We start from the raw sequence: 57671 nt of genomic DNA, 5'->3' as shown, positions 1-57671 counted from the left end.
GAGTGCGTGGCACAAACCCAAAGATACTTTTAGCGTTGATTGTAACTTTACCACCAGAGCCAGAGTTGGCGTTGGCAGTGATATCGCTATTTTCTAAGGGAGCGGCAACAAGGAAGCCATTTGGTGCTTTGATGGTGATATTACCGCCATCTCCATCACCTCCGGCATTAGTGGATATTTGACTATTGCGGTGCATCAGTAATAAATCCCGCACCTGTAGCGCAATATTTCCGCCTTTACCTGATTCTTCACTATTAGATATGAGTTTTCCTTCGTTGTCGAGCAAGATGGAGCGAGCGGTTACATTGATTTCGCCTGATGTTCTTCCTTGGTTGCGTCCATCTCCTAAAACGCTCACGTTTATTTCAGCTTTATCACGGACAATCAATTTTCCTGTAGTAATTGTCACTTTCCCAGACTCGCCAAGACCGAAAGTTGTAGCAGACAAGATGCTAGGGAAACCTTCTGCTGTGCTTCCAATTAACTCTACGGACTCCAAGGCGTTCACCGTCAAGTTTCCTCCTTTTCCTGTAGCTGATATTACTTGTGAGTTCTGTAAAGTTCCACTAGAATCTGCTGATATCTCTGCTCCATCTTGAATAAGCAATCTTCCAGTTTTGATCGTTATGTCACCGGCCTTCCCGTCAGCGCCGGTTGTACTAAACAATGTACTAACAACAGTCTGATTATCTGGTCTGATAAGGCTACCAATCACCTCTACAGATTCAAAGGCGTTTACGATCAAATTCCCTGCCGCACCTTCGCCTATAGTAGAAGTACCTATTTGTGCGCCATCTCTAACAATTAATTTCCTAGCGTTAATTGTTAAATCTTTGCCAGCTATATTACCCGTAGTCTGACTTACTAAGCGCACAGGATAACCAATTAGTTCTACTGTTCTGCCCTGCACCTGGATATTGCCGCCACCATTACCATTAGTCTTTACAACAGATGGAATCTCTGAATCGTCATTAGTTTGCCTCTGAATTAGTCGAATGTCTTGGAAATCTTGGACACCTTTATATCCCAAGACCCAAGCTTGGTCTGTTGAATTCAAACTGACCAAACTATTGCCAGCAACACTTCCTAGCTCTATTCGTCCCGACTCTGCTGTTAAACTTCCGCCCTTTAGAGTTATCTCACCGCCCAAAAGTGCCAAGGTTTTGCCAGGCTGCACTTGTAAACCAACGGTTATAGGAGAACTTGCACCATTTGATCTTACTTGGTAGGACGATTGATTGAGGATGGGATTAGCAGTTGCTCCAAATTGTAAACCAATGGGAACACTTACTCTCAGCAGAGGTACGCTTTTGGGATCTGTAGCACTAAACTGAGTACTATCGGCAAAGTTCAGACTACTCGCCGTACTCGCAACAAATGAACCACCGATGTTTAAAGAAGCATTGGGACCAAAAATAATCCCATTAGGATTAATTAGAAACAGGTTGGCTTTGTATTGAGCTTTAATCATGCCTTGAATATTAGAAGCAGACTTCCCCGTTACTCGGCTAATAATATTCTCAACACTTTCAGCATTTCTAAACTCAGCAGTAGTCTCATTACGTACAGAAAACTCTTTAAAACTGTGGAACAAGTAGCTTCCTATTGAAGTTCCACCTTCAATAATTGTAGTATTGCCCTGTGGTATAACTTGAGAAGCAGGAGATAGAGTATCATCCGGGATAATTTGAGCAATAACAGAGTTTCCAGGGAAAGCTATTGCACCAGCTATTGCAACTCCTAAACTTTTTAACAAAATCCAAAGATTACTCATACAGGATATTGCACCGCTCAAAAGTACTACCAGTTAATGAACAATGGTTACACTTTACCTACATTAAAAAATGAGACTTCAGTAACCAATGAAAGTTGTGTCATGCTGAGTAAAACGTAGTAGTTTGATAAAAATCTCCCAGCAAAACAATAGGGGTTATAGCCCAATATATTCAGTTAAGAACTCAAACATAAATTTGCATAGGTTGGGTAGAGCAGCAGCGAAACACAACTTACAATTATTATTAACTGTTATGGGGAGGCTTGCACTTCACACAAATGTCACCTTCAAGGCAGCATGTCGCTAATACAATATGTTTGCCAGGAATTAAGAATGAACAGTTCGTATCATTCAATTGAGTTTTAGTTAGATTAATACTGCATTCAATTTTCAAGGCATTCTTTTTTGAAATACCGTACTTTTCTAGTACCTTAGTTAGTTTTGAGTTCTGGATTATCTCGCGCATTTCCTGCCGAATCTCGTCTTGTAACTGCTCTAACGTTTGAGAATCCAGAGATGCTTGCTGTGAAGTTTGAGATTCCATGAATTTTACTTTCCTTGCATAGTGGTAAATGTGTGAAATTATCTTGTGATGTACTAAATTAACGAGACTTTAATTAGTACAGTTTGGCAACGAAGGAATCAAGGATACATAGTCTAGAGTGGTACGAAACCATTAGGTTTCTAAAGCTCTTGCGAATTCCGATAATTATGACTTCAGCTTGACTAGTTATAATTACGCATTGTGTTACAAAACTTCATATATTTATGTTGTATTTCCTTAAAGCATTCATAAATCTGGCTACTGACCATTGATCACTCAAGAGAATTGAGTAATTAATACCTCCTCAAGTCTCACACTCTGCTTAGGGTTTGGATAAGCTCACAAGCTTTATTAAGGCGATCGCTTATATAAAGTTCATTGCGAATCAGTGATCGCACTCACACTTATTTGAGTAAAAAAAGCGATCGCTTATATAAAGTTTATTGCAAAGAAGCGATGTCTACGACGGGCTATGCTAACGCACCACACCTGAGTTTAATAGAAGGAGCGATCGCTTGTATGAAGGTCATTGCAAAGAAGCGATCACACTAATACCTGAGTTTAGTAGAAGGTGCGATCGCTGGTGTGAAGTTCATAGCGAATCAGCGATCTCTACGACGGGCTACGCCAACCTACCACACCTGATTTGAGTAGAAGGAGCAATCGCTTGTATGAAGGTCATTGCGAAGAAGCGATCGTACGACATCTAAGTTTAGTAGAAGGGACGATCGCTTGTATGAAGGGGATTGCAAAGGAGCGATGTCTACGAAGGGTTACACCAACGCACCACAGATGAGTTTAGTAGAAGGTGCGATCGCTTGTATAAAAGTTAAGGTAAAGTTCGCGATCATCAACAAACCCTAGTTTTTTGACGATGCTTGACTTTCAAGACGGTCGCTACAAAAATAAAATACTGACTAACATGAGGATGAGCAAGGACAAACACCTCTACAAGGACACCAGCAACTTGATTGTGATAGTAAGGTATGTATTTGACCTGGAATTGATAAGAATAATTCATTAACTTGTTGGTTGCCAACAGCATCTCTATCTTGAATTTGAGATGGGTAGATACTGTAATTAAATTTCAAGATATTATCTCTTGATACACTATAGTTTTGATCCGTTACTCGGCTAATAATGTTCTGAATATATGGCGCGTTCTTGCATTTAGCATATTGAATAATTTTGATCTTGTTCTGTGTGGTACTACCAAAATTATTAGGTAGATTACCGCCCTGGTTAATTTGAGCAATAGTAGAGTTTCCAGAAAAAATTATTGCACCACCGATTACGATTCCTAAACCTTTAGCCCAATTCCATATCTTACTCATACTTGTATTGCACCTTTTCAAAGAAGTGATAGTTACTGAACAGCAGGGAATCTTTAGCAATCCTAAATAGGATACATCGAAAATGGTAATTATATGTTTTGCTGTTTACCTAAATTTATTAAAATTGTACATTTGTAAAAAATATATGGTAAGGACAATCAACAAAGTCAAATTTTAATTAGCAATGCAAGATGTAGCGACGAGCGAGGAGTTATGAGGCGATGCAGTGGGTACTTGAGCAACCAGAACCACGTTTCCATTGGCATCCACTACCCAGCCTTGGGCTTCTACAATTTGAGTAGGTTCATTGACAGAATTAACTTTCTGTGATTTTTCTTCTGTGTTTCCCTGCGCCTGAATAACCACTCTTTTCTGAATACCACCAGCACGAATCTGACTCTCTGGAGGTAGGGCGATCCAATCTGCTAGCACAGCATCATCAGCTATCAATGGCTCCGTGGGATCGGCTTGTATTCCTCCACGCCCAGTAGTAACAAATGAACTTCTTCCTATTTTTCCACCAGAACTACAACCAGCAACAATTTGCTGGGAAGCATCAACCAGATTTACAGGTAGTTCCACTAATCCTTTACTGGGGTCAGCATCTGGTGAATTGATTTGTACAGTGCCACTTAATGAAGGGTTTTGCTGAGAAAATGCAGTGATGTCACTTGTTAGTATGTTATTCGGGTTTATATCTTTTGGATCAAATCTCTCCACCTCTGCACGGGTGCGTGACACAAACCCAAAGGTATTCTTAGCAGCGATCGCAATTTTACCACCAGAACCAAAGTTGGCGTTGGCTGTAATATCGCTATTTCCGAAAGGAGTGGCGACGAGAAAGCCATTAGGTGCATTGATGGTGATATTACCGCCAGTTTTATCACCTCCGGCATTAGTAGATATTTGACTGTTTCGACGCATTAGCAATAAGTCCCGCACCTGTATCCCAATGTCACCACCCTTACCTGACTCACTATTAGATGTGAGTTTTCCTTTATCCAGCAGGATGGAATGAGCGCTTATATTGAGTTCACCTGCTAGACCTAAATTGGGTACACCCCCTTGATAGTTAACATTTTTTCGAGCTTCACTGCTTACAGTTATTGCTGCCCCATCTTTGATAATCAATTGCCCTGTAGTTAGGGTCAAGTTGCCGCCATTTCCAGTCCCTTGAGTGCCAGCAAACAAGCTACTGAGCCTAGAACCATTTACTGAGGTTCCCATTAATTCTACGGACTCAGAGGCGTTCACTGTCAAATCTCCTCCATTTCCTGTAGCTGGTATAAATTGGTTAGAAAAACGCCCAAGTATACCCTCAGAACTTGTTGATATTGCTGCCCCTCCCTCAATACGTAACTTTCCAGTATTAATTATTATGCTGCCAGCATTTTGAGCGCCATAAGTTCCACTAAATAATCCACTGGATATTAAATCACTACCATCTGGCAAAGGAGAAATGGGGATACCTGCAATTAGTTCTACGGAATCTGAGGCGTTGATGGTCAATTGCCCCGCCAATCCCGACCCAAGATTGAACATTACAACTTGCGCTCCATCTTTGACAATCAAATTCCTGGTAGTGATATTTATATCTCCAGAGTTTCCAGTGTCGAGAGTTCCAGTAGACAAGAAGGCATTTAGTCCAAGTTCTACAGACTCGGAAGCATTCACTGTTAAATTTCCTCCTGGTTGCGCTCCCAAAGTAAGAACCAAAATTTGTGAACCGTCAGTTACCAGTACTCGTTGTCCTTGCAAATGGATATTACCGCCACCTTTGCCACTGGTATCTACAGTAGATGGAATCTCACTTTGCTGGGTGAGTTCGATGTTCTGAAAATTTTGAACACCTTCATATCCTAATGCCCAACCTTGATTCGTTGAACTCAGACCAACCAAACTATTGGCAGCAACACTTCCTAACTCAATTCTTCCCCCACTTGCCGTTAAATTTCCGCCCTCTAGTGTTATATCACCGCCTATAAGTGCTAGGGTTTTGCCTTGCTGCACCTGTAGACCAACACCTTGTCCGAAGGTATTAATTGCATTATTGGGACTTGCTTGGGATTGATTGCGGATAGGTCGAGCAGTTGTTCCGAATTGTAAACCTATAGGAACACTTTCTGTGAGTAGAGGTGCAGTTTGACCAGATGTAGCACTAAACTTTGTACCATCAGCAAAGTTCAAACTACTCGCCGTACTAGCCACAAATGAACCGCCGATATTTAAAGAAGCATTGCGTCCAAAAACAATGCCGTTAGGATTAATTAAAAATACGTTGGCTGTACCGTTAGCTTTGAGAATGCCATCTATATTAGAAACAGAATTGCCTGTCACCCGACTGATAATGTTCTGAATATCTATTGCATTGTTAAAATGGGCTGTCGTTCCCGCAGAGACAGAAAACTGTTCAAAGCTGTGAAACAAGTTTGTACCACGAACTGCTCCACCATCAATCTGGTCTATAGGCTGACCATCGATTAGCTTTGGTGTAATGATTGAACTTTCAGATCCAAGTGTGGCATCTTTTTGAATTTGAGCTAAGGCACAACTCTCAGCAAAAGTGAGTACTGTAGCAATTACTAAAGTACTCACTATTCCTAACTTCCAGTGGCAACTGCTTCGATTTTGAGACATTAAAAACTTGCGCTCAAAAAATAAGAGTTTATTAAAATACTGCTTTTTGCTAAGTAGTGATTTAATTACGTTGATGTTATCTCTGTAACCTAAATACTACATAAAAGCAAAGTTTAGTATTTTTACATTCACTAGAATAAACTCTTTGCAGTCCGAAGATAAAATTATTTAGCAGTTACAGCCTAAAGGGCTGCCAGTTGATGGGCAAGGTATACACAATGCTTTTTTAACTAACACAATTTCTGGTATTGAAGGTCTTGCAGTTTCTGCCAATAATGCATTGGGTTGCTGTTCATCAACTGCATTATCAGATTTGAGTTGATTGGGATCGAGATTACACTGCCAATGAATTCTCAAGACTCTATATTCTAATAAGCCGTACTTTTCAAGCACTGAGTGTAAGTCAGCGTTTTCTAAGCTTTGATCCATTTTCTGCTGAATCTCTTCTTGTAACTGCTGTAATATTTGAGGGTCTATAACTTGTTGAGAACTCATGAGTGTTTTCGTTCCTGACGGGATGTGTATAATTACTGCTTCAGTTTAGTTAGCAATGATTACGCTCAGTGTCATAAAAGTTCATAATTTTCCTGGGGGATTTTCTTTACAGCTATTTTTTAAGTAATACCAAGGGACTTCCAAATAAAAAAATATCCCAAAACTGAAGCAAAAATCCTCTCTATTTCTCTTCTCTCTGTGTTCTCTGCGGCTCTGTGGTTCATTTATTTGGATAATTTATTTATTGGAAGTCCCCAATTCAAATTATTTATTGTCGAGTGGGCATCTCGTCTAGTAACTAAAATCGGGCTTCCACTTACCGCCTTCCACACTAATTCTTAATCCCCGTCGCAGCTATACCCTGAAGAAATTGACGCTGACCGATGAGAAATAATACCATCACTGGAACTGTTGCTATTGTCACAGCTGCCATCATTAAGGGCCAATTATTCGTAAATTGCTCCTGAAACTCAGCCAACGCTAGTTGCACCGTCCTTAATTCTGGTCTTGTCGTAAATACCAAAGGCTTAAACAAATCATTCCACTCACCGATGAAGGTGAACAAAAACAGCGTCACCAATGCTGGACGGGCTAAAGGTAACATCACCCGCCACAAAATTTGCAGTCGGTTTGCCCCATCTATCGCTGCGGCTTCCTCTAACTCCACGGGAATTGTCTGGAAATACTGACGTAATAAAAAAATCCCAAATCCGCTAACCGCAGTGGGTAAAATCAGCGCCCAATATGTATTTATCAGGTGTCCCCACTTCAATACCAAAAAGATGGGAATCACCAATAACTGAAAGGGAATCACTAAAGTTGCTAAAACGACTAATAGCAATGCTTGCCGTCCCCGAAACTTCAACCGTGCTAGGGCGTAACCAGCCAAAGCAGAAGTGACAATCTGAAACGCCGTCACAGCGATCGCTACCAAGGTAGAATTAGCAAACGCCAGCAAAAATTTTCCTTGTTGCCACGCAACGCGGTAATTTGCTAAAGACCAGTTATTTTTGAACAAATTTTCTGGGCTGGCGGATGTCGGTGCAAAGGAGGTGAGAAAGACCACAAACAGCGGTAGTAGAACAATAAATGCCCCTAGCAGTAAGATTACTAGGCTCAAAAAATCACCAGATTTCACATTCGAGTTTGGTTTAAACATAACTTGAGCTGCAAAGCATTTATTTCGCTAGTACTAGAGCATTGCCCCCAGCAACCATTAATCTATAAACATAGTCTACTTGTTAAGTTAAATTAAACCACAGAGATTGTTACCCTCAGTTCATAGGGTAAATTCCAATCTTGGTGTCAAATAATTCAGGTTTACAGGAGTAAACATAACCATGCAGCAGCTTGCAGACCAATTTAAAGAATTAGATTTCAAGAGCGAAACATACAAAGATGCTTATAGCCGGATTAATGCGATCGTGATTGAAGGGGAACAAGAAGCCCATGAAAATTACATCACATTAGCCGAACTGCTGCCAGAATCTCATGATGAATTGATTCGCCTCTCCAAGATGGAAAGCCGACACAAAAAAGGATTTGAAGCTTGTGGGCGCAATTTGGATGTTACCCCAGATTTGCAATTTGCCAAGGAATTTTTCTCTGGATTACACCAGAATTTCCAAACAGCAGCAGCGGAAGGTAAGGTCGTCACTTGTCTGTTGATTCAGTCTTTGATTATCGAATGTTTTGCGATTGCAGCATATAACATTTACATCCCCGTCGCCGACGCTTTTGCCCGCAAAATCACGGAAGGAGTAGTAAAAGAAGAATATAGCCATCTCAACTTTGGAGAAGTTTGGTTGAAAGAACATTTCACAGAATCCAAAGCTGAACTTGAACTTGCAAATCGCCAGAACTTACCCATCGTCTGGAAAATGCTTAACAAAGTAGAGGGTGATGCTCACACAATGGCAATGGAAAAAGATGCTTTGGTAGAAGACTTTATGATTCAATACGGTGAAGCATTAAGTAACATAGGCTTCACGACTCGCGATATCATGCGCTTGTCAGCCTACGGACTCATAGCCGCTTAAATAGAGTGCTGAGTAACGAGTGCTGAGTGCTGAGTAGTTCAAATTTATCAGAACTTCAGAACTCAGGACTTAGGACTCAGGACTGCTGAACCACTTAACATATTCCACGCCTCAAGACAGCACAAGCCTAATAATCACTACATGTTTGGTCTAATTGGACATCTGACTAGTTTAGAACACGCTCAATCGGTAGCTAAAGAATTGGGATACCCAGAATATGCCGATCAAGGGCTAGACTTTTGGTGCAGCGCCCCACCGCAAATTGTCGATACAATTATTGTCACCAGTGTAACTGGGCAAAAAATTGAAGGACGGTATGTAGAATCTTGCTTTTTGCCCGAGATGCTGGCCAGTAGGCGCATCAAAGCCGCGACACGGAAAATCCTCAACGCGATGGCTCACGCACAAAAGCATGGCATTAACATTACAGCTTTAGGCGGATTTTCCTCGATTATTTTTGAAAACTTTAAGTTAGACCAGTTTAGCCAAGTCCGCAACATTAAACTAGAGTTTGAACGCTTCACTACAGGAAACACACACACTGCCTACATTATTTGTAAGCAGGTGGAAGAAGCCTCAAAACAATTGGGAATCGATCTATCAAAAGCCACTGTTGCGATATGTGGGGCAACTGGGGATATTGGTAGTGCAGTTACCCGCTGGCTAGATGCGAAAACAGATGTCAAAGAGCTTTTGTTAATCGCCCGCGATCAAGAACGCCTCAAAGAACTGCAAGGCGAACTGGGGCGAGGAAAAATCATGGGTTTGACAGAAGCACTGCCTGAAGCTGATGTTGTAGTTTGGGTTGCGAGTATGCCCAGAGGCGTAGAAATTGACCCGACCACTTTGAAACAACCCTGTTTATTGATTGATGGTGGCTATCCTAAAAACTTAGCAACAAAAGTTCAGCATCCTGGTGTATACGTGTTAAATGGTGGGATTGTCGAGCATTCCCTGGATATTGACTGGAAAATTATGAAAATCGTCAATATGGACGTGCCAGCCCGCCAGTTGTTTGCTTGTTTTGCTGAATCAATGCTGCTGGAATTTGAGAAGTTATACACGAACTTTTCGTGGGGACGGAATCAGATTACCGTAGACAAAATGGAGCAGATTGGTAAGGTATCAGTGAAACATGGATTTAGACCTCTGCTGGTTTAGTCATTGGTCATTGGTTATTAGTCATTGGTCATTAGTCATTTGTGATTTGCACAAAGGACAAAGGACAAAGGACAACTGACAAAAGACAAAGGACAAAGGATAGATAACTTATAACTCGTACTTATAACCCCTACGATGGCAACTACCGAGCGTAAACCGCTACTGTTAGATTTTGAAAAGCCCCTAGCAGAACTCGCAACCCGAATCGATCAAATTCGGCAACTTGCAGAAGAAAATGGCGTCGATGTTTCTGGTCAAATTCGTCAACTAGAAGCACGCGCCATGCAACTACGTGAGGAAATTTTCACTAGTCTATCCCCGTCCCAGCGATTACAAGTCGCTCGTCATCCGCGTCGCCCTAGTACTCTCGATTACATTCAGGCAATTAGTGATGAATGGATGGAATTGCATGGCGATCGCTGTGGTGGTGACGATCCGGCTTTAGTTGGTGGTGTTGGTCGTCTGAGTGGGCAACCTGTGGTGATGTTGGGTCATCAAAAAGGACGCGATACTAAAGACAATATTGCCCGTAACTTTGGAATGCCTTATCCTGGCGGCTACCGTAAAGCCATGCGGTTAATGGAACACGCCAATAAATTTAGTATGCCGATACTAACTTTTATTGACACGCCAGGAGCTTGGTCTGGGGTAGAAGCAGAACACCAAGGTCAAGGAGAAGCGATCGCTTACAACTTACGGGAAATGTTCTGCTTGGATGTGCCAATTATCTGCACAGTTATCGGTGAAGGTGGTTCCGGTGGTGCCCTTGGTATTGGCGTAGGCGATCGCCTACTCATGTTTGAACACTCCGTTTATACCGTCGCTACCCCCGAAGCCTGCGCTGCCATTTTGTGGAAAGATGCTGGTAAGGCTCCCCAAGCCGCCGTGGCGCTAAAAATTATTTCCCACGACCTGAAAAAGTTGGGAATTATCGACCAAATACTACCTGAACCCACTGGTGGCGCTCATTCTGACCCCCTAAAAGCCGCTACCACTCTTAAGCAAGTGCTGATGGAAAATTTAGACGAACTCAATCGTTTAACCGCTCCAGAACGCCGCCAAATGCGCTATGAAAAATTCCGCAAAATTGGTGTTTTTACAGAAGTTGCCCACTAAAGCAACTCTATAACGATAGATTAGCAAAACAGCAATGCTATAATTGCCTATGTGCTTAAAGATTTTTAACAATCTAGCCATAGGCATTTGCATTTTTTGCAAATCTACTCAATTTGATTGAGTGGGTTTTGTATTATGTAAATAATCTAATTTGAATGTACGGCGTGGTTTTCCAGGCAAAAATTTGTTGTCTTCACTCCTAAAACCCACAAGGTGGGGACTATTGTGCTGCATCATAGCATTTGCCTAATGTAAATCATCATATTTTTAAATTCCTTTAATCTATCCAAACCGAGAAGTGTGAATAATGGGGTGGTAATAGGCTTTGGGAACTGCCAAAAAATTGGGAGACACTATGAGTGTTGAGCAAAAACGACGTGCCTTAATTACTGGGGCAAGTAGTGGAATTGGGAAAGCAACGGCTTTAGCCTTTGCGAAAGCGGGAATAGATGTCGCCTTAGTCAGCCGTTCTTTGGATAAGTTGGAGGCGGTAAGAGAAGCCGTAGAGCATACTGGGGTGGAAGCGAAAGCTTACGCTGTAGATTTAGCGCGACTCTCCGAAGTCAAAGAAAAGATCCAAGCGATCGCTCTTGACTTTGGTGATATAGACATTCTGGTAAACAGTGCGGGTCTTGCCTATACAGGCAGTTTGAGCGAAACTCCCCTAGAAGACTGGCAGCAAGTAATTAACTTGAATCTCACCAGCGTGTTTCAGTGCATTGTCGGGATTTTACCTTCAATGCGCGATCGGGGGACAGGCACAATTATCAACGTCGCCTCAATTGCTGCCAAGCAACCCTTTCCCGGTTGGGGAGCATACAGCGTCAGCAAAGCTGGTTTGATAGCCCTCTCTCAAACCCTGGCACAAGAAGAACGCACTCACGGCATTCGTGTCACAGCTATCTGTCCCGGTGCAGTCAATACCGAACTTTGGGATACAGAAACAGTCCATGTCAAGTTAGACCGTTCCAAAATGTTAACCCCGGAAATTGTAGCTCAGTCAATTCTCTACACAGTTCTGTTACCACAACAGGCAGTTATTGATGAATTGACCCTAATGCCCAGCGCTGGCGCACTCTAATTAGTCCTTGATCGTTTGTCTTTGTGCTTTTGCAAATGACCAATGACCAATGACTAATACTTCGGCTGCGCTCAGTACAAGTGACTAATGACAAAACCATAACCAAGACTGAATCATGACTATTGCTAGTTCCAACGGTTCCAATTGCTCTCAATCGCCTCTGATTCCCGACTTGGCAGAAGCCATAACTCCTAGACCCGATCGCAATACTCATAACGGGCGACAACCGGATGTGTTCCCGCCAACAGAGGAACAGATGGAGGAAATGAAAGACGCCGTGCGGACACTAATACTGGGAGTTGGTGAAGACCCAGAACGCGAAGGACTCCTAAAAACACCCAAACGAGTAGCTGAGGCAATGCGGTTTCTGACCAGTGGCTACAACCAATCCCTTGAAGAACTCGTTAACGATGCCATCTTTGATGAAGGGCATAGCGAGATGGTACTTGTCAGAGATATTAACTTCTTTAGTCTGTGCGAACACCACATGCTGCCATTTATGGGTAGAGCGCACGTTGCTTATATCCCCAACCAAAAAGTTGTTGGACTGAGTAAGCTGGCCCGGATTGTTGAGATGTATTCCCGTCGCTTACAAGTACAAGAGAGACTAACCCGCCAAATTGCCGAAGCAATCCAGACCATTTTGGAACCTCAAGGCGTTGCTGTAGTGATGGAAGCTAGCCACATGTGTATGGTTATGCGTGGCGTCCAGAAACCAGGTTCTTGGACTGTCACGAGCGCAATGCTTGGTGTATTTCAAGAAGACAACAAAACCCGCGAAGAATTTTTCAACTTGATTCGCCACCAAGCGGCGTTCTTTTAATAAATGGGGAGTGGGGTTAGGGGAGAGGTGACAGGTAACAGGTGATGGGGAATAATCTGTACCCTATTGCCTTCTTCACTACCTCCTCCCCAATTTCTCAAACAACTTGGCTACTTTATCTAAATCCTTATCTCCTGGTGTCCGTTCCACACCACTAGATAAATCAACGCCACTAGGATTAACCTGATTTAGAGCTTCCACAATATTATCGGCTGTTAGCCCTCCTGCTAAAAACCAAGGACAACTAGGGTTAAATTGTTCTAGGATCGTCCAATCTAAAGTTTTGCCTGTACCACCCAATTGTTGCGGATGGTAGGCGTCAAGTAGCAAAGTATCGACATCTTTGGTGTAATCAACCGCTGTGTCAAGATGCTCAAGACTACGAATTCTCAGGGCTTTAATAATTTCGACAGTGGGTAAAGCTTGACGTAACTGGTAGCAAAAATTTGGTGATTCATCCCCGTGTAACTGCACACCTGTCAACCCAGAATCAGCAACTATTTGACCGATCTCAGCGATACTAGCGTTGGCAAAAACCCCAATTGTGTCAATATTTTTCGGGAGTTCTGCCACTGCTGCCCGAATTTGGGATGTAGTCACGTAACGAGGTGAGTTTGGCACACAAATAAATCCTAGTGCCGTTGCGCCCAGAGAGGCGATCGCTATAGACTGCTCTGGTTGAGTGATGCCGCAAATCTTAACGCGCATGAATATTTAACAAATTTAAACTAATCATCAGAAAAGTCTAAACTATCTAAAAAACTTTTGGGCCTTGTAATTTTATAATCTTGTAGGTCTACATTAACTTTTCGATTCAGGAGACAAAAACTTGATTTCCTCTATTTTATTAGCAGCAGCTGAAACTGTTCCCGCAACACCTGCGTGGAATCCTACAGTAGGAATCATCATCAGCATCAGTAGCTTAGTAATAGTTTTACTAAGTACTAGGATTGAAAAACCCTTAGTTGGCCCCAAGTTCCCTATCCTGCCGATTAGTATTCCCACATTCGTTGCAGCGATGGCTTTTGGTCATATTATCGGCGTTGGCATTGTTTTAGGATTGACTAACATCGGTCGTCTATAGTTTTGTGATGACAGATGTGTTACTTGTAACCCCGCTATCAATGCAAAACTCCTAAAAATGATTTTGGGCAGGGGGTGAAGAAGGGAATAGGTTACAGGGTAAAGGGTATAAATTATTCCCTGTCACCTGTTACCTCTCACCTTTACCCTAACCTCATGCCCAATTCCAGAGTTTTGCTCACAGGCATTAATTGTCTATTCTAGAAATAAGGGCATTTCGTCACTCGTTACTACCGAATTGATGCTCAATATAAATGTGTATACGAATATGCGTAATATATCAGTATAAAAAGTACTAATTATATCTAGTTTTAGGGCAGTGTAATGCAAACAAATTGGAGAATTGGGTCATTATTTGGAATTCCCCTGTTTTTAGACCCGTTATGGTTTGTGATTTTAGGGTTGGCAACCCTGAATTTTGGAGTAGCTTATCAGGAATGGGGGTCTGTTATAGCTTGGAGTGCTGGAATAGTTATGGCACTGCTGCTATTTGGTTCGGTGTTGTTACATGAGTTGGGTCATAGCTTGGTAGCCCGATCGCAAGGCATTAGAGTTAATTCAATTACCCTATTTATGTTTGGCGGGATTGCTGCCATTGAAGAAGAATCTAAAACTCCTTTCAAAGCCTTTCAAGTTGCGATCGCTGGCCCTTTGGTGAGTATCATCCTATTTGTCCTGCTCCGTCTAGCAGCTTTTGTAATACCTGATACGAATCCCCTCAGTGTCATGGTTGGAGATTTAGCGAGAATTAACCTAGTGGTAGCTCTATTTAACCTGATTCCCGGCTTACCTCTAGATGGGGGACAAGTGTTAAAAGCAGCACTATGGCAAATCACAGGTAATCGTTTTCAAGCCGTACACTGGGCTGCAAGGGCTGGGCAAATATTGGGTTATGCTGCGATCGCTTTAGGGTTTGTTGTAGATTTTGTCACCAGAGAGTTAGTAGTTGGTTTGTGGATTGCACTGTTAGGTTGGTTTGCTGTCCGCAACGCTAACACCTATGACAATATGACTACATTGCAAGAAAGCCTACTCAAGGTGGTGGCGGCCGATGCGATGACCCGTGACTTTCGTGTAATTGATGCTGACCAGACATTGCGTTCCTTTGCCGATTTATACCTCTTAGAAACCAATCCCTCACAGGTTTATTTTGCTGCTTCTGATGGACGTTACCGGGGTCTAGTTTCCATTGACGATTTCCGTTTAACCCAAAGGGGTGAATGGGAAACCCAAACCTTGCACAGCATAGTGCATCCGCTGACAGAAATACCCAGCGTTGCAGAATCAACAACAATCGCTGAGGTAATTAACAAGCTAGAAAATGAGCAGTTACCTAGAATTACCGTCCTTTCTCCCGCTGGCGCTGTAGCTGGTGTAATTGATCGGGGGGATATTGTGCGATCGCTAGCACAAAAGTTAAATTTGCAGATAACTGATGCTGAAATTAAACGCATCAAGGAAGAAGGTAGCTATCCATCTGGGTTGCAACTGGGAGTAATCGCGAAATCAGCTACAAATTAAACGTCACATCCTCGTCATAGGTTTGCAATAGATACGTCAAGAGCGTGTGTGATATTGAATTTGGTATTTGGTTACAAAATGCTTTTTTTGGGTAAAAGGTAGGATTTCCTACCTTTTTTATTTTTAAAAGTATGGCATTACCAAACAGCCCATCGTAGATATCGCCTCAGATGATGGGGAAATTATTAAAACTTCAAGTTTAAACCGAGTAAAATGGAGGAACGTGATATACTACACCTCTCACTTACCCTGGTTTTATGGCACTGCCAATTGTTGCAATTATCGGACGCCCAAATGTGGGCAAATCCACCCTGGTTAATCGACTCGCCGGGGAACAAACGGCGATTGTCCATGATGAACCGGGAGTGACACGCGATCGCACTTATCTTCCAGCTTTCTGGAATGGTCGTGAATTTTTAGTGGTAGACACCGGTGGTTTAGTTTTTAATGATGATACCGAATTTTTACCACTGATTCGCCAACAGGCAATGACAGCCCTTGCAGAAGCTTGTGGGGCTATTTTTGTAGTCGATGGTCAAACAGGTCCCACCTCAGCAGATTTAGAAATCGCTGAATGGATGCGCCAACAACACGTACCTGTGCTATTAGCTGTAAATAAATGTGAATCCCCAGAACAAGGCTTAATGCAAGCTGCCGAATTTTGGGAATTGGGATTGGGCGAACCTTACCCCATCTCCGCGATTCATGGCAGTGGTACAGGAGAGTTACTCGACGAGTTAGTTAATCACATCCCTGCTATTGAAGACATTCCAGAAACGAATGAAATCAAAGTAGCAATTGTGGGACGCCCAAATGTGGGCAAATCCAGTTTACTCAATTCTTTTGTTGGGGAAGAAAGGGCGATCGTCAGCCCAATTTCTGGGACAACCCGCGATGCAATTGATACCGTCATTGAACGCGACGGACAAACTTATCGGTTGATTGACACCGCTGGTATTCGTAAAAAGAAACAAATCGAATACGGCACAGAATTCTTTAGTATTAACCGGGCTTTCAAAGCGATTCGTCGCGCTGACGTGGTTTTATTAGTAATTGATGCCGTAGATGGAGTCACAGAACAAGACCAAAAATTAGCCGGGCGGATTATCGACGAAGGTCGAGCTTGCATCATCGTGGTTAATAAGTGGGATGCTGTGGAAAAAGACTCTTACACAATTTACGACTACGAAAAAACTCTGCAATCACGGTTACATTTTACCGAATGGGCAGAAACAATTTTTGTGAGTGCCTTGTCAGGACAACGGGTAGAAAAGATTTTAGAATTGGTGAAAACGGCGGCTGAATCACACAAACGCCGTGTCAGCACATCAGTTATTAACGAAGTTTTAACAGATGCCGTGAGTTGGCATTCACCGCCAGCATCCCGTGGTGGGCGTCAAGGGAAGATTTATTATGGTACACAAGTAAGTAGCCAACCACCAACGATCGCTCTATTTGTCAACGACTCGAAACGCTTCAACGACAACTATCGTCGCTACATTGAACGGCAATTTCGTCAACAGCTAGGATTTAAAGGCACGCCAATTATTTTGCTGTGGCGGAGTAAGAAAGTCCGTGATGCCGAAAGTGGTAATGTTAATAGAGCAACTCGCGTCAAAATAAGTTAGGAGACGCGATGAATCGCGTCTGTACAAGAGAGATGCGATTAATTGCGTCTGTACAAGAGTTATGAGTTAAAGCCAAAATTGCTAACTACAGAACCCTATCGACTTGAGTTTGATAGCGGCACAAGGTAAAAGTTATGAGTTAAAGTCAAAACTCCTAACTCCTCACTCCTAACTCCTAACTCTATAACTCTAAAATGGATTTATTGCGATCGCTGCCACTTGGACTTTATTTAGAACAACCCCAAACTTGGCTACATAAAATCGATCCGCGAGTCAAGTTCGCTTGGTTGATGAGCTTTTTAACAAGCTATGTTTTAGCCAACAACTTTTGGCGGGTGCTGCTGGTGGTAGTATTGATTCTTGCCACCTTGATTGCCAGAATTCCTCGACGCGTATGGCAGCAGCAAATGGGTTGGTTATTAATGCTATCTTTTTTTGTGCTAGCGATCGCAGCCATCAGTCCTGATGGACTAGGTGTAGATTATCAGTCACGTCTGCCAGCTAATGAACAAATCTTAACCCAGCCAGCAAATTCTAATAATATTAAAGAGCCACCAGCCGAGAAAAAAGCATACAGCTATGTGCTATTTCACAAAGGCCCGGTTAAAGTAACTCGCTACTCATTGAGTTTGGCAGTACGTCTGAGTACACTTATATTTACCGTAATTTACAGCACCAACCTCTATCTGCTGACAACTGCACCAGAAGAAATCACATCTGGTATAGAAAGCCTAATGCAACCCTTGCGACGCTTTAAGTTGCCTGTCACAGAAATTGCTTTGACTTTAACCTTGTCCTTGCGCTTTATCCCCTTGGTTTTAGAAGAAGTGCAAAACTTATTTCGCTCCGTGATGACAAGGGCAATTAATTGGAAAAAGCTGGGATTAAAAGGAGCATTCAAGGTTTGGATGACAGTTGCAGAGAGGCTTTTGGAAAATCTGCTCTTACGAGCCGATCAAATGGCAAATGCTATGATGGTACGGGGTTTTACCAGTCCCAACGAGCATCGGGTGCAGTGGCACGACTTACGATTAAAAGGGCGTGACTGGCTGGCGATCGCAACTTTAATCTTATTCTGGGGAATACGACTAGCTATAGGAACTCAGGCGTAATTTTGCGCCGAGAAAATGGTAAGAGGCAATACAGCAGAATTCAGGAGTCAGAAGTAAAACATTAAATCGCCGTCTCTACCAAAGACTGATTATTGTAGAGACGGCGATTCATCGCGTCTCTTGCCTTAACCGAACAGTATTGAGCTATAGGTAACAATATGGTAGGGTAATTTGAATAGCCACGCACCATAAAATTGATCCCCTAGCATTTCCTGTAGATTTTAGGTAACAACCAGCCTTGCGCGAACACTACAAACTAATCTCAATACTTTTGACCGACACGCTTATGAATCTCTGCACAACGCTCAGGCACAAATTCCACCACTGAAAATACTGGATAATCAATAGACCTTTTGCATAAATAATATTTTTATTTCCAGTACCCAGTACCCAATCCCCAGTCCCCAATCCCTAATCCCAATTTTGTGCCATTCAGCGACAGTTGTGGCAGTATGGAAAGAAGTTGAAAAATTCGTCGTTGCCGTTGGGAACTTCAAAGGGTGTTTTTCCTTCCTACGTCGAGCTTTCAACAAGAGGATCGGGAATATTTTGTGCCTTATCCGTACAGATTAGTAAATTAAAATCACCATCTGCTTTGGTGATATTTGTCGAACAGCCTCTACTCTTTGAATCTACGCTTCGCGGCTTTTGTTGTACCATTGCGCTTCACTACCACTAGCTTCATCTGCCCATTAAGAACTAGATCGAGGTCTTCGTAACCGCAGCTTCGCATTTTAACCAAATATTCTGACGAATGTTGGTATTATCGTCTGAATGTTTGGAATTTACTGCGAAAAGATATATATACTTCCACCTTGACTACACCTTGACTCTTAAATGAATCCAGAAAACGCAGAAACTTACATAAACCATCCAACTTGGGGTTTACTCTACAAAATCTGTATGGTTGATGAAAACCAGGATTTGTTCACCACACTTTATGCCCAGCGCTTATTTTTTTTGGTGGCAAATGACGTTAAAGGTGTCAAATTCCAGTCTCTAGGACGTACTGAGGCGAGAATGATGTTGGAAAATCGCTTACGTACCCTGCGGCGCAGTGGGCATTCTCAGGAGTACGATCAGCTTCAGAGTGTTTTCCAGCGCACCTTCCAATGAACAGTTCGATTTCCGAACGTATTCTTTCCATTCGTTCCTCACTGCCAACATCAGTCAAATTGATTGCTGTTAGCAAGCAAGTTTCTGCCCAGGCCATTCGGTCTGCATACAACGCAGGAATTCGTGATTTTGGGGAAAGTCGTATCCAAGAAGCTGCCAGCAAACAAGCCGAGTTGCAAGACTTACCGGATATTACCTGGCACTTTATTGGACATTTGCAAAGCAATAAAGCCAAAAAAGCCATTGAGCATTTCCCTTGGATTCACTCCGTGGATAATTTGAAGCTGGCACAGCGCTTAGACCAATTGGCGCAACAGCTAGGAGTGAGTCCCCAGGTTTGCCTGCAAGTGAAAATTCTCCCCGACCCCAACAAGTCTGGCTGGAGTGTGGAAGAACTTTTGGCTGATTTACCCACACTCGATCAATACAAAAGTTTACAAATTCAAGGTTTGATGACAATTCCGCCATCAGGATTAAAAGATTCCGAAATTCTCAGTGTGTTTAATCTCAATCGTGAGCTAGCCAAAGAAATCCAGGAGCAAAATTGGTCGCATATTAAAATGCAGCACCTATCTATGGGTATGTCAGGCGACTACGAACTGGCAGTGCAAGCAGGCGCAACGATGGTACGATTAGGAACAATCTTGTTTGGCGATCGTTATTAGCCGATTAATCATCAGCCTTGTAGGGCAGTATTAATCGAAGCTAAGGATTTGTTGACAAGAATTTTGTAACAGACTGGTGCAATTAGAAACAAAGGATATAGTATTGACAAGAGCAATCGCCAAGGGAAAATGGGGTATAAAGAAGTTTCCTTCGGATAAACCTTAGGATATAATTTTGACTCATTATTATGTTTAGGCGATGCACAGACCTTTCCAATAAGTGTCAGTTCATCGCCAAAACGCGTAGTATGAGCTACAAATAGCAATACACTTGCTGAAGTATCCACCGATGTAGCGGTCGCTCCTATCTCAACTAATCCTCAGCCAAGTCAATACAGGCTATTCGCACCAGGAGAGTACACACACAATGAACAACATTTTTTCCAAACTCAGAGACTTTGTGGGTCTAAATGAGCAAGTGGAATACGAGTATTACGAAGAAGAACCAGAAACAGATAATAATAATTATCAAAATCTGTATCAGCAAGAAAATCCCCAGCCAGCACCACAAGAGAGTCCAGCCGCTCAAAATCGACGCTGGCGGGAACCAGTGCCTACAATGGGAGATGATATGACAGCAGGTTCAAAGCCAATGGGGAATGTGATTGGTATGCCAGGAGCAATTAACGGAATTTCGGAAGTTTTAGTACTCGAACCACGCACCTTTGAAGAAATGCCCCAGGCGATTCAAGCGTTGCGCGAACGCAAGTCAGTGGTATTAAATCTGACAATCATGGACCCCGATCAAGCTCAACGAGCAGTAGATTTTGTTGCAGGTGGTACTTACGCACTAGATGGACATCAAGAGCGCATCGGTGAAAGCATCTTTTTGTTTACACCAAGTTGTGTCCAAGTTAGTACCCAAGGTGGCGTTCTTCATGAAGTACCACAACCACCAGTACGTCCTTCCCGTCCTACTACAGGTACTCCAAATCAAACCTGGGGCAACGAAACTAACCGGATGGCACAATAAAGTTAAATTAGTAGTTAGTCCTTTGTCCTTTGTCATTTGTCCTGGGTTTTGCTCATGGTGACAAATGACAAACGACTAATGACCAATGACTAATGACCAATGACTAATGACTATAAAATTTGGCTTAATTGGTGGTGGGGTAATGGGAGAAGCGCTCTTATCCCGCCTTATAGTGCTTGGAATTTATCAATCATCAGAAGTCATAGTTAGCGAACCGCTATCTTCACGCCTAGATTTTTTAAAGCAGCAATACGGTGTTGCTGTGACGACAGATAATAGTCAGGTTTTCACGGAAGCAAAAGAAGTTCTATTTTTGGCAGTGAAACCGCAGGTATTTAGTGCGATCGCTCAAGAATTAGCAGATATTGATATTCTTAATAGAAAACATTCACCTCTAATCATTTCTATTTTGGCGGGTGTGCCGTTAAGTCAGCTAGAAGCTGCATTTGTGCAATTGCCAGTGATTAGAGCAATGCCCAACACCCCGGCAACAGTGGGAGCAGGAGTTACCGCGATTTGTTTAGGTGCATATACCAATGCCAAGCATCACCAAATAGCACAGCAAGTTTTTTCTGCTGTGGGGGAAGTCGTGGAAGTTTCAGAAGGGCTGATGGATGCAGTTACAGGGCTATCTGGTAGCGGCCCCGCTTACGTGGCGCTCATGGTAGAAGCACTTGCAGATGGCGGAGTCGCCGCAGGTTTACCTAGAGCAATTGCCAATCAACTAGCCTTGCAAACCGTACTAGGAACAGCGAAACTATTGCAGGAAACCAAAATGCACCCAGCAGAACTCAAAGATCGCGTTACCAGTCCCGGCGGTACAACCATTGCCGGGATTGCCAAGCTAGAACAGGCAGGATTTCGTTCCGCTTTAATTGAAGCAGTCAAAGCTGCCACAGAGCGATCGCAAGAACTGGGAAAATAATTTAAGAGTCCTTTGTCATTTGTCCTTTATCCTTTGTGAAAAACTAATGACTAATGACAAATGACTAATAACGAAGTTGACAAAAGACTCGTTAGTATAGTAAACAATCTGGTTGCAAATGTGATTGAGTGAATTATCCTGCACCGTCTCCAGAACTTGACTTAGGGACTATATTTCCCTTTGATCTGGATCAGTTTCAAAAAGAAGCGATCGCGTCCCTGAACGCTGGACGCTCCGTTGTTGTGTGTGCCCCCACCGGTTCGGGCAAAACATTAGTCGGGGAATACGCCATTTATCGCGCCTTGGCGCGAGGAAAACGTGTATTTTATACCACTCCCCTAAAAGCGCTGTCGAATCAAAAATTACGTGACTTTCGAGAAAAATTCGGGTTTGATCAAGTCGGACTGTTAACTGGAGATGCTTCCATTCACAGGGATGCACCGATTTTAGTGATGACCACAGAAATTTTCCGAAATATGCTCTATGGTACACCCATTGGGCAAGTAGGCATTTCATTGGTTGACGTGGAAGCGGTGATACTTGATGAGTGCCACTACATGAACGATCGCCAGCGCGGTACAGTTTGGGAAGAATCAATCATCTATTGTCCCCGTGAAGTGCAACTGGCAGCCCTCTCAGCAACGGTTGCCAATAGCGATCAACTCACCGATTGGCTAAATCGCGTTCACGGGCCAACTGACCTGATTTACTCCGATTTTCGCCCAGTACCCTTAGAATTTCACTTTTGTAATCCTAAAGGGTTATTCCCCCTGCTAAATGATAGCAAAACCAAAATTAACCCCAGACTTCAGAAGAAGAAGGGGAAAGGGGGAGAAAGGGACAGAGGGAGAAATGGCAGACCTGAAGCTCCGGGTATAATTTATACCTTGAGCCAGTTAGAACAACGGGATATGCTACCAGCAATTTACTTTATCTTCAGCCGTCGGGGATGTGATAAAGCGGTGGCGGAAGTGGGTGATTTATGGCTAGTAAATAATGAAGAGTCTCAGATTTTGCGGCAACAGATTGATGACTTTTTAGCCCGCAATCCCGAAGCTGGGCGTTCTGGACAAATTGCCCCCCTATACCGAGGAATTGCTGCCCACCACGCTGGAATTTTACCTGCTTGGAAAGCACTGGTAGAAGAACTATTTCAGCAAGGGCTGATTAAAGTAGTATTCGCCACTGAGACACTCGCAGCGGGAATTAATATGCCCGCCCGGACAACGGTCATTTCTACCCTTTCCAAGCGTACCGATACTGGACACCGCCTGTTGAACGCTTCCGAATTCTTGCAAATGGCGGGACGGGCAGGCCGTCGAGGGATGGATAAACAAGGTCATGTGGTGACAGTCCAAACTCCCTTTGAAGGAGCTAAAGAAGCGGCGTATTTGGGAACATCCAAGCCAGACCCCCTTGTAAGCCAGTTTACGCCCAGTTATGGCATGGTACTCAACTTGCTGCAAACGCACACTCTAGAGCAAACCAGGGAACTGATAGAACGCAGCTTTGGGCAGTACATGGCCACCTTGCATTTAAGACCAGAATACGATGAGATTGCCGAACTACAAACACAATTAGCTCAACTTCACGAGCAAATCGCCGCAGTTGATGAAAATGAACTGGCTGTTTATGAGAAATTGCGGCAACGCTTAAAAGTAGAACGCCAGATATTGAAAACCTTGCAAGAGCAAGCGCAGGAAGATAGACAAGAAGAATTGGGGATGATGTTGGGATTTGCAGTGTCAGGAACTCTGTTGAGTCTCAAAGGTAAAAACATCACAGTGTCTACACCCGTAACCGCAGTGTTAGTAGGCAAATCGCCTGGTTCTGGTCAAGCTCCTTACTTGGTATGCTTGGGACACGATAACCGTTGGTATGTGGCAACCACAGGGGATGTAGTCGATTTGTATGCCGAACTGCCGCGAATTGAAGTGCCACCTGATATCCTGCCACCGCCAGAGATGCCATTGAAACCAGGACAGTCGCGCCGGGGTAATCAAGAAACCTTTGCGATCGCTGCCCATATTCCCGATCCGATAGAATCATTGCATCTGGCACCAGAAGTAGCAGAACAACTCAGTCGCACTACCGCCGTCCAAGAGCAATTAGAAGCTCATCCCCTACATCAATCAGGCAATGCTGCAACGCTTTTTAAGCGCCGCGCCCGCTATGTGGAACTAGAAGCCGAACTTGAACAGTTGCAAGGGCAAGTAGAGCAACAGTCACAACGTCATTGGGAAGAGTTTGTGAATTTAATCTCAATTCTGCAACACTTTGGCGCTTTAGATAACTTAGTCCCCACAGTATTAGGGCGAATCGCTGCCGCCATTCGAGGTGAAAATGAATTGTGGCTAGGTTTAGTATTCGCTAGTGGTGAATTGGACAACTTAGATCCGCAGCATTTAGCAGCAGCAGCAGCAGCTTTGGTGATGGAAACGCCCCGTCCAGATAGCAAGGTTTACTTTAAGCTTAGTAATGAAGTGACAGAAGCCTTGAAAAAATTGCAGGGAATTCGCCGCCAAATGTTCCAACTACAACGGCGTTATAACGTAGCTTTGCCTATATGGTTGGAACAGGGAACAGAGAAAAAGGAACAGGAACAAGAGAACAAGTTAATTGCGATCGTGGAACAATGGGCGCTAGGAATCGAGTGGACAGAACTCTGTGAGAAAACCACTTTAGATGAAGGCGATGTGGTGAGAATTTTACGCCGGACGTTGGATTTATTGTCGCAGATACCCCACGTCCCCCATTTGCCAGACTCTTTCCAGCGTAATGCCTATCGGGCGATGCAGTTAATTGATAGATTCCCTGTGAATGAGGTAGTTGAATAGTCTTTTTCTCTCAGTACTTACACAAAAAAAGACGCTGTAGGGGCAATCCATAAATTGCCCTTACAAATCGTCCCAACAATGAATTTACATTTGGCCAAATAATAGTAGTGGTACGTAGTTAAAAATGCTTTTTTGGTTTTGTATATCTTTTACACATGATTAATGAGGTGTATCTAACAAAAGTTATAGTCGCTATCAGCGCTATTCAACCTTAGTAAACCAAGTTTCCAGTACCGCGCAACTGACGCAAAGAATTTACACACAATGGACAGTCGCAACCAAAGACCTTAATTGCAGCATCGCTTTCCTCTTCAGTAAAGTTCAACATCGCAACATTCCGATCTGATACTGATGTGACAATGGTCGAGGAACGTGCAGATGAGGTATACGGTTTCTTTCTCTCTGAATCTCGAATGCAGACAAAATCGTTTCCACCATGTGGGTTAGTGATACAGGTACGACCGTCTTGTGTGTGCATCAATCGCTGTGTAATGCTACCACTAGCATGGGCAGGATGAAATGCCACCAGCGTAGACATCATCGACACAAAAATTGAGGACGTGGAAAGCAAATTCAGAAGAATTTTTTTGTTCATAGATTTCCTTGAAAAATTTATCTACTAGTTTAGGGTATTCGATTCACTTTCAAACTTCAAGTGAATTTTTCCTGAGAATAGCTAGAAAGACACTTGTTACTCAAAAAAGTTCCATCTCTACACCAGTTGGATCGTAAATTATTTACTACATGATAATTCAGCAATCAAACAGGCTTGATATCTAGCTTTTAGACGTAACGTTATGTAATTCAGCAAATTTAAATCCGTTGTATATTCCTACGATGGTGATTATTTGCTTGATGCAAGTATAAGAGATTAATTAAATTAGAGCTAGTAATCTGCACCTTTAGCCCTTGAAATTTTTAAATTCTTATACAGAGCGATAAATCGCTCACTACGAACAAAAGTTATATTTTACATAATTCTATACAATTGAAAGCCGCCATAGCTATTTTTTGATTAAAAATCTTAATTTTAATCAAAAGATAGTTGATGTATTTAGCAATAAATTCGAGATAGATTCTAATACTTACTGTTCGGTTAAGACAAGAGACGTGATAAATTGCCGTCTCTACAATCATCAGTCTATCATTTTGACAGCGATTTATCGCCTCTTTAGATATCTAGAATTTTCATCAAAAACCCTAACTGAAACAGATTGAGATAGATTCTCATTCTTAAAATATCAACTTGTAAAAACTTCTTTTTTTTATTACATTTAAAAAAAGGCTCATATCTCAACTAATTTACTAGCCTACATAGAAAAAATGAAGCAGAAAGTACATTCAGAATCTTCAGATTGTTGCAGCTGTGAACATGACCATCACGAGAATCATAACCATGCTCATAATCACAATCATGATCAGAATCATAACCATGACCACAATCACGAACACGGTGGAGAATTCAATCTCAAAAATGAGATATTACCTTTGGTAGCAATTTTAAGTTTATATGCGCCTGGTGTAATTTTTGAAAATCAATTACACAATACATTCTACTCAATAGGAGAATATCTACTTTTTATTCCTGCTTATTTATTAAGTGGATGGAGTGTTTTAAAAACTGCTGGACGCAATATAGTTAGAGGTAGAATATTTGATGAAACGTTTTTAATGACAGTAGCGACATTAGGGGCGATCGCAATTCATAAATTACCCGAAGCTGTCGGAGTCATGTTGTTTTACAAAATTGGAGAATTGTTTCAAGATATTGCGATCAGTCGCTCCCGTAATTCGATAAAATCATTATTGGAAATCCGCCCGGACTATGCAAATATCCAAATAGAGGGAGAACTGAAAAAAGTATCGCCAGAAACAGTAAATATTGGGGAGATTATCGTTGTCAAGCCGGGAGAAAAGATTCCCTTAGATGGCGAAATTATAGATGGGAATTCGCAAGTTGATACATCTGCATTAACTGGAGAATCTGTACCGCGAACGGTAAGAACAGGAGAAACAGTTTTCGCTGGGACGATCAATAAAATAGGTGCGCTCGTCATTAGAGTCACAAAACTATTTGATGAATCTTCCATCGCCAAGATTTTAGACTTGGTGCAAAATGCCAAAAGTAAAAAAGCAGCAACAGAAAAGTTTATTACTAAATTTGCCCGATATTATACACCAATCGTAGTTTTTACATCTCTAGCAGTTGCAATATTACCTCCTTTATTCATTTCGGGTGCAACTTCTTCCGAATGGGTTTATCGTGCCCTAATTTTACTAGTTATCTCCTGTCCCTGTGGACTCGTTATCAGTATTCCATTAGGTTACTTTGGAGGTGTAGGAGGTGCGGCTAAACGTGGTATTTTGGTTAAAGGCTCTACTTTCTTAGATACTTTAAATGCAGTTAATACAGTTGTGTTTGATAAAACTGGAACGTTAACTAAAGGTGTATTCAAAGTAGTAGAGATAGTACCATTAAATGGTTGGAATGAACAAGAGTTGCTGCAATTAGCCGCCAAAGTAGAATCGCACTCAAATCATCCCATTGCACAATCTATCTGCAAGGCTTATGGTGGAAAAATCGATGAATTTGAGATCGGAGATTATGAAGAAATAGCAGGCTATGGAATTCGAGCCAAGATTGAAAATAGGGTAGTAATAGCGGGAAGCGATCGCCTATTACATAGAGAGAATATTTCTCACGATAATTGCCAGTTAGAGGGAACAGTTATTCACTTAGCAGTGGATAATATTTACGCTGGATATATTGTGATTGCTGATGAACTCAAAGAAGATGCAAGACTTGCTATTCAAGCACTCAAGCGCATGGGTGTAGAGAGAACAGTCATGTTGACAGGAGATAATCACGCGATCGCTTCCCGAATTGCCCAACAGCTTGGCATAGATACCTACGAAGCAGAGTTATTACCTGAAGAAAAAGTTAATGCCGTTGAGAAATTACTCAGTACCGCTGGCAAGCATGGTAAAGTTGCCTTTGTTGGGGATGGAATTAATGATGCCCCAGTGATTGCTAGAGCAGATGTTGGTATGGCAATGGGTGGATTAGGCTCAGATGCAGCGATAGAAACTGCCGATATTGTAATCGTGACAGATGCACCATCCAAAGTTGCAGAAGCAATCCAAATCGCCAGAAAAACTCGCAAAATTGTTTGGCAAAATATTGGGTTTGCGTTAGCAATTAAAGGTGTATTTATTGGATTGGGTATTTTCGGGATAGCAACAATGTGGGAAGCTGTATTTGCTGATGTTGGAGTAGCAATGCTAGCAATTTTAAACGCAACTAGAGCGATGAAATAAAAGTTTTGGAAAATCGGGAATCTATAATTGGGAAATTGTAGTAGTTAAACTATGAGCGCTTTTAACTCATATTCTTCTACCCAATAATAGAACCTATGAATTCATCGATCAAAGGGATTGCTACAGCTACTTTAGCTTTACTGCTAAACTATTTGGCAAACCCAGCCTTTGCACTACCCCAGAAAATCAATCATCCAGTTACTATTGCTAAATCACAACCTTTAAAAGACACCTTGATTGTTCCTGGGGAAAGAGTCGGCCCGATAACACGCACAACCACCAAGCAGGATTTAGTCAAACTGTTTGGTGCATCCCGTCTCGTTGATAAAACTATCTCTGGTGCTGAAGGAATAGGTAATTTTGCAGCTACTCAGTTAAATCTAAATCAGGGGCGATCGCTACTAGTAATTTGGAGTGATAATACTCGTACCAAACCTCTAGATGTGCGTAACCTGGGTTCAGCTTGGAAAACCCGCGAAGGTATTGGAGTGGGAACTCCCTTAAGTGAGTTACGCAACAAGTTAGGTAACTTTAAACTCTATGGATTAGCCTGGGATTACGGTGGTACGATTTTGTTGGATAGTAGTAAATTATCCCGTTATCAAGGTAAAGTCATCTTGCGAGTAGATGCTGCTCCTAATGGTTACAAAAAGTTCCCCAATGACTACCAAGCAGTGTCTGGGGATTCTACTTTTTCTTCCACCAATCCCCATTGGAAACCTTTGGGAATCACACTTACAGAAGTTATCGTTGTATTGAATTCAAGTGAGCAATGATCGGCTGCTAAACATCTAATTTGCTGGCTTAGGCAAAAGCGGACTATCTAAACCAGATTTTTATAGTAGGTCTGGAAGTGGTAAATTACTTTTATAAGAAACTACATAAGTTACATCTATCGTCAGAATGATGTTTCAGCTATTGAAACAAAAGGCGTTCTGGCTACTCCTTTTGAGTAAAGATTATTCACTAAAAAAGTAATTGAATGTCCGATGAACAGTACTTAGAGCGTAGACGCCAAGCATTAGAACAGCAATATGATTTACTGATAGAAAAGGAAAAAATGCTACGGCGTGATTGGGCGATCCAGGCAAGCACAGCCATTCGCTTCCAACTGGAAAAGGAAATTGAACAAACTGAAACACAACTCAACGAACTAACTCAACAGCTTGATGCATTAGAACAAGCTTTATCTAGTGGAAGGGTGTATCGTGCTTTATTGAAATTGGGATATCAAACTCAGACGGGAGCATTCCGACAATTTATTAAAACTCATTCTGTAGCAGCTTTCCTGATTCATGGCTCACTGTGGTATGGACAAGGCTGGTTATTGAATCGGTTGGTGTCAAAGTATGTTAGCAAGAACGTTAACGCTAAGAGAGTGGTAATTAACCTTACCCGCATTGCCCGTAGAAGTGATGTTGCTGCACTATGGCGTGAACTCAGTTATGGGGTCGGTCTTGGTTGGGGAAGCTCAAACTCGGACATTATAGAAAGAGTGTATAAATGGTCGCGAACTCAAACCATCTTGCTGATTTTTGACAATGTGAATCACCTGTCTGAAGCTTTTTTGCAAGAAATGATCCTTAAGTTCTGGTTTCCATTGGTGACTAAAGCTAGGGAGACTACTAGACAAACCAATCAATTCCAGCTATTCATGTTTTTGGTTGACAATGAGGGCTGTGTGGGCAGTTGGAATATTTCTTTTGCAGAGCAACTCAACCCAGATTGGGAACCGGATACCCCTATTAAGCTACCTATGATTACCGAATTTTCCGAAAATGAGCTAGTTACTTGGATAAAGTATGAAGCCGAGGAACTGTTAATTGACTTGGCAACAGAGGTAGAGGTAGATGAAGCAGTACGTGACATACTCCAAAAAAGTGAGAATGGCATTCCAGAACCCGCCTTACAAGAAATTTGTCGCTTGTCTAATTGTGAATGGGAGCAAATATGGTTCAAGCCGTAGGTGGAAAACTCTTGGAATATACAGGTAAAGTTCAGCCACAGTTAGGAGAAAGAGGCGCGAACGGACAGCTTTTATATCCCTATTTTCCTAACCCCGAACTGGTAGAAGCGGTGAACTTGGCGATTTACTTAGAACGCCCCTTACTACTGAAGGGAGAACCAGGATGTGGGAAGACTTTACTGGCAAGTGCAGTTGCCTACGAGCTAAATTTGAAATTAGAAGCTTGGTATGTTAAATCCACCAGTCGAGCGCGGGATGGTTTGTATATTTACGATGCCGTGGGACGGTTGCGTGATGCCCAACTTGCAACCTCCAGTCGCCTAACACGAGAACAAATTCTGCGAATTGATGACCCGACTAGCTATGTACGCTGGGGGCCATTAGGACGAGCATTTCAGCAACAGCAGCGCACGGTAGTGTTAATTGATGAAATTGATAAAGCTGATATTGATTTTCCTAATGATTTGCTATTGGAATTAGACCAAAAACGATTCATTGTGGAGGAAACAGGACAAGAAATTGAGGCCAAAGCAGCACCAATTGTTTTAATCACCAGTAATGATGAGAAGGATTTACCGGATGCCTTCTTGCGTCGATGTTTGTTTCACTATGTCGAATTTCCAAGTCGTGAGCGATTAATGGAAATTGTTAATGCTCTGTTTCCTACTTCACCCGAAGCTTTGGTGAAGCAAGCCATAGATAGCTTCTGGCGTCTGCGGGAGAAAATGCAACAAGACAAGGGGGAGGCTGGCAAAAAGGTCAGCACTAGCGAATTAATTGATTGGTTTCGCGTTCTGCGCCGTTATCCTGAAGATGAAGCTCTGGCAAAACTGGATGGCAAGATACCTTATGCTGGCGTGTTGCTGAAAAGGTGGGATGACCATTTACGTTATTTGAGACAAAGCCGTGGATGTGAATGATTTGCCTCTGCTGGAACTGTTTACCAAACTGTGCGATGCTGGCTTACCACTTGGCATAGAGGAGTATCAGTTAGTTCTACAAGCGATGCAAGCCGGCTTTGGAATTAATGACCAAGCTGCTTTGAAACGTCTGTGTCAGGCTTTGTGGATCAAATCATCTGAAGAAAAGCAGCTGTTTGAAGATCATTTTGAACTGGTAATAGGTAATGAGCCTGGATTGTCAACTGCGGAAGCATTGCATACACAATCCGAACAGCATCAAGTTTCTCCGATTACCCGCTACGTAATTTTGGGGTTTATCGGAGTTGCTATTGGCTTGGGTGCTGGATTATTTTTACAAAAGCCAATTCAAACACCAGAGCCAATTCAAACACCAGAGCCAATTCAAACACCAGAGCCAATTCAAACACCAGAGCCAATTCAAACACCAATCTCAGATCCGATACCATCCTCAACCACAAAACCAACACCCCAAGCAATTGAAACACCAAAGCCGAACTCAAACCCAAGCCCAAACCCAAACCATTCAGATTGGCTTTTTTGGAGTTTTTTATTAGTTACAGCCATGATTTTTAGGTGGTTAGTTAGGCGAAATAATCAACAGCGCATTGTTGAAAGTATCTCGCATTCACAAGTAACGCCTACAGCTAATTCATCTCTGGCTGCAAAATTGACCCAGACGATAGAAGATGAGGTACAAGCAGTCAAAGCAGTTCTAGAAGCTACTAACAGAAATGAAGAAACTGTTTCCACCCGCCTCGTCTTGACTAGCGAGTATTTGCCTGTAACCGAGCGACAAATGAAACAAATTTGGCGTTACTTGCGCCACCCAGTACGTGAAGGGCCAAAAATAGAGTTAGATATGGCAGCAACTATTCACCAGATTGGATGCCAAGGTTTATTGCTTGAACCTGTATTCATACCCCGTCGAGTGAATAAATCAGAATTACTCTTACTAATTGACCAAGATGGTTCAATGGTGCCTTTCCACTCGCTATCACGGCGGTTGGCAGAAACTGCCTTGCGTGGGGGACGTTTAGGCAAATCTGGAATTTACTACTTTCATAATTGCCCTATTGAATATCTTTACCACGACCCTCATCATCAGCAAGCAGAATTAATCACTAATATTGTTACCAATATTTGCTCAAATAGAACTGCTGTATTGATTTTTAGTGATGCTGGTGCTGTTCGTGGCAGATATAGCGACGAACGCTACGAATTAACTCAACAATTTATTGCCCAAATAAAACAACGGGTACGTTATGTTGCTTGGCTTAATCCTATGCCAAGAAAGCGTTGGCTTGGTACAACAGCCGCAGAAATTGCCCATTTTGTCCCCATGTTTGAATTTAGCCACCAAGGTTTACAGGATGCTATTGCTGTACTGCGTGGACGCTTTGCTAACTTTGAGAGGCAAATAATATGAGCAAGATTAGACTTGAAGAAATTGCCAAGCAACGCATTGAGTCTTTTGCAAAACTCGGCAAAGCTCATCTATATTTAGCATATCATGCTGCTTTTCCCTTAGCACTCACACCAGATTTGTTGTATCGTCTATGGGTTCAGTTCCAACGGGATATTGATGACCAAGTGTTAGGTATCCCTTGGGTAGCAGTAGCAGATTTGCTGGTTTCAAGCTTGTGTAATGAAGTCGGATATGAACTATACGAGATGGATTTAACAGTACGAAATCTGTTGTTGAGTCGTTTGCAGGAAGATAAAAAATTTGGTCAACAGCGGATTAATGAACTATCAAGCTTCTTACTCGACTATGTAAGACCGAAACTTGAGAGTAAAGACCCAGATATTAAAGATTTTGCTCTAACCCAGCAGTGGACAGCTTTAGCATACACGCAGCCTAATAAGGTAGCTCATGAATTGGCATTGGAATTCGATAAATTGGATTTTAATAATGAAGCAGAACTGATAAGAATCGTCTCATTAACAGAAACATTTGCACAACCATTAGCTGAATTCGATCCTTTACTCAGTTATGCACGCGGAATGGGAAAGTTAGCCCGTGGCAATTTGGAGGCTGCAACAGTTCAAATTAGCAAAATCTTAGAAGGAGAAAATAAAATATGGGTTGCCGGAGTTGATTTACCTATTCCCGAAAAGATAAAAGCAAATCTTCCAGAGCTATTCGAGCAACTCGCTAACCATAAAAATGCGCTAAAAAGAAGTAGAATTTCATCACTATTTTTTTTATCTATATTAGCTCTAGGAATGCTTATTGGAGGCACAGGAATATACCTTTTTCGATTTCAAACATCTCAACTTCCACAAAACTCATTATGTCCTAAAGAGACGTATAGTTTGAATGACAGAATTAGCCTGGGTGAAGAAATTTTATTAAAACAAGATACAAACTCAGATAAAGAAGCTGGAGTTAAAGCATTTTTAGAGAGTAAGTGTCAGCTTGCTATTGATAAGTTAAATTTATATCGCAAAGCTAACCGCACAGACCCAGAAGCATTGATTTACTTGAATAATGCTAAGGCTCGTCAGAAAGGAGATCGGCTTAAAATTGCTGTGAGTGTACCTATTGGGACAAATCCAAATGTAGCAAAAGAGATGCTACGCGGTGTGGCTCAAGCTCAAGATGAAGTGAATAGCAGTGGCGGTATCAATGGTAAAGTTTTAGAGGTGGCGATCGCTAATGATGATAACGATCCAAGTGAATCTGCACAGCTTGCCACTCGGTTTGGCAAAGATACCAACATCTTAGCTGTCGTGGGACATAATTCTAGTAATGCTTCTCTATCGGCAGCCCCAGTCTATCAAAAAGATGGGTTAGTGATGATTTCTCCCACCAGTTTTGCCCAAAACCTTAGCAGTTTTGGCAGTTATATCTTCCGCACTGCTCCTAGTGTTAAATCTATAACAGATAGCGTCTCTAATTACGCTATTAAAATAGCAGGCAAAACCAATTTTCTTATCTGTGTTGATTACCAAGGGATAGATAATCAGTCGTTTAACAATGAGTTTGTTAAAGCGATAAAAGCTGCTGGCGGTCAAATTAATTCTACAGAGTGCGATATTTCTGCCCATGACTTTAACCCTAGTGCTGTCATTTCTCAAGCTGTAAGTAGCGGTGCTAATGCTTTGGTGTTAGGTCTTTATATAGACAAAATAAAACAAGGTCTAGCGGTGGCAGAATCTAATCAAGGGCAGTTGACTGTATTTGGTAGTCCTACACTTTTCACTGACGAAACCTTAAAGAATGGCAGAGGTATCAACGGACTGATAATCTCTGCACCTTGGTATCCCGCAGCATTTCCTAATAACATCTTTCCGCAAAAAGCCCAAAAACTTTGGGGTGCAACTGTCAATTGGCGAACAGCTACGGCTTATGATGCAACCTTGGCGATCATCGCAGGTTTACAACGAACCAACAGACGCGATGAATTACAAAAGGTGTTGCATAATCCAAATTTTTCAGTCGATGGTGCAATGGGAAAGATTCAGTTTTTACCATCAGGAGATCGCACAAATAATGCCATCTTCTTAGTCAAAGTTCAACAAATACCTGGCACTGACAACTATGAGTTTGTGCCGATTCAACCTTAAGCACAACGCAAACGATATAATGCTTCCACAGATTGCTTGTTGAAAGCCTTGCAAAGGAAAGCAGCGGTGAATAAGATAAGGATGCCAGCGATAGTGAAATATCTACTGAAAGCGATCGCACTTCCCCACAAGTTATAGAGTATAAAAGGCGATCGCATTTATCACCCACCTATGATAAACCAAACTTTTACCAACGGTTATGCATTACTCATTGGCGTAGGTGCTGATTTACCAGTCACAGTCAAAGATGCAACGGCTATACGAGATATACTGATTGACCCAAGTCGCGCCGCCTATCCATCAGAACAAGTCACACTGCTAACCGAAACCTCTGCAACTCGGCAAAATATCCTTGCAGCTTTTGACCAAATCATTGCCCAAGTAAATCAAAATTCTGATGCAACTGTCATCATTTACTACTCTGGTCATGGTGGACGCATCCAGCGCACCAATGAATACTTCCTTGTACCATTCGGCTATGACCCCAGTCAACGGGCAAACACAGCTATTTCAGGTGTAGAATTTACCCAAAAGATTGAAGCAATTACAGCCCGTAAACTCGTAGTTTCATTAGATTGTTGTCATGCAAGTGGCGTTCCAGCTTTGAAGGAATCAGGAGAAACCTTTGTTAAATCGCCCTTACCCCCGGAACTGCTAAATGTGCTAGGAACGGGAAGCGGTCGAGTTGTGGTTGCTTCTTCGCGAGAAGATGAATATTCTTACACAGGTCAACCCTACAGTGCTTTCACAGATTGTTTGTTGGAAGCTTTGCAAGGTAAAGCAGCGGTAAATAAAGATGGCTATGCACGTATTCTTGATATTTTAGTTTACTTGTTTGACCAAGTGCCAAAAAGAGCATCAGGGCCGCAGCACCCGTTTGTAAATAAAGTGCTAGATTTGGGTGATAATTTTCCCCTTTGCTATTACGCAGGTGGAAGTAAATTTTTATCTAGTGAAGCAGCAACTATTGAAACTATTCCAGTTTCTACTAGCTTAACTCCTGGACAACGACGGCGATCGCAACAAAAACTAGACGCACTTCAGGCAGAGTTTGACATCCGCAGCGAGAAGTTAAAGCAGATGAAAAAAGCTGTAGCTATTGAAGCTGGTACGGCAGTTAAGTTTCAATTAGAACAGCAATTTCTTGATGAAGAGACAAAACTGGCACATCTGAGCGATGAACTGGAGAAACTTGAGTCTGCACTACAATCATGAGACTTATGTAAATATACAGTTATTTCGTGCATATAAATCATAATTTACTCACCTAGAAACAAGGAAAATAGAGATATTCAGTTAATTGGTGTTTGTTTATACTATTTCAATTTTTTGTAGTGGTTATACTCATAACTTAGGTTCTACCTGGGAATTAGGAAGTGGCTTTGCCACTTCTTTTTATTTATCTAGTAATCGATTAAAAGTTAAAAGTAATTTTGTTGAACTTTTAACCTTTATTAATTGTTATACTATTTCACTAAATATCTGCTAGACATACATTGGTAGAGGCGTACATTTATACACCTCTACAAACGATTCATTTCTTGCAAAGATTGTTGACAATAGTTATGATATCGTGTGCGTTTAATTGGCCAAGCAGTCTGACGGAATTTTGGTCATATAGACATAATGTTAGTCATTACTCATTGTATCTTCCCATCTCTCACGCCTGGGCTTGCTCTCCACATCGCGCGATCGCATTTCTTGCCAAGTCCCCCACATTAGGGATTGCTGTTTTTCAACATGGTTAATAAACTGCATAATTGAGTGATCTGCTTTGATTGGAGTTTTCAAATCAAACTGAATTGTTTGAAGAATCTTGATGTCACCCATGAGAAAGTACTTAGCTGTAATCTTAGTCAGCCATAGTACAACTCGATTGCATAACCAACCAAAAATTCCTTTACGTTTTTTAGTCATCAACAGAACTTGACCTTCAGTTTTTCCCCCTTCATGGAGGCGAACTGCAACCATCATGTGGATATGAAAGAAATCAGGACCAATTGTCACAATGCCAATGCTACCGTACCAATAGCAAATACTGTAAGTTATGACATTTTTGTAGAAAAGACGGATGAGCTTAATCAAGAAGAAATTATCTTTGATAGGTGTAGTATTACTGAAGATAATCGCATTCTCGTTTAGTTCGTCTCTTTCAAAAATAATTTCTAGTGGCAATTTGTGAACTGTATTGAGGTGTTGAGCATCAATTGCATTAATCATCACCACATTGGGGTGACAGTTCAGCAAGAAGTGGGAATGGATAGCGACATCACACTCTTTTTGCTCTAACTCTGGAACAAAAGGTAGAGGTTGCTGTGGTATTTCTCCAGTCCAAACCCAAATCATCCCATATTTTTCAGCAGTGGGCCAAGTTTGTAATTTTAGGGAAGGTGGTACATCTAAACATGGGATATCAATACACATCCCCTCAGCATCAAACTTCCAGTGGTGGAAAAAACAACGTAGTGCATTACCCTCAACTTTGCCTTCAGCAAGGTGAGCGCCCATGTGTGGACAGTAGGCATCTAAAGTAACTACTCTTTTGTCTTTACCACGGTAAATTACTAATTCTCTACCCAAAATCGTGACAGGTTTTACTTCACCCACCCGCAGATTTTGAGAAGGTATTACCCAATACCATCCCTCAATAAAACGCTCTGGATTATTGAAAATTTTAGGTTTACGGATTGAGCTAGAAGTCTGCGAGTTGAGATTCATTTTATGGTTTCACTTGAAGTGAAGCAGTTGATCTAGAAGTAACATGGGAACTTCAAAAAAACAGTTACTTTCAGTACCATGAGAAACAGCTACCCAATAAATAGATAAAAATCATCAGGTTAAATCTTGAATAAATATTATTAAAAATGTCAAATTTATGCCAATTTAATATCAGCTAAATTCCAAATATCTATTTATAATAGATAATTGAAAATTTGCAACTTAGTAAAATCTCTAATTAGATAAAAAGTTCCAATACTGATGCTAAGATTTGCCTAAACTCTCAAACCACTTGAATTTAGCAAAATATGTAATAATAATTACAAGACTTGGGAAAATCTACCATGCTAACTCAAGATAAAAAACTGCTTTTAATTGGTCAGGTAACAGATTTAACTGGAATACCCATCAGGACAATTCGTTATTACGAGAGTTTAGGTTTAATCAATTCATTAAGACGAACAGAGGGAGGCTTTCGCCAGTTTTCATTGGATGTGCTAACTCGTCTAGCATTCATTAAAAGGGCACAAAATCTTGGTCTTAGCCTAGAAGAGATTGGTAATATTCTTCAGGTTTATGACCAAGGGCAAACTCCTTGTGGTGAAATCAAAGAAAAACTTGAAGATAAAGTCTTGCAGATCGATCGCCAAATCGATCAGCTGTTAACTTTACGCTCTGAAATCAAGGGATTACTTTCAGGCTGGAAGAATATCAGCTACCATCATGAGGAGACAATTTGTCCGATTATTCAAAACACCTCTCAGGACTGACACCAATCAGGAATCAGGACTTTTATAAAGAAGAAACCACCACAACTCTAGTCCAATTAAGGCTAAACCTGCGATCGCAACACCGACTTTCAAGCCCAAAGGTTGCTCAATGCGTTGAAATTGACTGCTTTGCTCTGATGAATGGGCTGGCATTTCTGCTAATGTTATACCTGATGTTCCAGCGAGCACCACTAAAGCTATCAGGCTTCCCCAAAGCGTTTTTTGACTGAACATTTCCTAATTTATCCTGAAATTATGAGATAGTTTTTGGTTGAAAGTTACGCAATCTCAGGGCATTGCTAACAACAGAGAGCGAAGAAAGAGCCATCGCCGCCCCAGCGATAATTGGATTGAGTAACCAACCAAAGATGGGGAACAAAATTCCCGCCGCAATGGGAATACCAATGACGTTGTAAATAAAGGCAAAGAAGAGATTTTGCCTAATATTGTTGATGGTGGCGCGACTAAGTTGAATTGCTGTGACAATTCCTTGCAAATCTCCAGAAATTAGGGTGATATCGCTAGCTGCGATCGCTACATCTGTTCCTGTACCAATAGCAATTCCCACATCAGCCTGTGCTAGCGCTGGCGCATCATTTATCCCATCACCTACCATTGCGACAATTTTAGATTTTAGATTTTTGATTTTTGATTTGGGAAATTTCTCTATCTCCCCTTGCAATGATTGGATAATCGCCGCCTTCTGATCTGGACGCACTTCGGCAAAGATTCGCTCGATGCCAACTTGTCTTGCGATCGCATCAGCAGTTTTACGATTATCTCCGGTGAGCATTACTACTTCTAAACCTAACTTCTGTAAAGCTTTCACCACTGCTACTGACGAAGGTTTTAGGGCATCAGCAATACCCATTATTCCTTGTAGTTCGCCATCTACAGCAATCAAAATAACTGTTTTACCAGCGGCTTCCCAGGCATCTTTATATTGCTGGAGAGTGATGGTGTTAATTCCAAGTTCTGTTAACCAGCGTTGTGTACCAATTTGCACAAGCTGATTTGCAACAACTGCTTGCACGCCACTACCTGCATTAGCTACGAAGTTTTTTGCATTTATTAAACTCACTTCTTGAGACTGGGCGTATTTCACCACCGCTTCAGCTAAAGGATGTTCAGAATTTCGTTCTACCGTTGCTGCTAACTGTAAAAGCTTGATTTCATTACCATTAGCTGTGCCGTTGACAGTTACAAAGTCTGTAACTGTCGGTTTCCCTTGAGTCAAAGTGCCGGTTTTATCTAGAACGATGGTTTGAATTTTGTGTGCTAGTTCTAAACTGTCAGCACCTTTAATCAAAATGCCATTTTCTGCACCTTTGCCCGTCCCTACCATTACAGAAGTGGGAGTAGCTAAACCCAAAGCACAAGGACAAGCGATAATTAGTACACCTACCGTTGTCATTGTTGCGAGGGTGAGGTTGCCCGTGAAATTAAACCAAATGATGAAAGTGGCGATCGCGATCGCAATCACAGCTGGTACAAACCATCCTGTTACCCGATCTGCCAAGCGCTGAATTGGCGCTTTAGAACCTTGCGCTTGTTGCACTAGTTTAACGATTTGAGCCAAAAATGTATCATTTCCGATTCGTGTCACCCGAAACTGAAATGCACCCGCACCGTTAATCGTCGCCCCAATCACCTCATCTCCTGGCTGCTTTTTGACTGGCAAACTTTCACCCGTCACCATCGCTTCATCTATTGTCGAAGCGCCTGCAATCACTTCGCCATCTACTGGAATCTTTTCACCAGGACGTACTAAAATCACATCGTTGATTCTGACTTCGGCGATGGGAACATCAATTTCCCTACCATCACGGATAACTCTGGCATCTCTAGCTTGCAGTCCAATGAGTTTGCGGATGGCTTCAGAAGTTTGTCCCCTAGCGCGATTTTCCAGCAACCGCCCCAGCAAAATTAAGGTAATGACAATGGCGGCAACTTCATAATAAATATGAGGTATCAAGCCCTGAGCAATAAAAAAGTTCGGGGAAATGGTGACAAACAAAGAATATAGATATGCTGCACTTGTACCCAAAGCAATCAGCGTGTCCATCGTCGCCGTATGGCGCTTGAGGGATTTCCAAGCATTCCGGTAAAAAGATCCACCACACCAGAACACGACAGGTGTTGTCAGCACTAACTGCACCCAAGAATTTTGCAGGAAACTTGGAATCAAGGGTAAATGTAGCCCAGTCATCATGGGCAACGACCCCAAAAATAGGACAATGCTGATTACACCTCCCACCGCTACCTTGAGGGAGAGTTGGCGTTGTAATGCTTGCCTACTTGCTTTCTCGGCATCATCTTCGGAGAGCAATTCTTCCTGGAGTGAGTCAGAAGAGTATCCCGCAGATGCGATCGCACTTTGGATTTTCTCTAAATTGGCTAGAGAGCGATCGTACTTGATGGTAGCTTGCTCTGCTCCAAAATTAACGTTGCAGTCAATTACCCCAGAAACAGAGCGAATTGCCTTTTCGATGTTGCTGGCGCAAGCGGCGCAACTCATGCCTCGAAGTTTGAGCGTGAGAGTATCCATAACTAGATGAACCCCTGTGATTGATGTGGGAGGATCTTAAAGATTAAGCAACTGGATAGCCAGCAGCAGCCAACGCTTCCTTAATTGCTGTTTCTGATGCTTGAGTTTCTACACTGACAAGCTTGGTTGTTGGATCGGCCTGAACGCTAGCATTGGCATCGACTGCTTGAAGGGCTTTGGTGATGGTGTTTGCACAAACAGAGCAAGCCATGTTGGGAACTGTGAGTTGGAGAGTCATAGATTTACGGGATAAAATGAACAACTTAGCCAGATCGAGCTGGATGACTGAGACGTATCCCTCACACATCAGAAATAACTGGAAAGAGAGTCGTCTTAAATTCATCCTAGACTCTCTAGCCGGCTGGAGAGTCTAGAGATTTTTAAAAGTTTTTCGCTAAACTTTAAATTTCTTTACAACTTTGGTTCTATCGAGTAACCATTGCCCACCAAAAATACAACGTACTACAAAACACTTGTCATCTGATGAAACTGTGTGTTATTAAGGCTATATAACCACATTAGTCAGAATTAACCTGTTGTTTTCCCCACAGTTCTGGAAAAATGACCTTCTGCACTAATTGAGACGCGGCTGCTGAACCAAGTCTCCTCCTCTCTTCACAACAAAGGGTCTTCTTTAAGACCTTATTTGGAGTTTTCATGCAGCCAAAAAATCTCAAACGTCTCCTGCGTGCTTTAGAGCGCCAAGGTTTAGATGTAACTTATAACAATCGCACTTATTCAGTTCGTTTAGTTAATTCTCCTGATGCCCCTGTAGCAGAAGTGTTGCTGCCAGAAGACTTCCCCGTAGAAGCTAAGGCATTGAAGCAGTTAGCAAATTTAGCAAGCGTCCGTCACCCGTCAGGTGGATGCGTTTGTCGTGCCTGTGCTACGCCTGACTTTCACCCAGGTGATGCGGGTGTTGCCATTGGTTCAGTCGTGGAAACAGTGGGTCAAGTTATCCCTGGCGCTGTCGGTTCTGACATCAATTGTGGGATGCGCCTCCATGTTGCAGATTTGACAATCGAGGAATTTCTGGCAAAGCGCGACCAGTTCGTAGAACGCATGAAGGGGGATTACTTCTTCGGTACGCGTGATGTAACCATGACTGCTCAGGCAATGCAAGCTCTATTTCAGTACGGAGTTCCCGGTTGGCTGAATGTCATGCTAGATCGGGCTACTGGGAGTGTAGTCAAGTCTGATTTACAACAACTTGTCCAAGAGAGCGAACGCATCTTCTTAAGTGGTTCAATGGATGGTGACTGGAAACTTGCACCTGAAGAATTAGTTCCCGGTGCTGGACTAGTACACGATGGCGGACTGGCAACCATTGGCGGTGGCAATCATTTTGTCGAAGTGCAACGGGTTGATAAAGTTGAAAATCGCACACTTGCCCACGCTTGGGGAGTGCGCGAGGGACAGTTAGCCTTTATGATTCACTCTGGTTCTCGAAACGTGGGTAAGTATATTGGGGGAATGTGGCGAGATAAAGCTAAGGCGACTTGGCAAAAAGGTTTGAAGTACCCTGATTCTCAGATTTTTCCTCTCTCTACTTATTCTCACCCCGAACTAGTCGCCAGTTACCTGCAAGCTGAGGCCACTGCTGCTAACTATGGGTTTGTCAATCGCCTACTGTTAGCGGAACTGCTACGTCTGCGTTTGCGGGAAGTATACAAAGATGTGGAAGCACCTCTAGTTTATGACTTGCCGCATAACATCACCTTGCCAGAAGGTCAGGGATGGGTAACACGCAAGGGCGCGTGTCCCGCCCATGCAGGGCAACCAGTAATTATCCCTGGTTCAATGGGAGTTTATTCTTATCTGATGGTGGGTAGAGGTAATCCAGCATTTTGTAATTCTGCCTCACATGGGGCGGGAAGAATTTATTCTCGCTTTGACCTCAACCGCAGAGGTGCATCTCAAAGTGAGGCAGAACTGGGATTAATTGGGGTAGACTGCATCACCCTGCGCCAAGAACGCCGAATTGAAGAAGCACCCATCGCCTACAAACCGATTCAGTCTGTGATTGATGTACAGGTTGAAGCAGAAATGGTGGACGTTGTGGCACGATTGAGTCCGGTGTTGACGTTTAAGGCGTAGCTGCTAAATAAAAAGCCCCTGGTCAACGCCAGGGGTATCCATCTTTATTCCCTCATTTAGAATGGCATCTGTGAAGCTATAGTAAATCCGTGTTAATGCGATAAACGCATATTAATGATGACAATTTTGCAATCTCTATTCAAAACATGGGATTGTGTTCATTATCCCAACACTTGCGATCGCTCCAATTTCTGCCAGTATGTTCGCATTCAGATGCATTATCTATCCAAGGAATCGATGTAGAGTGGTACGAGTTTCCAATGGAAGCAAATAAGCTAGCACTGAATAAGGGTAATAATAAGGATAAAATTATCAATGTACAAATTGGTAGAGTGATTAAATATCCAGTAAGCAGTACAATGTTGCTATGAGTCAAAATAAATGTACCTATTTTCTTGTTTTTTTGACGAGTTTTTAAGTTTGTTCTTGAATTCGATAAATGCATAATGCAACCTTATTAATACCAGTTTATATAACAATCAAATTTGATTTTTAAAAGCCAAGCTAACTAAGAGCAAGCCCGATCGATTGGGTTTTGCTCTAAGTCTATTTAGCAAAAATCAAATGTGAGTCTTATATAAGTATGGCTTTTTACGTAAGAACATTATTCAGGCTATACACTCTGATGTCAAAGGTACAAGTAATGACTTCTTAGAACTTTTAATCTTTGGGTGCAAAAAAATGTTTTACATGAAAATATCTTGAAGTTTTGGCACTCGCTTTTGTGTAAATACTGGCAAATTTAACTTAGAGGCTTCTTTTGTCGATGCAGCAAAAATACTGATATAAAAATTTGTTTAGCAAAATTTTGCGTAATGCTGGATAAGTAGAGTTAATATTTTCTTATGCCTAGAGACGATAAATCCAAAGCTTTACAAAGGGCTACATCTGATATTATTGGTTATGAAAATTTTTTAACTGAACTAAAAATACGAATTTCTAGCGCTCAGTTGCGTGCCGCAATAGCAGTCAATAAAGAATTAGTATTACTCTACTGGCAAATTGGGCGAGATATTCTGAATAGTCAACAGCAGCAGGGTTGGGGCGCAAAAGTTATCAATCGTCTGGCGGCTGACTTGCAGAAAGCTTTTCCAGAAATGAAAGGCTTTTCGCTTCGCAACCTCAAGTATATGCGGGCATTTGCCAAAGCTTATCCAGATGAGCAATTAGTGCAACAAGTTGTTGCACTAATTGCCTGGGATCATGACAAAAAAACTGAGCTCTCACCAGAAGAAATAGGAAAGGAAGTTGCAAAAATTCTGAGCGAAATAAATGCTAATACAACGCTAATACAACTAAAGATTCTGATTTAGAGTACTCCAATTAAAAAAAGGCTCAATTGTCATTGCGAGCGAAGCGAAGCAATGACGGATTTTGGAGCATTTATTTTTTGGAACACTCTTAATTTAGAATGTATTCCAATGCAGAGAAAAATATCTTCAATCTGCTGTCAGCGCGAGACGCAAAGAAGCAGAGAGTATTTGATAACTTCTCTGTATCCCTGCGTCTTCCATAAACAACTACTACCAAATTCGATTTCCATTTTCATCAAGTCGTGCCTGCCGAATTACGTCGGAGATTTCTTCAGCATCTTTAACGTGATGGAGTGCCTTCTTTTCGCCGTTGGGTTCATCCACAACAAAATAAGTCGGGACTGTGATTGTGTCGCCTGTAATATCTGGTACATGATCAACAGCTGCCTGTTTAGCCTTCTCTTCAACTGATTGGGGCCGATCAGAAATTCTATCTCCTGGATTTGCGGTTAGGTTTCTTTCGTTCACATCTGGGTTTTCACGAGAATCCCGATCTTCGCTTACTGGTTGATTAATTTGATTTTCTTGATTTTTATCACTCATGGCACTTTCAGTTATTAAAATATGTTGCTTGACTAACAACAGCTTAAAAAATTCAAGGCATAAAGAGTTCTTTCTCTGGAGAGAGTTTGAGAATATATTTTGAAGATATTTGGTGAGGAGCATATCTTAGGTTATAGCCTAGCTCTGGGGGTTATAAATAACCTCATACTCCAGAAATAAATAATAATTAAAAATTACAGTTTAGGCGCAACTCTTAAAAAACCAATTTTATGAAAATCAACCCACAGTAAACACAAATGTACATTAATATTAATGCGATCGCGCCGTAGTATATTACTAGACCTTTCTTGGTAAATCGAATCATCATGGAAGATTCTTCTAGTAATGGCAAAATTCCAGTGAGGATAAAAACGCGCCGGGATTTCTTAACCTATATGCTAGGTACTACAGTTGCATCAGTAGCTATCGGATATCTTTTTCCCAAAGTCAGCCAAAGTCGTGAGATAGACCTAGAAACCCTTTGCTCGCTTTATCCCAAGAATTCACGCTGTCAAAATTATCTTCCAGGATCGGTGGCACTGGCTGAAGACGGCAAGCAAATTGAAGCTAATGCACTATTAGCAACCGCAAAGCCAGGAATTCCGATTCTGGTAAAAGGCTTGCCAGATCGTAGCGTTGATTATCTGATTATTCAAGACGGGCCACAGATTGCTGAGTACGCTATCAGTCCAATCTGCACCCATTTAGGATGTACAGTCGAGTGGGATCTTGAGAAAAATCACTTTATTTGTCCTTGTCATGGATCTCAATATGATTCTCAGGGTCGAGTTGTTCGTGGCCCAGCTAAACGTTCTCTACCACTAATCACTGTAGTAGTCAAGCAAAACCAAATTCGTTTAGTTAATCACAAACCTGCTGTAGATCCTCGTTAACCTACTAATAACCAATTAAATGTCACAATGCCACAATACTTTTTCAGCAAATTTATGAATTATAAAAGACTAACAAAAATTACTGCATGATTTAAATTTGTCGGGTAAGCTGACAACAGCAGTTTCATTCTCAAACCAATGACCACAAGTAGTCCCAAAATTTTAGCTCTGGACTTTGATGGAGTGATTTGCGACGGATTAATTGAGTATTTTGAGGTAGCATGGCGTACCTACTGTGAAATTTGGTCTTCTGCTAACGACACACCGCCAGATGATTTAGCTTTAAGATTCTATCGACTAAGACCTGTTATTGAAACAGGTTGGGAAATGCCCATTTTAATTAAAGCCTTGATAGATGGAATTTCTGATGAAAAGATTCTGCATGAATGGGTAAGCATTGCTCCACAAATTTTGTTAAATGACAAGCTACAAGCAAGAGAAATTAGTGCGAAACTAGATAACCAACGAGATGAATGGATTACCACGGATTTAAGTGGTTGGCTGAGTCTGCATAGATTTTATCCGGCTGTAGTAGAAAAAATCAAATTAACTATTGACAGTGGAGTTAAGCTATACATTGTGACAACTAAAGAAGCCCGTTTTGTACAGCAGTTGTTGCAACAAGAAGGGGTGAATTTACCACCTGAAGCAATCTTTGGAAAAGAAGTCAAACGTCCTAAATATGAAATTTTGCGAGACTTAATTCAGTCAGCAGAAGACAAGCCAGTTAGTCTCTGGTTTGTAGAAGATAGACTCAAGACATTACAGTTAGTCCAACAGCAAGCAGACCTTGAGGATGTAAAACTTTTCCTGGCGGACTGGGGCTATAATACCCAAGCAGAAAGGGAATCTGCTCAAAACGATCCGCGAATTCAGTTGTTATCACTTTCTCAGTTTGCCAAAGATTTCTCAGCTTGGCTTTAATATATTAAATATTTAGCGAAAAAGAGATGTAGCACTGCTACGTCTCTACAAGGATTCTGAATAACGCCTATTTAATTTGTGGACGTATTTATATAAATCAAACTATGTGTTTTATAAATTTAGGTGAAATAATAACTCATAAGTATTCACTCCTCACTTCGCATTTAATTTTATGCTTGACCTAACAAAACTGGCGCGACAAATGCAGGGTTTAAGCCAGCATCTTACCTTAGAAGCTGCTGCCAGTCGTCAGCGTTTAGAACTGGCACAACAACATTTAAAAAATGCTTACGAGTGTCAACAAGATTTAATCGATCGCCAGGAAAAATGGCGCGATCGCATTCTCTTTGCTAATGCTACCCCAATTGAACCACTAGAAACTTGCATTGATATTCCAGTTCCGCCAAAAATTCATACTGTCATTGCTACCGATGGTTCCCAAATTGCCCCCAACCATCACGAAATTGCTTACTGTTATCTGCTAAATATTGGTAGAGTCGTCTTGCACTACGGACAAAATCGCCATCCGCTACTCGATAGTTTACCAGAAGTATTTTACCGCCCAGAAGATTTATATATGTCTCGGCAGTGGGGAATTAGAACTGAGGAATGGATGAGTTTTCGGCGCACTGCTTCCGAAGCAACGGTGTTAGCAGAACTGGCGTGTGATGCAGCACAAGCGGAAATGCCAGCACTAGCAATGGTAGATGGTTCGCTAATTTACTGGTTTTTAGAACAATTGCCGATGGATGCACGCGATCGCATTTTACCCCCCATCCTAGAAGCTTGGCAGCAGATGCGTGATGCTCGAATTCCTTTAATGGGCTATCTTAGCGCCTCTCGCAGCATCGAAACAATGAACTTTTTACGGTTATTAGCTTGTCCCCATCCAGCGCCAGACTGTAAAAGTCATTGCCCAAATCAGCTAGAAAAAGTACCTTGTAAAATTTTTGAACAGTTGCGAGATACTTCTGTTTGGGCAACTCGACTCAAACCAGGACAACGCAGTACCTTATGGCGCAGCAATTCCCCCATTCTCGAACTCTACGGCGATCAAACAATTTACTTTTGCTACGTCCACGTTGGCACCGAAATCGCTAGGATCGAAGTTCCGGCATGGGTAGCGGAGAATGCAACCATGTTAGACCAAGCACTGGGGCTGATGTTAGCACAAGTGCAAAAAGGATATGGCTACCCTGTAGCGATCGCCGAAGCCCATAATCAAGCAGTAGTAAAAGGTGGCGATCGGGCGCGTTTCTTTGCCCTTCTCGAACAACAAATGATTAAAGCTGGTTTGAAAAATGTGGGAACTTCTTACAAAGAAGCCAGAAAGCGCGGGAGTATTGCTTAAAATAATTTGTAATTCGTAATTCATAATTGAATTCTTAGCTACGAATTACGCCTTACGCTCCTAATACCTTAGCTACTTCAGGACGATGAAAGATAAAAAATTACGTAACACTTCTTATCTTAAATTTAAAATCTAAATGTTCGCTTTACAGCTTTTTAGGGAAAACTTTATTTAGTAGATAACTAAGTCAATAGCTAGCTTACTCAGTAAAAACTATTAGATACTTATTGGATCTACATCAAGTTAACTACGTTTTCATTCGTAAGGAAAACAGTCTTAACCAGAACTGACATTAGGTGAGTCTCTAGGTTGATATATCCTATCCAAATGGTTGTCCAACTTCAGTAAAAAACGTACTAACTTATTTAACCTTTCTCCAAAAAGATTCATATCTAAAAAGCTGATGAAACTAGTTAAGTCTGAGTACAAACAATCTGAAGAAAAATACTCTCGATTTTTCTCGCTTTCTATAGATTTATTGTGCATTGCTAATTTTGATGGTTATTTTAAGTATTTAAATCCAGTATGGACAAAAACGCTAGGTTGGTCAATTCAGGAACTCGTTGCTAAACCATTTATCGAATTTATTCACCCTGAAGACCGTGAATTAACTATTGCAGCAGCCCAAAAAATTACGCAATCTGTAGATGCAGTTAGCTTTGAAAACCGCTATCTTTGTCAGGATGGTTCTTACAAATGGCTATCGTGGAATGCAACTGGTTTCAGTGAAGAAAAGTTGATTTATGCAGCAGCTCGTGACATAACTCTTAACAAAGAGAATGAGATAGCGCTACAAAAATCTATCCAAGAATTAGAAGCTTTTAGATTTGCTTTAAATGCCCATTCATTGGTAGCTATTACTGATAGAACTGGAAAAATAACCTATGTCAATGACCTATTTTGTGAAATTTCTAAATATTCTCCAGAAGAACTTCTAGGACAAGATCATCGGATTATCAATTCTGATTACCACACAAAAGAATTTTTTGCAAACTTATGGAAAACTATTGCCCAAGGGAAAATCTGGAAAGGAGAAATTCAAAATAAAGCTAAGGATGGAACTTTTTATTGGGTAGATACTTTGATCGCCCCAATGTTGAACCAAGATGAAAAGCCCTATCAATATGTATCAATTCGTACAGATATTACACAGCGTAAGCTTTCAGAATTAGCTTTATTGGAGCGATCGCGCTTGTCAGTTTTGAGTGCAGAAGTCAGTTTAGCCTTATCTCAAAGTGGCACACTTCCAGAAATTTTGCAAAATTGTACAAATACTATTTCCCAATACCTTGATATCGGCTTTGTTTGTATCTGGACATTTGAACGACAGACAAACCAACTACAATTGCAAGCTGGCGTTCATTGCACAGATATTACTTGTAGTACTTTGAGCGATACTCAAGATTTCCCAGAACATATCGCTTTAGTCAATAATATTATTGGCTTAATGATTCAAAATCATCAAGCTATTTTTAACCAAGAACTATCAATTAATCATTCAGGAAAGCTTATAGAGTCTACATTTTCAATTTCTCGATTTTCTGCTTATCCCCTAATAGTCGAGCAGCAAATAATCGGTATAATGGCTTTATTTAGCAAGCAATTATTTACCGAACCAACTCATAACCTATTAAATTGGATTGCTAATAATATTGCTGTAGCTATTGACCGAATCTGGGCGCGAGAAGAACTCCTCAGTCGTCGGGAAGCCTTGTTACTGCGTCTAGCTAGTCAAATCCGCAGTTCTCTTGACCTAGATATGATCCTAGAAACTGCTGTGAACGAAATTCGCAGCTTATTACAAATTGACCGTTGCTACTTTCTTTCTTATTTACCACACCCATCCCAAGCAAGCCTAACTATTACCTATGAAGCACGAAACCCTAGCTTGGCAAGTATGTTAGGCAGTATTCCACTGCAAAAAAGCACTTTTTTGACTAAAAATCTTCTCTCTCAAGAGCTAATTTGTATAGAAAATATTAATAGTAAATCACAACTTGATTATGATATGCAAGAACTTTTAACTGAGTTTGGGATCACATCTCAACTAATGCTACCAGTTAAAAGCAATTCTGGGGAAATTGGAGCAATTGTGTGCAGTCATTGTAGTGGCGATCGCATTTGGACTAACAGTGAAATTAACCTGTTACAAGCTGTTTGCGATCAACTAGCGATCGCCATCGATCATGCACAACTTTATATCCAAAGTCGCACTGCTACATTAGAAGCTCAAACTCAAGCTGAAAAACTCACTGAAACCTTGCATAAATTGCAACAAACTCAATCTCAACTGATCCAAAATGAAAAAATGTCTAGTTTAGGACAATTAGTCGCTGGAGTTGCTCATGAAATCAACAATCCAGTTAATTTTATTCATGGCAACTTAACCTATGCTAACGAATACTTTCAAGAAATGTTAACTCTCTTGCACCTTTATCAGCAACACTATCCCCAACCGGAAGTAGAAATTGAAGATTTCACTAAAAAAATTGATTTAGAATTCCTTACTAGTGACCTTTCTCAACTCCTATCCTCGATGAATATGGGTACTAATCGTATCCGTGAAATTGTTTTGGGATTGCGAAATTTTTCTCGCCATGATGAAGCGGATAAAAAATTAGTTGACATTCATCAAGGAATTGAAAATACGTTATTAATTTTGCATCATCGCTGGAAAAACAATGGAATTGGCTTAGATATATCTATAGTTAAAGAATATGGTGATTTGCCGCTAGTTGATTGTTATGCTGGGCAACTGAATCAAGTATTTATGAATATTTTAACTAATGCGATCGATGCCTTAGAAGAGTCAATGGTCAAGATAAAAACAAATCATAAACCGCAAATTGTAATTCATACTGAAATTTTAGAGAGTAAATTTGTTGTTATCCGAATTGCTGACAACGGATTAGGAATGGTAGAAGATATTAAAAAGCGGTTATTCGATCCATTTTTCACCACGAAACAGGTAGGTAAGGGAACAGGTCTAGGACTGTCAATTAGCTACCAAATTATAGTAGAAAAACATGGTGGAATTTTGAATTGTCTATCAGAACCAGGAAAAGGCACAGAATTCTGGATTCAAATTCCAATTTAAAAATACTCTACGTTTAAAATGAGTTTAGAACTTTTTCATGTCCAAAGCAACACTGCTTTTGAGTTACTACCAAATACTGCGGTGTTTCATATCGGTAAACCCAATGACCAAATTCCGCCAGATATTGATGTTTCCAACTTGCCAGATGCAGATGTAGTGTCTCGCATCCATGCACAGATTAAAATCTACAAAAATAATTACTTTATTGAAGATTTAGGAAGTTCTAATGGGATATTTGTCAACAACATTAAATTAGAAGCTAGAACACCCTGCCAAATCAATTTAGGAGATAAAATAGACCTTGGTCAAGGAGAAAAATTCACGTTTATATTTCAAGATCAGATACAACATCAACAAAATCTTCTTCCTCTTGCAAGTTATACAAAAATGCAGGCTCAAATTGCTGTTAACAATAGACAACCTCCAGTGAAGAAGACAAGCAAGTATATAGGCTTGGCTTTGATGATTGCAGGGATCATCATTTTAACTGCAAATATTCGTGTTGGTATATTTTTTGGTATTCCTGGTTTATTACTATGTATTTCCGGTATTTTCATCCTTTGCCAGCAGCGAATAAACCCTAACTTAGGATGGATTTTGATAGCGCTAGGAATTGTAGTCATAGCTTTTACTGGGAATGTATTCGCGTCAGTTAATCTTTTAGTTGTTGTGGCATCATCTGCTTTATTTTTTGCCGGATATCAACTTTTGAATACTGGAAAAATTTTAAATTATGATTTGCGATCGCTCCAGAAATTAATCAAAAAATAACTATCCCACTTCTCTGCGAATGGCATGATTCATCGAGTTTATTTGCGATGCATGAAACGATGGAGGCATTGAACTATGAATTATATGGTCAAGTCCATCATGCATTACATCCGTTGGTAGTGCAGAATGATCGAGTCCTAATGTATGTCCAATTTCATGGGCTATGGTATTGGCAATTAAATTAGACAATTGATTAACATGAAGGCTGGCATTGTAAGAAGCATATAATACTTGATCGATGCGGATAATCGCACGATTTGTAACCATTCCTAATTTAAAAGTAGCTACTCCTAGATAGTCAACTGGTTGGTTATCAGCAAATACATAAACGTGAGTAAAGTTGTCTCCCCACTCCTTGGTTTCAGGCGGTTCTGATGTCAAAAATACTTCAACACTTCTAAATGCACCATAAAGTTTAGAAAAGGCATCACTGAGAATACTGTTGATTGATTCTCTATTTTCCTCTTCAATGTCCATTCCCGAAACGTCTACCCAGATGCAACGGCGAAACTCGCTATTTCTCTCTATGAGAATTCTTCCACAGGAAGGGCAAAACTCCCACAGAGAGTGAATGCGCGAACTACATCCCTGACAACGGAGTTTAGGGAGCCTAGTCAAGTCTATGCGTTCCCAAATTGGGACTTTGAGCTTGCAATTGGGTTTAGTTAAATTCAGGCGATCGTAGAGAGACATTAATTTAGAGTCAGGAGTTATTATGTCATAGATTCTTTATTTAAGATAATTAGACATCTCCGAAAATGAATGTACAATCCTTATGTAGCTTGAGGTGATACCTAATTTCTGGAGATGTGTATTTTATTAACTGAGAATAATATAGAGCATAGAATCCTCAATCTATTGATACAATATTTGCTTCATAACCTTAACTTAAAATACCTCTTGCTGTGGCCTGTTTCATCCAACTAGGAAATTCATTCAGCAGTCTTTCATACAGTTGCTCATCAGTTATTTTTCCTAAATCATCTACATGAAAAAAATCAGCATTATCAACGATGCGGCCACCCATTGTATCTAATCTTTCCAAAATTCCATAGTTAGAACCAGCCAAGCCAACAAATTGCCAAAATATAGGATATTTTGCTGCATCAATAACACTTTTTTGAATCCCTTGCTCATCAGTCACACCTCCATCGCTGAGAAATACAATCAATGTAGGAAGTTTACTAGGTTGTTCTTGAGTATACTTTTTGATTACATCTTTTATTACTGAAGCTTCATTATTTCCGCCACCTAATTCTATCATAAGAGAGGGCATTTTAAAAACAAGTAAAGCTCTCTTGACTTCACCACATTCTTTATTAATATAACCATCAAGGTTAATCTCTGTTACTGATTTTGTTCTTTTGTGTTTTGATCCAAAAAACCAAACGTCCAATGTTTGATTATCATCTAGTCTACTAGCTACAGGAACTATTCTTTCAAGAAATGCTTGTACTGCACCAGAGTTATATTGATGGTTCATAGAGCCAGAAATATCTAAAACCAAAGCAACTCTTCCTACATTTTTATTAATACCTTTCTTTTTGAGGACAATATCAACTTTGGCTTTTAACAGGTTAATCTCAGCTTTTTTTGTTATATCAATATAAGAAGTTACTACAGGAATCTCGACTTTAGACTCTACTTTCTTTTCTTCCTGTTTAGTTTTGGCAATATATTTATCTACAAAACTTTGTAGTCCAGAACTATAGCCTTCTCCTACCGCTTGAAATCTCCATTCATTCTCTTTTTTATACAAGCGTCCAAATTCCAAAGCTGTCTCTTGAGAAAAAGCCTCTCTTAAATTGTATCGAGCCAGAGAATTTTTGCTTTCGTGATTGTAAATCTTGATAAAGGCATTTTTGATTTGGCTAAAGTTTTGATTTTTTTCTTGCCCCTCATGAATAGTGACAACAAAAACTATCTCCTGAATAGCTGGATTGACTTTTGCCAAATCAACATAAATTGTTTCATCATCTCCATTACCTTCCCCAGTTCTATTATCTCCTGAGTGTTTTAAAGATCCATCAAGTGAGTGAAGGTTATTGTAAAAGACAAAATATTTATCATTGGGTATTTTACCATCTGCACCTAACATAAACACAGAAGCATCAATATCATAGCTTTGCCCAGCTTGATTTACTTGCCAACCCAAACCAATAGCTACCTTTCTTAAATTGGGAGATTCTTTAGAAAGATTAAATCTGCCACCTTTGCTTAATTCAATTTCCATTTTATACACATCCTATCAATTAAAAATTCGTTAGCTTTTTATACAAAAAAAGAGGGTAACAACAATGAATACCCCCTTTGTATTAACTTTTGAGATATATACTAAGCAGCGTATCGATCTACAAAACTTTGTAGCCCTGATTTATAACCAGCACCGACAGCTTGGAATCTCCAATCTCCATCTTTTCGATAAAGTTTACCAAACTCAATTGCAGTTTCTGCGGAAGCATCTTCATCTAATTCATACTTAGCAATTTGTTTGTCTGTGGCATTGTCATAAATTCTGATAAACGAGTTTCTGACTTGCCCAAAGTTTTGCTTTCTTTGCTCTGCTTCATGAATAGTAACGACAAAAACTATTTCTTGAACTGAAGCATCCACTTTACTTAAATCAATTTGAATCGTTTCATCATCCCCTACACCCTCTCCAGTTCTGCTATCTCCCTCGTGTTTTACAGAACCATCAGGTGATTGCGAGTTATTGTAAAATACAAAATATTTTTCATTAGGAATTTTTCCGTTACTACCTAACATAAATATAGAAGCATCTAAATCAAAAGCTGAACCTGTGTCTGTAACATTGATATCCCATCCTAAACCAATTCCAGCATTTTTTAAGCTTGGTGCTTCTTTTGAAAGATTGATTTTTTCACCTTTACTGAGGTTAATTGACATAATTTTTACCTATTTTTGAAAATGAATTTGATTCTGAATTGCTATGGATTTGAGTAACTTAAGATGTACTTAAGCATAAACTTTCACAAGTCCTTCTAAACCATTAACGTTAATGCCATTGCCAATAGCTGCCAATTTCCACTCATTATTATGATTGTAAATTTCAGCCATAACCATTCCGGTCATTCCTTTATATTCAGAACCAGATAGATGATACTTAGCGAGTTCTTGATTATTAGATGTATTGACTAGGCGTACAAAGGCATTTTTTACCTGTGCAAATTCTTGCTTCCGAGTAATACAATCATAAATATTAACTGTAAAAACCAATTTTACAATCTCTTTTGGTAGTCGAGCTAAATCTACAAGAACCTGCTCGTCATCACCTTCCCCCGCACCTGTGAGATTGTCACCCAGATGGGTAATAGCTCCTGATTTATGGGATAGATTACCAAAGTAAACAAGATTGCCTATATCTGCTATTTTGCCATTTTGATCTAAACAGATTACAGAGGCATCTAAATCAAAGCCTGGAGCATTACTAAAAGCGCCAAAAAAACCGCCGCCGGAACGTTTTGCTAGATCCCATCCCAGTCCACACATTAGTTTTGTTAGCCCAGGAGCTTCTTTAGAAAGTGATATGCGTTGTCCTTTTTGTAAGTTAATTCCCATATAAGTTATTTCAAGGTATATTGAATTGACAAGATGATATCTAATATTTTCTCTATAGCTTTAGATTTTTAGCAAGTGTCAAAGATAGAGCAATATAGTTTTCTCAAATCAGCTTTATGTCAGCATGAGAAAACATCTTAGAGGCTTCTAGTAGATTTATTAGCTATAGCGTTCAAGTAGTGATTTTAAACCACCTTGATAGCCTGAACCGACAGCATTAAGACGCCATTCACCGTCTTTACGGTAAAGTTCTGCCATGATTAATGCTGTCTCTACAGAGTAGTCTTCAACAAGGTCATAGCGGACTGCTTCTTGTTTTGTTTGAGCATTGACAATACGCACAAAAGCATTTTTAACTTGACCAAAGTTATGATTACGTTGCTGTGCTTCATGAATAGTTACAGTAATAACTATCTTTTGAACATCTGCGGGTACTTGTTTGAGATTGACTTTAATGACTTCATCATCTCCTTCTCCTACACCGGTAAGATTATCTCCCATGTGCTGAAGCGATTTATCAGAGTCGGGACTTGTGAGGTTATTATAAAAAATAAAGTAGTTGTCAGAAATAAGTTTTTCGTTAATACCTAACATGAACACTGAAGAGTCTAGATCAAAGTCATAACCTGTATCTGTAGCTTTAACGTCCCATCCAAGTCCAATAAAGACATCTGTTAAGCCAGGAGCAACTTTTTCAAGTGAAACTCTTTGTCCTTTTGTTAGTGAAACTGCCATAATTTTTCTTCCTATTTATAGCAAACTAATGCACAAACTAAGCAAGTTTTTTATTGTTGCTTTAGAAGAATTGGGGGATTTTTAAATAGCAACAACAAATTAGTCAGCTATGACGCTGATTGTTTATAAAAACTTCACCAGTAATTATTTAACTTTTGAATTGGCTAGTTTTGAAGGTTAATTGTATCAACCTACTTTTCTATCAGAATTAACCAATAAGTTTTACGATTTACAGTTGAGTTATAACACCCCACACAATTGAATGTGTGTTATATTTGTTATGCGCTCTATCGTAGTCACCTTCAAGAAGCACTGAAATCAGGAAAAATACGTAAACTCAAAAACGGAGTTTTTGGGGTTACTGGTGTCTCCCCTTCTCTGCCTAAGGGCGTCTTTCTGAGGTAAAGATTATGCAACTTAAAGGCGGATTAGTTTATTCTCTCCACATTGCCACTTGCTGTTTAAGTTCACTCATATCCAAATAATCGTTAGCAAAAGCTTTCCATAAAAGTGGATGAGGAATAAAACCATCATATTTTTGAAGTTCTGGTGCTTCTGAAGTACTTACTAAATCTTCTGAAGTAATTCTTTGTTCACATAATGAAGTAATTTCACGATAAAGGTATTTAAATTTATCCTTGCCTAATTTAATTGTCAAATAATAGGGATTTACTCCGCCAATACTTGTAATTTCCAACGATTCCCGACAGTATGAGTTGAGTAATCTTTCTAAGGTGCGATAAGCAACCGTACCCATCCAAGGAAAAATACAGCATTTACCTTTTTTTAATTGCAAAATATTCTGCTTATCTAATCCAACTTGCTGCGCCAATTGCCGAACTTGACATAACCGTTGCAAAGCATTTTTTTGTAAGTAACTATACTCGATATTATCAAATAATACTTGCTGCATTCGTTGCAAAACTTTCGTATGAATAGTCCCGCCACCACCACGCCAATAAATACTAGATTTACCCTCAGACTGTTTAACAAAAATAACCTTCTTTTTAAAGTCAACTTCTACGACTTCCCAACTTCTGCCAGCTAAAGCAAATTGATTACCAACAGGAAGCGGCGTGACAATACTGCCAATTTCTGTTGTACTTTGCTTAACAATATATTCTTGCTGTTCGGCAAAGACGGCATAAAACTGAAATTTTCTTACTATCTTTTCTCCTGACAAACCCAGGATTAATTTACCTTGTTCAGTCTGCTGAATATGACCAATATCAATTAAATAGCGTAGTAATAGTTGAAAATCTTCTTTTAAAATAGCAGCAAAGGGCGGTAGACTAAAAATTTGTTTAGCTAGGGCATTAGCTGAAATTTTCCCTGCTGCTGTTAAAATACTCATTGTTTGGTGATAAAGCAAACTCAAAGGATATTTAATTGGTCTGATTGGTTCAATCCATTGTTCCTCTAAATAAAGTTGAATTATTGCAATACACTGCAAAAGTTGCCAGGGGATTTCTTCTGGTAGAGAAGCTTCTGCTAATGGCTGATCTTCAGCGCAGACAAAACGCATATCAGCAGCTTCACCTCTTCTACCACTGCGTCCCAAGCGTTGTAAAAAGCTAGCTACCGACAAGGGCGATTCTAGCTGAATAACTCGCTCTAGATGACCGATATCTATACCTAATTCTAGAGTCAGAGTAGCGGCAGTCACAGCTGGATTGTTGGGTTCACGCATC

The 57671-nt window shown here is 40.9% G+C and carries 52 protein-coding genes (2 of these 52 cut by a window edge); 31 read left to right on the top strand and 21 right to left on the bottom strand.

The genetic code is table 11. The annotated features are described in order from the left end of the window. Both V7K44_RS04425 and V7K44_RS04420 read right to left on the bottom strand, forming a co-directional pair. A protein-coding gene (locus V7K44_RS04425) for a two-partner secretion domain-containing protein (RefSeq protein ID WP_334929004.1) crosses the window boundary here: on the bottom strand, positions 1 to 1774 show its 5' portion. It extends 566 nt beyond the left edge of the window; 1774 of the gene's 2340 nt are visible here — the first part of the coding sequence; it begins with the start codon at positions 1772 to 1774; the stop codon falls past the left edge of the window. A gap of 244 nt (positions 1775 to 2018) precedes the next feature. Beyond that, a complete protein-coding gene (locus V7K44_RS04420) occupies positions 2019 to 2318 on the bottom strand; it encodes a hypothetical protein (protein ID WP_334929002.1) in 300 nt (99 codons plus the stop codon). Positions 2319 to 2696: 378 nt separating this feature from the next. Here V7K44_RS04420 and V7K44_RS04415 point away from each other — a divergent pair, with 378 nt between their 5' ends. Further along, a complete protein-coding gene (locus V7K44_RS04415; protein WP_334929000.1) occupies positions 2697 to 2870 on the top strand; it encodes a hypothetical protein in 174 nt (57 codons plus the stop codon). A gap of 365 nt (positions 2871 to 3235) precedes the next feature. On the opposite strand, the gene V7K44_RS04410 is transcribed toward V7K44_RS04415, so the two are convergent. The 4 genes from V7K44_RS04410 to V7K44_RS04395 all read right to left on the bottom strand — a co-directional run bounded on the left by V7K44_RS04410 (position 3236) and on the right by V7K44_RS04395 (position 7943). Continuing rightward, entirely contained in the window at positions 3236 to 3652 is a 417-nt protein-coding gene (locus V7K44_RS04410) for a hypothetical protein (protein WP_334928998.1), read from the bottom strand. Positions 3653 to 3826: 174 nt separating this feature from the next. Continuing rightward, the gene (locus V7K44_RS04405) at positions 3827 to 6289 is read right to left on the bottom strand and encodes a two-partner secretion domain-containing protein (protein ID WP_334928996.1); all 2463 of its coding nucleotides are present in this window, start codon (positions 6287 to 6289) and stop codon (positions 3827 to 3829) included. 168 nt (positions 6290 to 6457) lie between these two features. Beyond that, positions 6458 to 6784, bottom strand: a complete 327-nt coding sequence (locus tag V7K44_RS04400) for a hypothetical protein (protein ID WP_334928994.1) — start codon at positions 6782 to 6784, stop codon at positions 6458 to 6460. Between the two features lie 331 nt (positions 6785 to 7115). After that, on the bottom strand, positions 7116 to 7943 hold the full coding sequence (locus V7K44_RS04395; RefSeq protein WP_334928993.1) for a carbohydrate ABC transporter permease: 828 nt from the start codon (positions 7941 to 7943) through the stop codon (positions 7116 to 7118). A gap of 181 nt (positions 7944 to 8124) precedes the next feature. Between V7K44_RS04395 and V7K44_RS04390 the strand changes: the two genes are divergently transcribed. The 5 genes from V7K44_RS04390 (at position 8125) to folE (ending at position 13004) form a co-directional block, all read left to right on the top strand. Further along, positions 8125 to 8823 (top strand): aldehyde oxygenase (deformylating), encoded by a 699-nt coding sequence (locus tag V7K44_RS04390; RefSeq protein ID WP_334896515.1) that lies wholly within the window; start codon positions 8125 to 8127, stop codon positions 8821 to 8823. Positions 8824 to 8964: 141 nt separating this feature from the next. Then, positions 8965 to 9984, top strand: a complete 1020-nt coding sequence (locus tag V7K44_RS04385) for a long-chain acyl-[acyl-carrier-protein] reductase (protein ID WP_334818000.1) — start codon at positions 8965 to 8967, stop codon at positions 9982 to 9984. A 135-nt stretch (positions 9985 to 10119) separates the two neighbouring features. After that, positions 10120 to 11100 (top strand): acetyl-CoA carboxylase carboxyltransferase subunit alpha, encoded by a 981-nt coding sequence (locus V7K44_RS04380; protein WP_104907940.1) that lies wholly within the window; start codon positions 10120 to 10122, stop codon positions 11098 to 11100. A 355-nt stretch (positions 11101 to 11455) separates the two neighbouring features. Continuing rightward, complete coding sequence (locus V7K44_RS04375; protein WP_334928990.1) at positions 11456 to 12181, top strand: SDR family oxidoreductase; 726 nt, start codon at positions 11456 to 11458, stop codon at positions 12179 to 12181. Between the two features lie 115 nt (positions 12182 to 12296). Then, the gene (gene folE / locus V7K44_RS04370; protein ID WP_334928988.1) at positions 12297 to 13004 is read left to right on the top strand and encodes a GTP cyclohydrolase I FolE; all 708 of its coding nucleotides are present in this window, start codon (positions 12297 to 12299) and stop codon (positions 13002 to 13004) included. Between the two features lie 78 nt (positions 13005 to 13082). On the opposite strand, the gene V7K44_RS04365 is transcribed toward folE, so the two are convergent. Next, positions 13083 to 13712, bottom strand: coding sequence for a phosphoribosylanthranilate isomerase (locus V7K44_RS04365; protein WP_334928986.1), 630 nt, complete (start codon positions 13710 to 13712; stop codon positions 13083 to 13085). Between the two features lie 121 nt (positions 13713 to 13833). On the opposite strand from V7K44_RS04365, the gene psaK reads away from it, so the two are divergent. The 4 genes from psaK to V7K44_RS04345 all read left to right on the top strand — a co-directional run bounded on the left by psaK (position 13834) and on the right by V7K44_RS04345 (position 18348). Beyond that, on the top strand, positions 13834 to 14088 hold the full coding sequence (gene psaK, locus V7K44_RS04360; RefSeq protein ID WP_322672169.1) for a photosystem I reaction center subunit PsaK: 255 nt from the start codon (positions 13834 to 13836) through the stop codon (positions 14086 to 14088). A 323-nt stretch (positions 14089 to 14411) separates the two neighbouring features. After that, positions 14412 to 15608 carry a site-2 protease family protein gene (locus V7K44_RS04355; protein ID WP_334928983.1) on the top strand — a complete coding sequence of 399 codons (1197 nt, stop codon included), beginning with the start codon at positions 14412 to 14414 and terminating at the stop codon, positions 15606 to 15608. A 257-nt stretch (positions 15609 to 15865) separates the two neighbouring features. Beyond that, positions 15866 to 17236 carry a ribosome biogenesis GTPase Der gene (der, locus tag V7K44_RS04350; RefSeq protein WP_334928981.1) on the top strand — a complete coding sequence of 457 codons (1371 nt, stop codon included), beginning with the start codon at positions 15866 to 15868 and terminating at the stop codon, positions 17234 to 17236. 194 nt (positions 17237 to 17430) lie between these two features. Then, entirely contained in the window at positions 17431 to 18348 is a 918-nt protein-coding gene (locus V7K44_RS04345; protein ID WP_334695429.1) for an energy-coupling factor transporter transmembrane component T family protein, read from the top strand. A gap of 61 nt (positions 18349 to 18409) precedes the next feature. Here the strand turns inward: V7K44_RS04345 and V7K44_RS04340 are convergent, their stop codons facing one another. Further along, complete coding sequence (locus tag V7K44_RS04340) at positions 18410 to 18538, bottom strand: hypothetical protein (protein ID WP_334928979.1); 129 nt, start codon at positions 18536 to 18538, stop codon at positions 18410 to 18412. Between the two features lie 647 nt (positions 18539 to 19185). Between V7K44_RS04340 and pipX the strand changes: the two genes are divergently transcribed. From pipX to V7K44_RS04315, 5 genes are all read left to right on the top strand, one after another. Further along, on the top strand, positions 19186 to 19464 hold the full coding sequence (gene pipX / locus V7K44_RS04335) for a transcriptional coactivator PipX (RefSeq protein WP_069068710.1): 279 nt from the start codon (positions 19186 to 19188) through the stop codon (positions 19462 to 19464). After that, entirely contained in the window at positions 19461 to 20129 is a 669-nt protein-coding gene (locus V7K44_RS04330; protein WP_334928977.1) for a YggS family pyridoxal phosphate-dependent enzyme, read from the top strand. Before pipX ends, V7K44_RS04330 begins: the two co-directional genes overlap by 4 nt. Positions 20130 to 20496: 367 nt before the next feature. Beyond that, positions 20497 to 21102, top strand: a complete 606-nt coding sequence (locus tag V7K44_RS04325) for a cell division protein SepF (RefSeq protein WP_322659462.1) — start codon at positions 20497 to 20499, stop codon at positions 21100 to 21102. 106 nt (positions 21103 to 21208) lie between these two features. Then, the gene (gene proC / locus V7K44_RS04320) at positions 21209 to 22027 is read left to right on the top strand and encodes a pyrroline-5-carboxylate reductase (RefSeq protein WP_334928975.1); all 819 of its coding nucleotides are present in this window, start codon (positions 21209 to 21211) and stop codon (positions 22025 to 22027) included. 128 nt (positions 22028 to 22155) lie between these two features. Continuing rightward, positions 22156 to 24864: a DEAD/DEAH box helicase gene (locus V7K44_RS04315; RefSeq protein WP_334928973.1), complete on the top strand. Its 2709-nt coding sequence runs from the start codon at positions 22156 to 22158 to the stop codon at positions 24862 to 24864. A gap of 211 nt (positions 24865 to 25075) precedes the next feature. Here the strand turns inward: V7K44_RS04315 and V7K44_RS04310 are convergent, their stop codons facing one another. Then, positions 25076 to 25459, bottom strand: a complete 384-nt coding sequence (locus V7K44_RS04310; RefSeq protein ID WP_334928971.1) for a hypothetical protein — start codon at positions 25457 to 25459, stop codon at positions 25076 to 25078. Positions 25460 to 26187: 728 nt separating this feature from the next. Between V7K44_RS04310 and V7K44_RS04305 the strand changes: the two genes are divergently transcribed. From V7K44_RS04305 to V7K44_RS04280, 6 genes are all read left to right on the top strand, one after another. Then, positions 26188 to 28182: a heavy metal translocating P-type ATPase gene (locus V7K44_RS04305; protein WP_334928969.1), complete on the top strand. Its 1995-nt coding sequence runs from the start codon at positions 26188 to 26190 to the stop codon at positions 28180 to 28182. A 95-nt stretch (positions 28183 to 28277) separates the two neighbouring features. Further along, on the top strand, positions 28278 to 28958 hold the full coding sequence (locus V7K44_RS04300; RefSeq protein WP_334928967.1) for a hypothetical protein: 681 nt from the start codon (positions 28278 to 28280) through the stop codon (positions 28956 to 28958). A 206-nt stretch (positions 28959 to 29164) separates the two neighbouring features. Beyond that, positions 29165 to 30148, top strand: coding sequence for a hypothetical protein (locus tag V7K44_RS04295; RefSeq protein ID WP_334928965.1), 984 nt, complete (start codon positions 29165 to 29167; stop codon positions 30146 to 30148). Next, entirely contained in the window at positions 30133 to 31068 is a 936-nt protein-coding gene (locus V7K44_RS04290; RefSeq protein ID WP_334928963.1) for an AAA family ATPase, read from the top strand. Before V7K44_RS04295 ends, V7K44_RS04290 begins: the two co-directional genes overlap by 16 nt. After that, on the top strand, positions 31055 to 32497 hold the full coding sequence (locus V7K44_RS04285; RefSeq protein ID WP_334928961.1) for a hypothetical protein: 1443 nt from the start codon (positions 31055 to 31057) through the stop codon (positions 32495 to 32497). Before V7K44_RS04290 ends, V7K44_RS04285 begins: the two co-directional genes overlap by 14 nt. Then, the gene (locus V7K44_RS04280) at positions 32494 to 34641 is read left to right on the top strand and encodes an ABC transporter substrate-binding protein (RefSeq protein WP_334928959.1); all 2148 of its coding nucleotides are present in this window, start codon (positions 32494 to 32496) and stop codon (positions 34639 to 34641) included. The genes V7K44_RS04285 and V7K44_RS04280 overlap by 4 nt, the downstream gene beginning before the upstream one ends. Here the strand turns inward: V7K44_RS04280 and V7K44_RS04275 are convergent. Next, positions 34638 to 34799 (bottom strand): hypothetical protein, encoded by a 162-nt coding sequence (locus V7K44_RS04275; RefSeq protein ID WP_334928957.1) that lies wholly within the window; start codon positions 34797 to 34799, stop codon positions 34638 to 34640. The genes V7K44_RS04280 and V7K44_RS04275 overlap by 4 nt on opposite strands. Before the next feature lie 13 nt (positions 34800 to 34812). Here V7K44_RS04275 and V7K44_RS04270 point away from each other — a divergent pair, with 13 nt between their 5' ends. Continuing rightward, a complete protein-coding gene (locus V7K44_RS04270) occupies positions 34813 to 35856 on the top strand; it encodes a caspase family protein (RefSeq protein WP_334928955.1) in 1044 nt (347 codons plus the stop codon). A 414-nt stretch (positions 35857 to 36270) separates the two neighbouring features. Here V7K44_RS04270 and V7K44_RS04265 read toward each other — a convergent pair whose 3' ends face one another. Next, a complete protein-coding gene (locus V7K44_RS04265; protein ID WP_334928953.1) occupies positions 36271 to 37359 on the bottom strand; it encodes an aromatic ring-hydroxylating dioxygenase subunit alpha in 1089 nt (362 codons plus the stop codon). Between the two features lie 344 nt (positions 37360 to 37703). On the opposite strand from V7K44_RS04265, the gene V7K44_RS04260 reads away from it, so the two are divergent. Next, positions 37704 to 38129: a heavy metal-responsive transcriptional regulator gene (locus V7K44_RS04260; RefSeq protein ID WP_334928951.1), complete on the top strand. Its 426-nt coding sequence runs from the start codon at positions 37704 to 37706 to the stop codon at positions 38127 to 38129. A 6-nt stretch (positions 38130 to 38135) separates the two neighbouring features. Here the strand turns inward: V7K44_RS04260 and V7K44_RS04255 are convergent, their stop codons facing one another. From V7K44_RS04255 to V7K44_RS04245, 3 genes are read right to left on the bottom strand one after another with little or no spacing between them, the layout of a single operon-like run. After that, positions 38136 to 38363 carry a hypothetical protein gene (locus tag V7K44_RS04255; RefSeq protein WP_334928948.1) on the bottom strand — a complete coding sequence of 76 codons (228 nt, stop codon included), beginning with the start codon at positions 38361 to 38363 and terminating at the stop codon, positions 38136 to 38138. A 19-nt stretch (positions 38364 to 38382) separates the two neighbouring features. Beyond that, positions 38383 to 40677 (bottom strand): heavy metal translocating P-type ATPase, encoded by a 2295-nt coding sequence (locus V7K44_RS04250; protein ID WP_334928946.1) that lies wholly within the window; start codon positions 40675 to 40677, stop codon positions 38383 to 38385. 43 nt (positions 40678 to 40720) lie between these two features. After that, positions 40721 to 40915, bottom strand: coding sequence for a heavy-metal-associated domain-containing protein (locus tag V7K44_RS04245; RefSeq protein WP_190912624.1), 195 nt, complete (start codon positions 40913 to 40915; stop codon positions 40721 to 40723). Between the two features lie 419 nt (positions 40916 to 41334). Here V7K44_RS04245 and V7K44_RS04240 point away from each other — a divergent pair, with 419 nt between their 5' ends. The 3 genes from V7K44_RS04240 (at position 41335) to V7K44_RS04230 (ending at position 44087) form a co-directional block, all read left to right on the top strand. After that, positions 41335 to 42774, top strand: coding sequence for an RtcB family protein (locus V7K44_RS04240; RefSeq protein WP_334928943.1), 1440 nt, complete (start codon positions 41335 to 41337; stop codon positions 42772 to 42774). Positions 42775 to 42920: 146 nt separating this feature from the next. Continuing rightward, positions 42921 to 43145 carry a hypothetical protein gene (locus V7K44_RS04235; protein WP_334842210.1) on the top strand — a complete coding sequence of 75 codons (225 nt, stop codon included), beginning with the start codon at positions 42921 to 42923 and terminating at the stop codon, positions 43143 to 43145. Positions 43146 to 43619: 474 nt separating this feature from the next. Continuing rightward, positions 43620 to 44087: a DUF1016 N-terminal domain-containing protein gene (locus tag V7K44_RS04230; RefSeq protein ID WP_334928941.1), complete on the top strand. Its 468-nt coding sequence runs from the start codon at positions 43620 to 43622 to the stop codon at positions 44085 to 44087. Positions 44088 to 44297: 210 nt separating this feature from the next. On the opposite strand, the gene V7K44_RS04225 is transcribed toward V7K44_RS04230, so the two are convergent. After that, positions 44298 to 44630 (bottom strand): hypothetical protein, encoded by a 333-nt coding sequence (locus V7K44_RS04225; RefSeq protein ID WP_334929093.1) that lies wholly within the window; start codon positions 44628 to 44630, stop codon positions 44298 to 44300. Positions 44631 to 44956: 326 nt separating this feature from the next. Between V7K44_RS04225 and V7K44_RS04220 the strand changes: the two genes are divergently transcribed. From V7K44_RS04220 to V7K44_RS04200, 5 genes are all read left to right on the top strand, one after another. Next, a complete protein-coding gene (locus V7K44_RS04220) occupies positions 44957 to 45523 on the top strand; it encodes a Rieske 2Fe-2S domain-containing protein (RefSeq protein ID WP_334928938.1) in 567 nt (188 codons plus the stop codon). Between the two features lie 138 nt (positions 45524 to 45661). Next, a complete protein-coding gene (locus tag V7K44_RS04215; RefSeq protein WP_334928936.1) occupies positions 45662 to 46447 on the top strand; it encodes an HAD family hydrolase in 786 nt (261 codons plus the stop codon). A gap of 172 nt (positions 46448 to 46619) precedes the next feature. Further along, complete coding sequence (locus tag V7K44_RS04210) at positions 46620 to 47798, top strand: DNA double-strand break repair nuclease NurA (protein ID WP_334928934.1); 1179 nt, start codon at positions 46620 to 46622, stop codon at positions 47796 to 47798. A gap of 403 nt (positions 47799 to 48201) precedes the next feature. Further along, on the top strand, positions 48202 to 50895 hold the full coding sequence (locus tag V7K44_RS04205) for a PAS domain S-box protein (RefSeq protein ID WP_334928932.1): 2694 nt from the start codon (positions 48202 to 48204) through the stop codon (positions 50893 to 50895). Positions 50896 to 50913: 18 nt separating this feature from the next. Continuing rightward, positions 50914 to 51666, top strand: a complete 753-nt coding sequence (locus V7K44_RS04200) for an FHA domain-containing protein (protein WP_334928930.1) — start codon at positions 50914 to 50916, stop codon at positions 51664 to 51666. Here V7K44_RS04200 and V7K44_RS04195 read toward each other — a convergent pair whose 3' ends face one another. The 6 genes from V7K44_RS04195 to V7K44_RS04170 all read right to left on the bottom strand — a co-directional run. Continuing rightward, complete coding sequence (locus V7K44_RS04195; protein WP_334928928.1) at positions 51667 to 52359, bottom strand: zinc-dependent metalloprotease family protein; 693 nt, start codon at positions 52357 to 52359, stop codon at positions 51667 to 51669. Positions 52360 to 52549: 190 nt separating this feature from the next. After that, entirely contained in the window at positions 52550 to 53899 is a 1350-nt protein-coding gene (locus tag V7K44_RS04190) for a TerD family protein (RefSeq protein WP_334928927.1), read from the bottom strand. Positions 53900 to 54000: 101 nt separating this feature from the next. Further along, the gene (locus V7K44_RS04185; RefSeq protein WP_334928925.1) at positions 54001 to 54573 is read right to left on the bottom strand and encodes a TerD family protein; all 573 of its coding nucleotides are present in this window, start codon (positions 54571 to 54573) and stop codon (positions 54001 to 54003) included. 69 nt (positions 54574 to 54642) lie between these two features. Further along, on the bottom strand, positions 54643 to 55245 hold the full coding sequence (locus V7K44_RS04180; protein WP_334928923.1) for a TerD family protein: 603 nt from the start codon (positions 55243 to 55245) through the stop codon (positions 54643 to 54645). 159 nt (positions 55246 to 55404) lie between these two features. Continuing rightward, positions 55405 to 55980, bottom strand: a complete 576-nt coding sequence (locus V7K44_RS04175; protein ID WP_334928921.1) for a TerD family protein — start codon at positions 55978 to 55980, stop codon at positions 55405 to 55407. A 433-nt stretch (positions 55981 to 56413) separates the two neighbouring features. Then, positions 56414 to 57671, bottom strand: partial view of a DEAD/DEAH box helicase gene (locus tag V7K44_RS04170; RefSeq protein ID WP_334928919.1) — the 3' portion only. 911 nt of this gene lie beyond the right edge of the window; 1258 of the gene's 2169 nt are visible here — the last part of the coding sequence; its start codon lies beyond the right edge, outside the window — the gene reads right to left on this strand; the stop codon is at positions 56414 to 56416.

This window comes from Nostoc sp., from assembly GCF_036917235.1.
GTDB lineage: Bacteria > Cyanobacteriota > Cyanobacteriia > Cyanobacteriales > Nostocaceae > Nostoc.
This window is presented reverse-complemented; position numbering and strand designations above follow the sequence as displayed.

Coding starts and splice junctions, on each gene's coding strand:
- V7K44_RS04420 (WP_334929002.1), bottom strand. CDS start 2,318: ATGGAATCTCAAACTTCACAGCAAGCATCTCTGGATTCTCAAACGTTA.
- V7K44_RS04410 (WP_334928998.1), bottom strand. CDS start 3,652: ATGAGTAAGATATGGAATTGGGCTAAAGGTTTAGGAATCGTAATCGGT.
- V7K44_RS04405 (WP_334928996.1), bottom strand. CDS start 6,289: ATGTCTCAAAATCGAAGCAGTTGCCACTGGAAGTTAGGAATAGTGAGT.
- V7K44_RS04400 (WP_334928994.1), bottom strand. CDS start 6,784: ATGAGTTCTCAACAAGTTATAGACCCTCAAATATTACAGCAGTTACAA.
- V7K44_RS04395 (WP_334928993.1), bottom strand. CDS start 7,943: ATGTTTAAACCAAACTCGAATGTGAAATCTGGTGATTTTTTGAGCCTA.
- V7K44_RS04390 (WP_334896515.1), top strand. CDS start 8,125: ATGCAGCAGCTTGCAGACCAATTTAAAGAATTAGATTTCAAGAGCGAA.
- V7K44_RS04385 (WP_334818000.1), top strand. CDS start 8,965: ATGTTTGGTCTAATTGGACATCTGACTAGTTTAGAACACGCTCAATCG.
- V7K44_RS04380 (WP_104907940.1), top strand. CDS start 10,120: ATGGCAACTACCGAGCGTAAACCGCTACTGTTAGATTTTGAAAAGCCC.
- V7K44_RS04375 (WP_334928990.1), top strand. CDS start 11,456: ATGAGTGTTGAGCAAAAACGACGTGCCTTAATTACTGGGGCAAGTAGT.
- folE (WP_334928988.1), top strand. CDS start 12,297: ATGACTATTGCTAGTTCCAACGGTTCCAATTGCTCTCAATCGCCTCTG.
- V7K44_RS04365 (WP_334928986.1), bottom strand. CDS start 13,712: ATGCGCGTTAAGATTTGCGGCATCACTCAACCAGAGCAGTCTATAGCG.
- V7K44_RS04355 (WP_334928983.1), top strand. CDS start 14,412: ATGCAAACAAATTGGAGAATTGGGTCATTATTTGGAATTCCCCTGTTT.
- der (WP_334928981.1), top strand. CDS start 15,866: ATGGCACTGCCAATTGTTGCAATTATCGGACGCCCAAATGTGGGCAAA.
- V7K44_RS04345 (WP_334695429.1), top strand. CDS start 17,431: ATGGATTTATTGCGATCGCTGCCACTTGGACTTTATTTAGAACAACCC.
- V7K44_RS04340 (WP_334928979.1), bottom strand. CDS start 18,538: ATGGTGCGTGGCTATTCAAATTACCCTACCATATTGTTACCTATAGCT.
- pipX (WP_069068710.1), top strand. CDS start 19,186: ATGAATCCAGAAAACGCAGAAACTTACATAAACCATCCAACTTGGGGT.
- V7K44_RS04330 (WP_334928977.1), top strand. CDS start 19,461: ATGAACAGTTCGATTTCCGAACGTATTCTTTCCATTCGTTCCTCACTG.
- V7K44_RS04325 (WP_322659462.1), top strand. CDS start 20,497: ATGAACAACATTTTTTCCAAACTCAGAGACTTTGTGGGTCTAAATGAG.
- proC (WP_334928975.1), top strand. CDS start 21,209: ATGACTATAAAATTTGGCTTAATTGGTGGTGGGGTAATGGGAGAAGCG.
- V7K44_RS04310 (WP_334928971.1), bottom strand. CDS start 25,459: ATGAACAAAAAAATTCTTCTGAATTTGCTTTCCACGTCCTCAATTTTT.
- V7K44_RS04305 (WP_334928969.1), top strand. CDS start 26,188: ATGAAGCAGAAAGTACATTCAGAATCTTCAGATTGTTGCAGCTGTGAA.
- V7K44_RS04300 (WP_334928967.1), top strand. CDS start 28,278: ATGAATTCATCGATCAAAGGGATTGCTACAGCTACTTTAGCTTTACTG.
- V7K44_RS04295 (WP_334928965.1), top strand. CDS start 29,165: ATGTCCGATGAACAGTACTTAGAGCGTAGACGCCAAGCATTAGAACAG.
- V7K44_RS04290 (WP_334928963.1), top strand. CDS start 30,133: ATGGTTCAAGCCGTAGGTGGAAAACTCTTGGAATATACAGGTAAAGTT.
- V7K44_RS04280 (WP_334928959.1), top strand. CDS start 32,494: ATGAGCAAGATTAGACTTGAAGAAATTGCCAAGCAACGCATTGAGTCT.
- V7K44_RS04275 (WP_334928957.1), bottom strand. CDS start 34,799: ATGCGATCGCCTTTTATACTCTATAACTTGTGGGGAAGTGCGATCGCT.
- V7K44_RS04270 (WP_334928955.1), top strand. CDS start 34,813: ATGATAAACCAAACTTTTACCAACGGTTATGCATTACTCATTGGCGTA.
- V7K44_RS04265 (WP_334928953.1), bottom strand. CDS start 37,359: ATGAATCTCAACTCGCAGACTTCTAGCTCAATCCGTAAACCTAAAATT.
- V7K44_RS04260 (WP_334928951.1), top strand. CDS start 37,704: ATGCTAACTCAAGATAAAAAACTGCTTTTAATTGGTCAGGTAACAGAT.
- V7K44_RS04255 (WP_334928948.1), bottom strand. CDS start 38,363: ATGTTCAGTCAAAAAACGCTTTGGGGAAGCCTGATAGCTTTAGTGGTG.
- V7K44_RS04250 (WP_334928946.1), bottom strand. CDS start 40,677: ATGGATACTCTCACGCTCAAACTTCGAGGCATGAGTTGCGCCGCTTGC.
- V7K44_RS04245 (WP_190912624.1), bottom strand. CDS start 40,915: ATGACTCTCCAACTCACAGTTCCCAACATGGCTTGCTCTGTTTGTGCA.
- V7K44_RS04240 (WP_334928943.1), top strand. CDS start 41,335: ATGCAGCCAAAAAATCTCAAACGTCTCCTGCGTGCTTTAGAGCGCCAA.
- V7K44_RS04235 (WP_334842210.1), top strand. CDS start 42,921: ATGGGATTGTGTTCATTATCCCAACACTTGCGATCGCTCCAATTTCTG.
- V7K44_RS04230 (WP_334928941.1), top strand. CDS start 43,620: ATGCCTAGAGACGATAAATCCAAAGCTTTACAAAGGGCTACATCTGAT.
- V7K44_RS04225 (WP_334929093.1), bottom strand. CDS start 44,630: ATGAGTGATAAAAATCAAGAAAATCAAATTAATCAACCAGTAAGCGAA.
- V7K44_RS04220 (WP_334928938.1), top strand. CDS start 44,957: ATGGAAGATTCTTCTAGTAATGGCAAAATTCCAGTGAGGATAAAAACG.
- V7K44_RS04215 (WP_334928936.1), top strand. CDS start 45,662: ATGACCACAAGTAGTCCCAAAATTTTAGCTCTGGACTTTGATGGAGTG.
- V7K44_RS04210 (WP_334928934.1), top strand. CDS start 46,620: ATGCTTGACCTAACAAAACTGGCGCGACAAATGCAGGGTTTAAGCCAG.
- V7K44_RS04205 (WP_334928932.1), top strand. CDS start 48,202: ATGAAACTAGTTAAGTCTGAGTACAAACAATCTGAAGAAAAATACTCT.
- V7K44_RS04200 (WP_334928930.1), top strand. CDS start 50,914: ATGAGTTTAGAACTTTTTCATGTCCAAAGCAACACTGCTTTTGAGTTA.
- V7K44_RS04195 (WP_334928928.1), bottom strand. CDS start 52,359: ATGTCTCTCTACGATCGCCTGAATTTAACTAAACCCAATTGCAAGCTC.
- V7K44_RS04190 (WP_334928927.1), bottom strand. CDS start 53,899: ATGGAAATTGAATTAAGCAAAGGTGGCAGATTTAATCTTTCTAAAGAA.
- V7K44_RS04185 (WP_334928925.1), bottom strand. CDS start 54,573: ATGTCAATTAACCTCAGTAAAGGTGAAAAAATCAATCTTTCAAAAGAA.
- V7K44_RS04180 (WP_334928923.1), bottom strand. CDS start 55,245: ATGGGAATTAACTTACAAAAAGGACAACGCATATCACTTTCTAAAGAA.
- V7K44_RS04175 (WP_334928921.1), bottom strand. CDS start 55,980: ATGGCAGTTTCACTAACAAAAGGACAAAGAGTTTCACTTGAAAAAGTT.